Below are 54,007 nucleotides of genomic sequence, written 5' to 3' on the forward strand. Positions count from 1 at the left end.
CTATGCGGGGCTTTGGTACCCGATCATCGTGGCCGCCGCGTCGGCGATCATCGGTTTCTTTTTCCTCAATGAAACCTATAACCGCAATCTGATGCGCGTGACCCATCCGGTCGGGAATGCGCTGTCCCCCGCCTCCTCGTCCGACACGTGATCGCGATTGTTTCCGCCCGCCCGCTGTGGCACAAGGCGGAGCGATTTTTTTCGATTTTAGGGGGAGGGGGGCAGGATGGCCGCTTATCAATATATCTATGTGATGAAGGGGCTGTCGAAAGTCTATCCGGGCGGTAAGAAGACGCTGGATAACATTTGGCTGAGCTTTCTGCCCGGCGCCAAAATCGGCGTTATCGGCCCGAACGGCGCCGGTAAATCGACCCTGATGAAGATTATGGCGGGCCTCGATAAGGAATTCGGCGGCGAGGCCTGGGCGGCGGAAGGCGCCAAGGTGGGCTATTTGTCTCAGGAACCGCATCTCGATCCGGCGAAGGACGTGATGGGCAATGTCATGGACGGGCTGAAGGAAACCAAGGCGCTGCTCGACCGGTTTGACGCCGTTTCCGCCCGCTTCGCCGAAGAACTGTCCGACGACGAGATGAATGCGCTGATCGCCGAACAGGCGGAGTTGCAGGAACAGATCGACGCGATTGACGGTTGGGATCTCGACCGGACCATCGAAATCGCGATGGATGCGCTGCGCTGCCCGCCGGGCGATGCCGATGTAACCAAACTCTCCGGGGGGGAACGCCGCCGGGTCGCGCTCTGCCGTCTGCTGCTGGAAAAGCCGGACATGCTGCTGCTCGACGAACCGACCAACCATCTCGACGCCGAATCGGTCGCGTGGCTCGAACGCTTCCTCCATGATTATAAGGGCACCGTCGTGGCGGTAACCCATGATCGCTACTTCCTCGATGAAGTCGCGGAATGGATCCTGGAAGTGGATCGTGGCCAGGGCTATCCCTTCCACGGCAATTACACCGGCTGGCTGGCCGACAAGCAAAAGCGGCTGGAGCAGGAAGGTAAGCAGGAAGCCGCCCGCCAGAAGACCCTGGAACGGGAACTGGAATGGGTGTCGCAAAGCCCGAAGGCCCGCCAAGCCAAGTCTAAGGCGCGTCTGGCGGCCTATGACGATCTCGTCAATCAGTCGAAGGAAAAGGCGCCAGAAACCGCCCAGATCGTGCTGCCGCCCGGCCCGCGCCTGGGGAATGTCGTGATTGAAGCCGAACACCTGAAGAAAGGTTTCGGCGACCGGCTGCTGATCGACGATGTGTCCTTCCGCTTGCCCCCCGGCGGCATCGTCGGCGTCATCGGCCCGAACGGCGCCGGGAAGACGACGCTGTTCCGCATGATCACCGGGCAGGAACAGCCAGACGGCGGGACTTTCCGCGTCGGTGATACGGTGGCGCTCGGCTATGTTGATCAGTCGCGCGACGCGCTCGATGCCAATAAGACCGTTTGGGAAGAAATTTCCGGCGGGCAGGATGAAATCGACCTGGGGCGCCGCAAGATGCCCTCGCGCGCCTATTGCGCCCTGTTTAACTTCCGGGGCGCGGATCAGCAGAAGAAGGTTGGCATGCTGTCGGGCGGGGAGCGCAACCGCGTCCATCTCGCCAAGATGCTGAAGACCGGCGCGAATGTGCTGCTGCTCGACGAACCGACCAACGATCTCGACGTCGATACGCTGCGCGCGCTGGAAGAAGCCCTGCTGGATTATGCCGGGTGCGCCGTGGTCATCACCCATGATCGCTGGTTCCTCGACCGGATCGCCACCCATATCCTGGCGTTCGAAGGCGACAGCCAAGTGGTGTGGTTCGAAGGGAACTACCAGGATTACGAAGCGGATCGCAAGCGCCGCTTGGGGGCGGATGCCGATCAGCCGCACCGCATCAAATACAAGCCGCTGGCGCGGTAAAGCAAAAGGGCGGAAGCTGGTGCTTCCGCCCTTTTTTATTGTGCGATGGCTTGGGTCTAAGCCCGGATTTGCGTTAAGAAACGCTGCACTTCTTCCGACAGCATATCGGTATTCTGCGCCATCACATGGGTGGCCTGCTGAACGATACCTGCCGATTTCCCGGCCAGAACGGCGGCTTCCGTCACCGTCGTGATGCGCTCCAGCGCCTCGCCGGTGCTGGTCGCGGCTTCCGAGACGTTGCGGGCGATTTCCTGGGTGGCGGCGCCCTGCTGCTCGACGGCCGTGGCAACGACCGAGGAGATTTCGTCGAGCTGCTGAATGGTCAGCACGATCTGGCGAATAGCGCCGACCACATCGTTGGTGGTGCTTTGGACCTGCGAAATCTGGCGCTGGATTTCGTCGGTCGCTTTTGCCGTTTGCCCGGCGAGGGTTTTGACTTCGGAGGCGACGACCGCAAACCCCTTGCCTGCATCGCCCGCCCGCGCGGCTTCGATGGTGGCATTGAGGGCCAATAGGTTCGTCTGCCCGGCGATATCATTGATCAGGCGCACCACTTCATCGATGCGGCTGGTGGCATTATTCAGGTTTTCGACGATGCCATTGGTCCGCTCGGCATCCTGCACGGCAACTCGCGTAACTTCCGACGAGCGGTTAACCTGGCGGGAGATTTCGCGGATCGACGCCAGCAGCTCTTCCGCCGCCGAGGCAACGGTTTGCACATTATGGGTGGCGTGCTGCGACAGGGTGGCGGCTTCCCCGGCTTCGCGCTGGGTTTCGTCGGCCGTCTGCGACACGCTATCGGCGGTGCCGCGCAGGGCATGGACTGACCCGGCCACCTGATCGACGACGGTTTTCACCGTATCCTCGAAGGTATCGGCCAGTTCCAAGCGCGCCCGGCGGCGTTCCTGGGCGGCGCGGGCGCTTTCTTCCGCTGCGTGCCGCTCGGCTTCCTTCACTGCCAGGGCATTGGCGCGGAAGACTTCCATCGCCGCAGCCATCGCGCCGATTTCGTCGGTGCCGCTTTTCGGCGTGGCCACGGTCAGATCGCCATCGGCCAGCCGTCGCATTGCCCCCGACAGGCGGGTGAGTCGCCCGACGATGGAGCGCAGGACCACCAACCAGCCGATCAGCAGGGCGGCGATCAGTGCAGCCCCGCCGAGCACGATCAGCACGGTCTGGGCGCGCAGACTGTCGGAATTTGCGGTTTCGGTCTTCACCTTCACTTGGGCTTGCACTTCCTCGACCAACCGGCTTACCGCCGACTGCAGGGCGCGGGCGTAGGAGGCGGTTTCCCCGAGCGCCACTTCGGCATCGGTGCGGGCGCGCAACTCGTCCTGACGGCGGGTGAGGATCGTCGTGGCGGTGGCCTGGCCTTGCGGCGGCGCCCCAAAGACCAACATATCTTCGATGGCTTGGGAGGCCGCAGTGCCCAATTGCCCTAAGGTCGCATCGCCGCGCAAACGCATCGCAAGGCCGCGCAGTTCGGCTGCCAGCGGGTCGGTGCGCAGTTTGATCAGCGACAGGCGCCCGCCATCGGGCGTATTGGCGGCTTCCGCCATGTAGCCGACGAAGAGATTGGCGTTGGACACGGCAGTCAAATAGCGCCGGAAGCCCCCGAAACTGTAATTCTCGATGGTTTCGAGCTGACTATTGATGTCTTTTTGTGCCTCGGTCAGCTTTGCCTTCAGTTCCCGCTCAGGGGCTTGATTGAGGTCATCCAGCCGCTGCGAGATTTCGGCCATGCCGATGCTCATCTGGCGGGTGGTAAAGCCAATCGGGGCGGTCAGCAGGTCCAGCAGTTTGCTGTGCTTGCTGCGCAACTCATTCATCTGCTGGGTTTGCGTGTCTGACAGCTCTAGGCGCTTGGTGGTCAGATCGTTTTGCAACTCGATCAACTCGCGCAGCCGGTCGGTGTAAAGCTCGACGGCTTGCAGGGTTTCGGCTTGGTTCGAGAGGGTCTTGAGCTGGCCGAGCGCGCCTTTGAGCTTGCCGTAAGCCGCTTCGTAATTGGTGAAGGCGTTTTCCTGATCGCCTTGGCTGCGCGCATTACCGATCAGCCCGGCGGCGGCGACCAGCGAGGCGGCGGATTCGGACAGTTCGCCCGCGTAGGTGACTGCCGGAACCTGGGTTTCCGACAAATTTCGGAAAGTATCCGTAAAATCCTGGACGAATAGAACCCCGACCACTGCCGACCCGAGGGTTGTGGCAACAATAATACCCATTGCTGCCATTAATTTTCCGGCAAGGCCGCGGCCGCGAATAGCATCCGACGTGGCGCAAATTTTCTTCATGGTTCCTCCCAACCCAGCGAGTGGCGGGGGTTCGGCCCCTGCTCCTTTAGTGGTCATAGTGTCGCAGTATGGGGCAGGTCTGCCGGGAAATCGAGAGGGAACTGTGACGATTTTGGGACGAGTTGACGTCTTCTGCGGGGGGCAGCCCTGTCCCGCCCGGGGGTTCGCCCCGAAAAATAGGACAAGGCTGCTTTATTTTTAGGCGTTCGGGGTTTCTGATACCGGAGTGGCCTCCGGCTCATGGTGGCCTTGGGCCGCCTGGCGGCGCTTTTTGGCGCGGTCAGAGAAGCCTTGGCAGACGACATAGAAGACCGGCGTGAAGATCAGCCCGAACAACGTCACCCCCAGCATGCCGGAGAAGACGGCGGTACCGAGCGACTGGCGCATTTCCGCCCCGGCGCCCTGGGCCAGTACCAGCGGCACGACGCCGAGGATGAAGGCCAGCGAGGTCATGACGATGGGGCGCAGGCGGGTGCGGGCGGCGGCGACGGCGGCTTCAAAGCGGCTCATCCCCTCCTCATGGGCCTGTTTGGCGAACTCGATGATCAGAATGGCGTTCTTCGCGGCAAGGCCGACCAGCACGACAAGGCCGATATCGACGAGGATATTGCGGTCGAGGTTCTGGGTGCCGACGCCGATCATCGCCGCTAGGATACACATGGGCACGATCAGCACGACGGCGAGCGGCAGCAGCCAGCTTTCATAAAGGGCCGCTAGTAGCAGGAAGACGAAGACGACCGCCAGCACGAAGGCGTAAATCGCGGTATTGCCCGCCAGCTTTTCTTGCAGGGCGATTTCGGTCCATTCGAAGCCGAAGCCCGGCGGTAGCTTTTCGGCGGCCAGGGCCTCCATCGTCTTGATCGCCTCGCCGCTCGAATAACCGCGGGCCAAGGACACTTGCAGTTCGGCAGCGGGATAGAGGTTGTAGCGCGGCACACGATAGGCGCTGGTCACATCGCTAAAGGTGGCGACGGAGCCGATGGGCACCATCTGGCCATCCTGATTGCGGGTTTTCAGATTGGCGATATCGCGCGTCGTCAGGCGGTAGGGATTATCGGCCTGTGCCGTCACGCGGAAGGTGCGGCCGAGGATGTTGAAGTCGTTGACAAAGGCCGACCCCATGTAAACCGATAGGGTTTCGAAGACGCGGGTGATCGGCACGCCCAGGGTTTCCGCCTTCACCCGGTCGATATCCGCGTAGATCTGCGGCGTGCGCGTGTTGAAGAAGGTGAAGGCCGAGGTGAAGTTGGGGTTCTGACCCAGAGGCCCGGCCATCGCCCAGGTGGCGCCTTCCAGCGCGGGCAGGCCGCGCCCGGCGCGATCCTGCACATAGCCCTTCAGCCCGCCGCCGGTGCCGATACCGGGAACCGAGGGCGGTTCCACGACAAGCGCAAAGGCATCGGAGAGTTGGAAGAGTTGCTTGCGCAGATCGCCGACGATGCTTTGGGTGGTCACCCCCAGCTTCGCCCGCTCCTTAAAGTCTTTCAGGCCGATGAAGACCACGCCATTGTTCGGGGCGATGGTGAAGGTTGACCCATCGAGACCGGCGAAGGCGATGGCGTTCTGCACACCGGGATGGGCGCGGATAATGTCGGACGCGCGGCGGATCACACTATCCGTCCGCTCCAGCGTCGCCCCTGGCGGCAGTTGCACGACGCCGATCAGATAACCGCGATCAAGCTGCGGGATCAGCCCGGTCGGGGTCGCCTGGAGCCGTTCATAGGTCAGCCCAAGCAGCGCCACATAGATCGGCAGCACGATCAGGCTGAGGCGGACGAGGCGGCGGGTTAGCCCGGCATAGCCCCTGCCGAGCCCTTCAAAGGCCGCATCGAACTTGGCGAAGAACCAAGTAATCGGCGACCCCAAGATTTGCAGCCAGCGCGGCCCATGCGGTTCCTCGCTATGCGGCTTCAGCAGGATGGCGGCGAGGGCAGGGGAGAGGGTGAGCGAGACAAAGGCCGAAATCAGCGTCGCCCCGGCAATCGTCACGGCGAACTGCCGATAGAACGACCCTTGCAGCCCGGAAATGAAGGCCGTGGGGATGAAGACGGCGCAGAGCACGAGGGCGATGGCGATCAGGGCGTTGCCCACTTCGTCCATCGTCTTATGGGCGGCGGCTTTCGGCGTTAACCCCTGGCGCAGGTATCGTTCGACGTTTTCCACGACGACGATGGCATCATCGACGACGATCCCGATAGCGAGCACGAGGCCGAACAGCGACAAGGTATTAAAGGAAATCCCCACGGCCCCCATGATCAGGAAGGCGCCGACCAAAGAGACGGGAATGGCGATGATCGGGATGATCGCCGCGCGCCATTTCTGGAGGAATAGAATGACGACGACGACGACCAGTACCACGGCTTCCAGCAGGGTCTTGATCACTTCATCGACCGATTCGGCGATGAAATTGGTCGGGTTATAGACCACCGAATAATCCAACCCGGCGGGGAAGTCTTTTTTCAGCCGCTCCATTTCCCGCAAGATCGTATCGGACGTTGCGAGCGCGTTGGAGCCAGGGCGCTGGAAAATCCCCAGCGCAGTGGCGGGCTTATTATTCAGCAGGGAGTTGAGCGTATAATCCTGCGACCCGAGTTCGACCCGGGCAATGTCGCGCAGGCGGATATACGAGCCATCCCCATCGGCGCGGATGACGATGGCACCGAACTCGCTAATATCGGACAGGCGGCCCTGGGTGCGCACGGTAAACTGGAAGGCGGCTTCGGCTTTGGCGGGCGGCTGATTGATTGCGCCCGCCGCGACCTGCACGTTGGCGGCGCGGATGGCGGCGACTACCTCGCCGGCGGTCAGATTGCGGGCGGCGATTTTGGCCGGATCAAGCCAGACGCGCATGGCGTAGTCGCGCGCGCCGAACACCGTGACATTGCCGACGCCATCGACGCGGGCCAGCACGTCCTTCACATAAAGCGTCGCATAGTTGGAAATATACTGCTGATCGCGGCTATCGTCCGGCGACAGCATATGCACGACCATCATCAGGTCGGGCGAGGCTTTCAGCACATTAACGCCGAGGCGGCGCACTTCTTCCGGCAGGCGCGGTTCGGCAATCGACACGCGGTTCTGCACCAGCACCTGCGCTTGATCGATGTTGGTGCCGGGCTTGAAGACGACGTTGATCGAAATGCGCCCGTCGCCGGTCGATTGCGAGCTGATGTACAGCATGCCATCGACGCCGTTCACTTCCTGCTCGATTGGCGTTGCCACCGTATCGGCCACCACCTGCGCATCGGCGCCCGGATAGGTCGCGGTGATATTCACCGTCGGCGGCGCGATTTCAGGATATTCGGCGACCGGCAGCCGCGTTTGCGCAATGGCGCCCGCGATGGTGAGAATGATCGACAGCACCGTCGCGAAAATCGGGTGGTCGATGAAGAAATGCGTAAAGCGCATTGCCGGATCCTATAGGGGAACTTTGAAACGCGACGGTAAAAGCACGCGAAAAGGCTTAGCGCATGCCCGGTTTGATTTCGCCGGGCATCGGCGTAACGGTGCCGCCGGGGCGGACGAAGGGATTGGCGTTGCCGCCGATGATGATTTTCTCATCGCCCTTCAGCCCGTCGCGGATAACGCGCAGGCCATTATCGATGCCGCCAAGGGTGACGACCTTCGGCACGACCTTATTGTCGGGGCCAACGGTCAGCAGCACTTTGCGCGCCTGATCAGAGACGATGGCCGAATCGGGCACCAGCAGCCCGTCATATTCACCGCCCCACAGGCGCAGACGCCCGAAGCTGCCCGGCGTTAAGAACTGATCGCCGTTTTCGAACACGGCGCGGCCCCGGATCGTGCCCGACCGGCCGTTGAGTTCGTTATCGATGAAGTCGAGGCCGCCCTGGCGCTTCCATTCGGTTTCGTCGCCCAGGCGCACCTGCACGGTGATGCTGCCGTTGCTATCGCGGTTCGACGGGCGCTGGCCGGATTTGGCGAGGCGCGCGTAGCGGATGTAATCGGCTTCCGACGCATCGAAGCTGAAGTTGATGGGGTCGGTCCGCACAATCGTGGTCAGCAGCGTCGCGCTTTGGCCGCTGGCGACGAGATTGCCGATATCGACGCGCTTATCGGAAATTCGGCCCGCGATAGGGGCGCGCACCTGCGTCCATTCCAGGTTCAGGGCGGCATTTTTCACGGCAGCCTCGGCGGCGGCCTGCTGAGCGCGGGCGACCGACAGGGCGGCTTGGCGCTGATCGAGGTCGCGGCCCGTGATCGTCTGATTCTTAATCAGGCCCTGGGCGCGCTCAAGGTCGGTTTCGTTCAGCCGCACCTGCGCGCGGGTGCGGGCCACGTCGGCGCGGGCCGATTCCAGCGCGATTTCATAGGGGCGCGGGTCGATGGTGAACAGAAGGTCGCCCTTCTTCACAATCTGCCCGTCGCGGAAATGCACTTGCTCGATATAGCCCGACACGCGCGGGCGCAGGTCCACGCGCTCCACCGCTTCGAACCGGCCGGTATATTCGTCCCACTGGGTTATCTTTTGCGCCAGCGGCGGCGCGACGGTGACCGGCGGCGCCGGTGGTGCGCCTTGGGCCAGGGCCGCGTGCGGTGCCGCTGTAGCGCTTGCCAGCAGCATCAGCGCCGTGCAGGCGGTGCGGAAACGGAAACCATTCAGCGAAAAACGGGGCATCACACTACCTATGAAGGGCAACGATGGCGGCTGGCGGTACAAAAGGGGACCGTAATTCGGTTGGATAACGCCGTCAACCCACCCCGGAGAAAATTTCCGGGGGCGGATGATTTGCACTGCAATGTAGCGCGATTTCGCGGGCGCGGTAGAAAAATTTGCGTTTCCGCGCGTTTTTGACGGCGCAAGACGATTTGACGGAAGCCTGAAAAATCGCTTAGCGTTTGTCCCGGCGCGAAGCAGCCGGTCGGAGAGCGCGCCGCCGACCTTCGGAGAATACCAAAATGACGACGCCCGTAGTCCGTCCGCACTCCCCCTATTTTAGCTCCGGCCCCTGCGCCAAGCGGCCTGGCTGGACGCCGCAGGCCCTGGCCGATGCCGTTCTCGGCCAATCCCATCGCGGCAAGCCCGGTAAAGCCCGCTTGGCCGAGGTGATCGACCGCACCCGCGCGGTTTTGCAGGTTCCCGCCGAATATCGCATCGGCATCGTTCCCGCGTCCGACACCGGGGCGGTGGAGATGGCGCTTTGGTCGCTGCTCGGCGCCCGCCCGGTCGATATGCTGACCTGGGAGAGCTTCGGGTCCGAATGGGTGACCGATGTGGTCAAGCAGTTGAAGCTGCCTGACGCCCGCACGCTTAAAGCCGGTTACGGCGCGCTGCCCGATTTGGCGCAGGTGAATAAGGACCATGACATCGTCTTCACCTGGAACGGCACCACCGCCGGGGTCCGGGTGCCAAACGCCGATTGGATCGCCGATGATCGCAGCGGTCTGACCATCTGCGACGCAACCTCCGCCGCGTTTGCGATGGATTTGCCGTGGCCGAAGCTCGATGTCACCACCTTCTCGTGGCAAAAGGTGCTGGGCGGCGAAGGCGGGCACGGCATGATTATTCTCAGCCCGCGCGCCGTCGAACGGCTGGAAACTTATGTTCCGGCCTGGCCGCTGCCGAAAATCTTCCGCCTCACCAAGGGGGGCAAGCTGATCGAAGGGATTTTCAAGGGCGAGACGATTAATACGCCGTCGATGCTCTGCGTTGAAGACTACCGCGACGCGCTGATCTGGGCCGAGGGCGTTGGCGGTCTGCCGGGCTTGATCGCCCGCTCCGAAGCCAATCTGGCGGCGCTGGCCGCCTGGGTGGCGCGGACCGATTGGGTGGATTTCCTGGCGGATGTGCCGGAAACCCGCTCCTGCACCTCGATCTGCCTGAAGATCATTGATCCCTGGTTCACCGGCCTTGCGGCGGACGCCCAAGCCGAGGTGCCAAAGCGCATCGCCGCCCGGTTGGAGAAGGAAAAGATCGCCTTCGACATCAACGGCTACCGCGACGCCCCCCCGGGCTTGCGCATTTGGGGTGGTGCCACGGTCGAAACCGCCGATCTTGAGGCGCTGACGCCCTGGCTGGACTGGGCCTATGCCCACGTGAAGGCCGAACTGGCCGTCGCCGCCTAAGGCGTCTTCCCCCTGTTTTTTATCAGAACGCGGCCTGGATACTCCGGGCCGCGATCCCTCGAGGTGTGCCATGCCCAAGGTTCTGATTGCCGATTCCCTCAGCCCGCGCGCTGTCGATATTTTCCGCACGCGCGGCATCGAGGTCGATGTGAAAACCGGCCTGAAGCCGGACGATATTAAAGCGATCATCGGCGGTTACGACGGTCTCGCCGTTCGCTCCGCCACCAAAGTCACGGCGGAGATTATCGCCGCCGCCCCCGGCCTGAAAGTGATTGGCCGCGCGGGGATTGGCGTTGATACCGTCGATGTCGCCGCCGCGACCCAGGCGGGGATTGTCGTGATGAATACGCCCTTCGGCAATTCCATCACGACGGCGGAACATGCGATTGCGATGATGTTCGCGCTCGCCCGTCAAATCCCGCAGGCCGACCGGTCGACCCAAGCCGGGAAGTGGGAAAAATCGAAGTTCATGGGGGTCGAGGTCACGGGCAAAACGCTGGGGATCATCGGCTGCGGCAATATCGGCGCCATCGTTGCCGACCGCGCCTTAGGGCTGCGCATGAAGGTCGTAGCCTTCGACCCGTTTTTGACGGTGGAGCGCGCGAAGGCGCTTGGGGTGGAAAAGGTGGAGTTGGACGATCTGCTCGCCCGCGCCGATTTCATCACCCTCCATACGCCGCTGACCAATGATACCCGCGATATTTTGAATGCCGCCGCTTTTGCCAAAATGAAGCCCGGCGTGCGGATCATCAATTGCGCGCGCGGTGGGCTGATCGTCGAAGCCGATCTGAAGGCCGCCTTGGAGGCGGGGCAGGTCGCGGCGGCGGCGCTCGACGTTTTCCCAGTCGAACCCGCGAAGGACAATATTCTCTTCGGGCTGGAGAATATCGTCGTCACCCCGCACCTCGGCGCCGCGACGACCGAAGCGCAAGAAAATGTTGCCCTGCAAATCGCCGAGCAAATGTCGGATTTTCTGCTCGACGGGGCTGTGACCAATGCGGTCAACGTCCCAAGCGTGTCGGCAGAAGAAGCGCCGCGCCTCACGCCCTATATCCGGCTTGCCGAACAGCTCGGCTCGCTCGCCGGGCAATTGCTAACCTCTGGCGTTACGGCGGTGACGGTGGAGTTTCATGGCGAGGCAAGCGCGCTCAACACCCGCCCAATTACAGCGGCGGCGCTGACCGGCCTGCTAAAACCGGCGCTCGACCGGGTGAATATCGTCTCCGCCCCCGTTGTTGCCAAGGAACGCAATATTCAGATTGCCGAGCTGACGCGCGACACGGCGAGCGATTATCACACGCTGCTATCTTTGACTGTTGAAACCGAAACCGGGCCGCTGGTGTTGCAAGGCACCCTGGTTGGGGCCACGCTACCGCGCATCGTGAAGCTCGGCGCCGTGCCGCTCGAAGCGGAATTGGGGCAGCATATGCTGTTCATCCGCAATCGGGATAAGCCCGGTTTCATTGGTGCGCTCGGTGGGGTGCTGGGCGATGCGGGGGTCAATATCGCGACCTTCCATCTCGGGCGGACAGCCCCCGGCGCCGATGCCGTGCTGCTGACGGAGGTGGATCAACCGATCCCGGCGGCGTTGCTCGATGCGGTGCGCCGCCTGCCGCAAGTGGTGGAGGCACGGGCGCTGGCGTTCTAATCTTTCGTCGCGCATCGAAAAGCCGGGCCGTTTGTGCCCGGCTTTTTGCTTTTTGGTGCGCCGTTCTCTGGTAATCTTCCCAGGATAAAATTAGGGGGAAGGCTATGGCGTCCATTTTTGATCTGCCGCTTGCGGCCCATGCTCGGCAGGTGCCGATCACCGTCATTTTCTTCACGGTGCTGTCGCAGATTTCGGGCTTTCATGAAACATGGGAGGCGTCGCTATTCTATGGCATTGCCATCGCGGTTGGCATGCACGCCGTCGTCTATGGTATCGGCTGGCTCATGCGCCGGTAAAAAAACGCCGACCCTGCGGGGGCAGGATCGGCGGAAGGTGGCTACCAAAACGAGATCGACGAAAAAAGCTTACTGGGCCGCGTGCGGCAACCAAGCACTCGGGTGATCATTACCATTGGCGTGACCGTGGGACAGGACGGAGGCTTGCTCGATAATCCCGTACCAGCCCAGGCCGTCATAGGTTTCATAGCCGGGGGTTAGCGAATAACCGACGATCGTGCCATCCGCCCGCACAAAGGCGCCCTGCTCCTCACCGCGCTTGATGTCCAGCCTATAGCGGTCACCCAACGTATAGCCGGAGCCTTTCGACGCGGCGATGATGCGATGCTGCGCGTCGATTAGCAGGCAGCGGGTGCGCGGCTTTTCCTCCGGCGTTAGGCGGACTTGATCGACCACGGTTTGCGACTGGTTTTCCCAATCGAAGAAGATCGCCAGCACGCCTTGCGCCGCCCCATCGGTGGCACCGCCAGCCCGGATGGCGGTGGCATAGGTGGCGACCGATTGATTACCAAGGCGGCTTTCGCGGCTAATGTCGGCAACGGCGAAATCGGTCCCGTCGCGGGTGGAGAGGGCTTGGCCGAACCACGGCGCATGGGCGTAATTCTGGCCGATCAGTCCCGGATACCGGTTCGGGCGGCCATTGGCGATGATATTGCCTTGGCGGTCCAAGACCCAAAGGTCGAGGTAGACCGTGTAACTATCCAAGATCACGCCCAGGCGTTTGCTGGCAAAGGCGCAATTTTCTGGCGTCGGATTGCTGGCAGCGGCCACCATTGCCGAATCGGTCGCCCACCAGCGCACATCGCAGGAGCGTTCATAGAGGTTGCGGTCAATGATCTCGATCATATTGAGGGCCAGATCGGTGGCGCGCGAACAGCGTTGACTGGCGATCAATTGGGTGCCGACGTCGTTCAGGGCGCCGATTCGGTCAGCCATACTGTCGTTTAACGCGGACGCAATATCGCTAATGCGCTGCGAAATATTGCTGACCTCATGGGCAACGACCGCGAACCCCTTGCCGTATTCCCCGGCGCGGCCCGCCTCGATCAAAGCGTTTAATGCCAAGATCTTAGTTGTGCGCATGACGTTCTGAATCTCGGAGACTTTCATCGTCGCGAGATCCGAAACTTCTTTGGAAAGGGCTAGAATTTGCTCCTGCATCGCCGGTCCGATCCTCTCACGTCACCGTACAGCCTAACTTTGGCATTAAAGTCAGAGGGTTCGTACCCTAATTATCCTGCGGTGCAAGGCTAAAAGTTAATCATTTATTATGAAAAATGGGCAGACATGGACCAGAAACATCTATCGGGTCAGCACTCATTCCCAATTTCCCAGCATTTTCAGCCGTCTTCATTCTTTGTATACGAATTATAGGTCAGCAATTATGACTATTGCTGCGGCGCAAACTGCTCTGCGGCATAGTGACGCAGGTATGGTTTGTCATTAGACCGACGCAAAATCGCAGAAAACCTGACTTCCTAGTCAAATGTAATAAAACTACTTCACGCCGCCCGCAGAAGCGCCTATGATCGCCGCCAACGTCAAAATCCAGTCCTGGGAGGGACGCATGGCGCAGATAATTCCTGTGGCGCCTTTCGATTATGTGGTCTTCGGTGGCACGGGCGATCTTGCCCTGCGCAAGCTGCTGCCCGCCCTGTATCACCGCCACCAAGATGGGCAGATTACCGGCCCGTCGCGCATCATTGCGGTGGCGCGCAGCGCGCTTAGTCAAGACGCTTATATCGAGAAGGTGCGCGAGTGGCTGAAAGGCCAGGTTGGGCCGCACTACGACGACGCTACATGGGCGAGCTTTGCCGAGCGGATTTCCTATGTCGCGGTCGATGCGACCGGCCAAGCCGGGTGGGACGATCTGGCCGCCGCGCTGGCCGATGGCGGCAGCAAGGTACGGGTCTTCTACCTCGCGACGGCGCCGGACCTCTTTGGGCCAATTTGCCGCAATCTAAAAGCGGCGGGGTTGGCGACGCCGGATAGTCGCGTCGTGCTGGAAAAGCCCATCGGCACCGACCTCGCCTCCGCCCGCAAGATCAATGATGACGTCGGCGCCGTTTTCGCCGAACAGCAGATTTACCGCATCGACCATTATTTGGGTAAAGAGACGGTTCAAAACCTGTTGGCACTGCGCTTCGCCAATAGTTTGTTCGAACCTTTGTGGTCGTCGGCCTGGATCGACCATGTGCAGATTACCGTTGCGGAAACGGTCGGGGTCGAAGGCCGCGCGGGCTATTACGATAAGTCGGGCGCCATGCGCGACATGGTGCAAAACCACCTGTTGCAGCTTCTCTGCCTGGTGGCGATGGAACCGCCACGCCAGATGGATAAGGATGCGGTGCGCGATGAAAAGCTGAAAGTGCTGCGCGCACTCAAGCCGATGAAACCCGCCGATGTGCTCAGCAATACGGTTCGCGGCCAATATAAGGCCGGGGCCTCGCGCGGGGAAGGCGTGCCGGGCTATCTGGATGAGCTCGGCCACGCCAGCCAAACCGAAACCTTTGTGGCGCTGAAGGTCGATATTCAAAACTGGCGCTGGGCGGGCGTGCCCTTCTACCTGCGCACTGGTAAGCGGATGAGCGAGAAGGTGTCGGAAATCACCATCCAGTTCCGCCCGGTGCCCCATTCGATCTTCCCGGGTGACGCTGGGGTAATCGATTCGAACCGGCTGGTCGTGCGCTTGCAGCCGAACGAAGGCATCCGCCTACATATGATGACGAAGGAACCGGGGCCGGGCGGGCTAAGGCTGCGGCCCGCCTCCCTCAACCTCTCCTTCGCCGAAGCCTTTAAGATCCGCAACCCCGATGCCTATGAACGGCTGCTGATGGATGTGGTGCGCGGCAACGCCACCCTGTTCATGCGCCGCGACGAGGTGGAAGCCGCCTGGACCTGGGTGGAGCCGATCCTCGATACCTGGGAACGCCGGGCCGAAGCGCCGAAAACCTATGTCGCCGGGACCGATGGCCCCGCCGCCGCCATCGCGCTGATCGAGCGCGACGGCCGCACCTGGAATGAGGAGGCCGAGTGATGGCCCTGCATCCGACCCTCGCCGCCGTTACGCATCGGATTATCGAGCGCTCCCGCGATAGCCGCGCCGCGTATCTGGCTCGTCTGCGCGCCGCCGCCGATAAAGGCCCGCGCCGCTCGCGCCTATCCTGCGGTAATCTCGCCCACGGGTTTGCCGCCTGTGCCGCCGACGATAAGGCTGATCTGAAGGCCGCCGCGAAACCCAATCTGGCCATCGTCACGGCCTATAACGACATGCTCTCGGCGCATCAGCCGTTCGAACGGTTCCCGGAGATCATCAAGGCCGCGGCGCGCGATGCCGGGGCGGTGGCTCAGGTGGCGGGCGGCGTTCCGGCCATGTGCGACGGGGTGACCCAGGGCCAGGACGGGATGGAACTGTCGCTGTTCAGTCGCGATGTGATCGCGCTGTCGACGGCGGTGGCCCTGAGCCATGCGATGTTCGACGGCGCGCTTTATTTGGGCGTCTGCGACAAGATCGTGCCCGGCCTGATCATCGGGGCACTGACCTTTGGGCATCTGCCCTCGGTCTTCGTTCCGGCAGGGCCGATGCCGTCGGGGTTGCCGAATAACGAGAAAAGCCGCATCCGCCAGCTTTATGCGGAAGGCAAGGTCGGGCGGGCGGAGCTGTTGGAAGCGGAAAGCGCCTCCTACCATTCCCCCGGCACCTGCACGTTCTACGGCACGGCCAATTCCAATCAGATGCTGATGGAGTTTATGGGCCTGCACCTGCCAGGGTCGAGCTTCGTCAACCCGAACACGCCCCTGCGCGACGCGCTAACGAAGGCGGCCGTGCGCCAAGCGGTGGCGATCACGGCGGGCGGGGTGTTTACCCCCATCGGCGAGATCCTCGACGAACGCGCCTTCATCAATGGGATCATCGGCCTGTTGGTCACGGGCGGTTCGACCAATCATACGCTGCATCTGATCGCGATGGCGGCGGCGGCAGGCGTGCGCCTGACCTGGGATGATTTCAACGATCTCTCCGGCGCGGTGCCGCTGCTGGCGCGCGTCTATCCGAACGGGTCGGCGGACGTAAACCATTTCCACGCGGCGGGCGGCTTGCCTTTCCTGATCGGCGAACTGCTGGACGCCGGGCTGCTGCATGGTGACGTGAAAACCATCCTCGGCCACGGGTTAGACGCCTATCGGCAAGACCCGTTCCTGACCGAAGACGGCGGCGTTACCTTCAAACCGGCCGTGCGCGAAAGCCAGGATACCGCCGTGCTGCGCCCGGTCGCCAACCCCTTCGCGGCGGATGGCGGCTTGCGCATGCTGACCGGCGAGCTTGGCCGCGCGGTGATCAAGGTTTCCGCCGTGAAGCCGGAGCATCGCATCGTCGAGGCCCCCGCCATCGTCTTCGACAGCCAAAACGCGCTGCAAGACGCCTTCAAGCGCGGCGAGTTGGAGCGGGATTTCATTGCGGTCATCCGCTTCCAAGGCCCGAAGGCTAATGGGATGCCAGAGTTGCATAAGCTGACCCCGGCCCTCGGTGTTTTGCAGGATAAAGGGTTCAAGGTCGCGCTCGTGACCGATGGCCGCATGTCCGGCGCGTCGGGCAAGGTTCCGGCGGCGATCCATCTGACGCCGGAAGCGCTGGACGGCGGCCCCATCGCCAAAATCCGCACCGGCGATCTCATTTGCTTGGATGCGGAGGCGGGAACGCTGACCGTCAAAGCCGATCTTGCTGGGCGCGAGGCCGAAACCATCGACCTATCGGGCAATGATTTCGGCTGCGGACGCGAATTGTTCGGCGGCTTCCGCGCCCTCGTCGGCGGGGCCGAAAGCGGGGCGCATGTCTTCGGCGCGTTGTTGGATCGGCAGGGGGCGTGAGCATGGCGATTGCAACCCCAACCGCCGCCCGCCCGTGGCTGGTGGCGGATATCGGCGGCACGAACGCGCGCTTCGGGCTGATCGAGGCCCCTGGCGCGGCGCCTACCCAAATTGGGAAGGTGCCCAGCGCCGAACACCGCACCTTGGCCAGCGCGGCGAAAGCCTATCTTGCAGGCTTGGCGGCGCCAGTTCAGCCCTCGGCGGCCTGCGTTGCCGTGGCGGGGCCGGTGACCGGCGACCGGTTTAAGCTGACCAATCAGGCCTGGGATTTTTCCATCGCCGAAACCAAGGCGGAACTCGGCCTCGACTATCTCGACCTTGTGAACGACTTCAAGGCCTTGGCCCTGTCGTTGCCATATCTGACCGAGGTGCGGCAGATCGGGGGCGGGGCGCCAGTCGCGAGGCAGGCGATGGCGGTGGCCGGGCCGGGGACGGGCCTTGGCGTCGGCGCGATTGTGCCCGATACGCGCGGCCATTGGGTGCCGGTTCCGGGCGAGGGCGGTCACTGCGATGCACCCCTCGTGACCCAGGAAGAAGCCTCGGTCGCGGCGGTCTTGCGGGCGGAGCAAGGGGCGGTGACGGCGGAATGCTTTCTGTCGGGCGGCGGTATCGAGCGGCTGTATCGTAGCCTTGCGACCGCGCGTGGCTATCAGCCCGATCCGCATCGGACGAATGCCGATATTACGGCGGCAGCGGTGGCCGGAGGCGATCCGTTGGCCGCCGATACGCTGAATATGTTCTGTGCGCTGCTCGGCAGTCTTGCGGGCAATTTGGCCGTGACGTTCGGGGCGCGTGGCGGTGTTTTCATCGGCGGCGGCATCGTGCCGCGCTTTGCCGATTTCTTCGCCGCCAGCAAGTTTCGCGAGCGGTTCGAGGCGCGCTACCGCATGGCGGATTATGCCAAAGCCATTCCCACCTATCTTATTCTCGCCGATACCCCCGCGCTTGATGGCGCGGCGGCGTGGCTGCGCGACCAGCAGGAGCGTTAAGCGATGGACCGTAATCAACAAATGCTCGACCTGATGGCCCTGGGGCCGGTTATTCCCGTGCTGGTGATCGAAGAGGCGGATCAGGCGGTGCCGCTGGCGCAAGCCCTGGTCGCGGGCGGGTTGCGGGTGCTGGAAGTGACGCTGCGCACGCCTGTGGCGCTGGAATGTATCGCCCGCATCGCCGCCGACGTTCCCGACGCCATTGTTGGCGCCGGCACCGTCAACCGGCCCATCGATGCCGATGCGGCGCGGCAGTCGGGCGCGAAATTCCTCGTGTCGCCGGGATCGACGGCGGCGCTGCTCGATGAGATGGATAAGACCCATCTGCCCTATCTGGCGGGCGCGGTGACGGCCAGCGAGGTGCTGGGCCTACTCGAACGGGGGCTGACGGCGCTGAAATTCTTCCCGGCAGAACCGGCGGGCGGGATCAATTATCTGAAGGCGCTGGCCGGGCCGCTGCCGGAAATCCGCTTCTGCCCGACGGGCGGGATCGACCTTGCGAAAGCCAAACAATATCTCGCGCTGCCGAACGTCCCCTGCGTCGGCGGCTCGTGGGTCGTACCGAAGGAGGCGCTGGCCGCTGGGGATTATGCCCGAATCGAGACGCTGGCGCGGGAGGCCGCTTCCCTCACGCCGTAAGGGCGTGATACCACAGGGGGAGGAGGAATGCGCCGCATGGCCAATATGCTGGATGTCTTGCGCTCACACCTGCCCCGCCTGTCGCGGCAGGAGGCGGCGGTTGCCCAGACGATTCTGACCGATCCGCAAGCGACGCTGCAAAGCCCGGTGGCGGTGGTGGCGACGCGCGCAGGGGTCAGCCAGCCCACGGTGATCCGCCTCTGCCGCTCGGTCGGGTGCGAAGGCTTTGCCGATTTCAAGCTGAAGCTGGCGCAAAGCCTGGTGCCCGGCGTGCCCTTCGTGACGGCGGCGGTGGAAAGCAGCGACGATACGGCGACCTATGCCGCCAAGATTTTCGACGCGACAGCCACCGCCCTGCATGCGGCGCGCACGGCGCTGGACGTGACGGCAATGGATAAGGCCATTGGCCTGCTGGCCCAAGCACGGCGGATCGTGATCTTCGGCCTCGGCGGCTCGGCCTCTATCGCCCAAGATGCGGAACATAAGCTGGCGCGCTTCGGCATTCCCTGTCATGCCGTGCAAGACCCGCTGATGCTGCGCATTCAATTGGCAGGCATGGGGCCGGAAGACGTGCTGCTGGCGATTTCCAATACCGGGCGCACCAAGCTGGCGCTGGAAGCGGCGCAGGGCGCCCGCGATCAGCAGGTATCGGTGATTGCGGTCACGGCGCCAAACTCCCCCCTGTCGGCCTTGGCGGATATTACCGTTGCGGTCGAATCGGCGGAGGATACAGAGCTTTTTACCCCGATGGCGTCGCGCATCGTCCACCTCGTGCATGTGGATGTGCTGACGACCGGCGTTGCCCTGCGTCTCGGCACCGAAAAGCAGGACTTGCTGGCGCGCATCAAGGCCAATTTGCGGACGACCCGCCTGCCGATGGCGCGCGACCCGCAGCCGAGCCACTGAGGCCTGAATGGAGCGGGCGCGGCATCTTCTGGTCGTCGATGACGATCGGGAAATTCAGGCGCTGCTGCACGATTTTCTGGTCAAGCACGGGTTCCGCGTTTCGACGGCGGGCGATGGCCGCGACGTGCGCCGCCAGATGGCGCAATGGACGATCGATCTCGTGATCCTCGACCTGATGTTGCCCGGCGAATCCGGCGTCGAACTCTGCCGGGCGTTGCGGGCCGAGTCCGACGTGCCGATCATCATGTTGACGGCCGTGGCGGAGGAGGCGGAGCGCATCATCTGCCTCGAAATCGGTGCCGATGATTACATCGTCAAACCCTTCTCCCCCCGCGAACTGCTGGCCCGCATCCGCGCGCTGTTTCGGCGCACGGGCGGGCGCGATCTGCCGACGCCCGAGGCAAGCGTGGCGGGGGAGTGGGAGTTTTCGGGCTGGCGGCTTGATACCGGGAAGCGCGAGTTGCGCTCCCCCGATGGCGTGCTGGTCCACCTGTCCACCGGGGAGTATCAACTGCTGACCGCTTTTCTGGAGCGGCCGCAGCGGGTGGTAACGCGCGAGGAGTTGATGGATATTTACAAGGGCGACGCGCTGGCGCCCTTCGACCGCTCCATCGATATTCAAATCAGCCGCCTGCGCCGCAAGATCGAACAAAGTTCCCGCGATCCGACACTGATTAAGACCGTGCGCGGCGCGGGCTATCAATTCACCGTCCCCGTTACCCGGCCCTCATGATCCCCCTGCTGCCGCGCCGCCTCGCGCCCCGGCTGCTGCTGGCGCTGCTGGCGGCGATGGGGGCTATGCTGCTGTTGGCGGTGGCGGTGGCGGTTCCGGCGCTGGACCGGCAGCGCGACCGGCTGCAAGCCCATCGCCTCGGCCCGGCGATGGCGGCGCTGTGGCAGGAGGCGGAAGGGGCGCTGGCCGATGGCGGCTCCGCCGATGCCGAGCTTGCTACCCGCCATATCACCGATCTGCACTTCGAGATCGGCCCGCTGCCGGAAGCCCCGACGGCGATGGTGCGCTATTTTTTCACCCCCGCCTATGATGGGCGCGCGCCGTTTGAGGTGCGCGTGCTGCAGCCCCGCCCCCTGCTGGAGGGGCGCAGCATCGATCTTGGCGCGGCAGGGGGCGGGTTCGACTATGCCCTGGCCCAAATTGCCACGGATATTGCCGATACCGGCCTGCCCGCCCGAGTAACGCTGCCCCTGTCGGACGGACGCTGGCTGACCTTCGCCAGCCCGCGCTATTGGCAGGCGCGTTGGACGCCGGTGATGCGCGGCCTCGCCGTGCTGGTGGCGGGGGCGGGGCTGGTTCTGGCGGCGTTCGGTCTCGCGCGGCTGCTGGCCCTGCCGTTGGAGCGGTTGGCGGCGGCGGTCGGGCCAGAGCATGCGGGGCCGCCGCAACCGATGGCCGTACCCGCCGGGGCATCGGCAGAGGTGGCGGAAATCGCCGCCGCTATCGACCGGGGGCGTAGCGCCCTGACGGAGTTGCTCGAAGACCGCACCCGCATGCTGGCCGCTATCAGCCACGATCTGCGCACCCCGGCAACGCGGCTGAAACTGCGCGCCGAATGGATTGAGGACGCGGGGGTGCGGGATAAAATTCTCGCCGATCTCGACGAGATGACGGTGATGATCGCCGCCGCGCTCGATTACTTGAGGCAAGGCGCCCAGCAGGAGGCGGAGCAGCTCGTCGCCTTTACCAGCCTGCTGCAAGCGGTTTGCGATGATTATCACGATCTCGGGCGCCCGGTGCGGTTGACCGAGGCGCCGCCGCTTCAGTTCGACGCCAGCGGCACGATTTTCGGCCCAGGCGACCGGGGGGTGCGGCGGACGCTGCTGACCTTCGATCAAGCCCGCGTGCTGCGCTTGCGCTGCCGCCCGGATGCCCTGCGCCGTGCCCTGACGAATCTGATCGACAATGCCCTCAAATACGGCGGCGTGGCCGAGGTGATGGTGCAGGCGACGTCTGAAGAAGTGATCGTCGATGTGTTGGACGAAGGGCCGGGCATTCCCGAAGAAGAATTCGCCAATGTGCTGCGGCCCTTCTATCGGCTGGAACAATCGCGCAATCGCGGCACCGGCGGCACGGGCCTCGGGCTTGCCATCGTCAAAAGCGTGATCGACGCCCACGGCGGCACGCTCGAACTCTCCAACCGCGCCCGGGCGGGCCTGCGGGCGCGGGTTGTACTGCCGAGGCGGCTGTAATTTTTATTCTTTTGATAAATCATAATTAGATATTTTTTGAATATCTATTAATATTTTCTCGGAAGTTTCGTTATTTTTCTTGATTTTGGCCCGCATTTTTCTCACCATATCCCAATACTCGGAGTCTGTTTTTTTATTTTCTTGAGATTTGAGGTGAGAATTTTTTTCAAAAATACTTTTTATATTCTCTTCAAGAATATCATTTTGTTTTTGTATATAATCTATAATCGCTATATCTGTCGTAATTTTATTTGATTTTTGTTGTTCGATGATTGATTCAATGAGAATCTTATTTGAATTTATCTGGCTTTCTAGAGATTTGTATGATATATCGTTTGCGTGAAGCTGCTGTTTTATAGAGATATCGATTTGTCGGCCTTGCTTTGCGACGGCATGCATCGCTATCCACACAGAAGCAATGCTAAGAATTCCGTTTATGCTCCCAAGTGCATCGCCATACTCATTCCAACTTGATGGCATCAAGAGACTTGGTACCACATTATTTACGAGAGTCGTTTTGGTGAGCATTAGAGCAAAAATTGACCAAATTATAAGCAGAGACGCCCCTAAGATTTGATGCATTTTATCCTCTGTATGGTGTATTTCAATCCTTTGTATTTATGATAATAATATAATTTTGAAATTTATATAAATTAAAAATTTTTAATCATATTAATACGACTGTATTAGTCTGGCTTTTTTTAGCATTATAATATTTCATATTTTCTCGCAGAGTGTTTGATTTGAAATACGTCTTGATGCGAAGTTACGCGTAGATCATTCGCATTATCTATATGCCGCGCCCGGGCGGGCCTGCGGGCGCGGGTTGTGCTGCCGAGGCGGTTGGAGGGTTAGGGCTGTCGCCGCTTTTTCCCGGTAACCATCGCCCTCACTAGATTTTCCCTATCGAGCTTGCTCATCAGGATGACGGCGGCGACATGGATGCCGACGCAGACCAGCAGGGCATTGGCGGCGGTTTCATGGATTTCTTCGACCAGATGATTGCCCCAGAGGGCATCGCTGGTCATGGCGACTCCCGTCCCCGCGACCGTGGCGAGTAGGGTCAGCAGCACCAGGATCATCGCGCCCCCGGCGGGGTTGTGTCCGAGGTAATGGGGTGCCCGCCCGCGCATCCGGTCGAGGAGATAGGTGAAAACCTTGCCCGGCCCCGCGACGAAATCGGAAAAGCGGGCGTGGCGCGTGCCGATTAAGCCCCAGATCAAGCGAAAACCGAGCAGGGCTGCCGCGAGATAGCCTGCCTTTTCGTGCAGGCTCTCGCCTTCTTCGGCCAGAAATGCAGTGGCGACGGCAGCGACCGTGCCCCAGTGAAACAGGCGCACCCCGAGGTCCCAGACGGGAACCTCGGACGCCGCAGCGCGCAACGGGGCGCTCATCTTACTCGCCCTTGACCTTGACGATCTGGCCGTTGGCCGGGTCGATGTAGATTTCAACCCGCTTGCCCGCCGCATTATGGCCCTTGGCTTCCATACAGCCATCGTCCTTGCCGAACTTAAGGTCTTTATAGCCTTTGCCGGTCAGCATTTCGCGCACGGAGTCTTCCGAAACGGGGGTTGCGGCGGGTTTGCACAGGGTGGCGGCGGAAGCACCGCCGGCAATCAGGGTCAGGGCAAGGGCGGCGGAAGCAAAACGCAGCATGATCGGTAAACTCCTCTGAAGCCCGCCCCAGCGGCGGGGTGAGGGAACCCTAGCCGCGCGGCCTTACCGAAGACTGACGGGATGAGATTTGTTCTGCGCCTAAGTTTCTTGCGTGTTTCATGCGGGGTTTGCATCACACTTGCGCGCGGGCCATTCGCATTTTCGATTTGTCAGCGCGGCGGAAACCGGGCAAGGCTTACCGCCCCGGCAGTTGGGCCGGGGACGATTTGTCACAAAGGGACATATCATGGCCAATCACGCAGTCGGTATCGTTGGCGCCACGGGCGCCGTCGGGGCCGAACTTATGAGTGTGCTGGCCGATCTGAAGTATCCGGTCGGCTCGCTCCATCTGTTCGCCTCTGAACGGTCGGCCGGTAAAACGACTACTACCCCGTTCGGGGAAAAGACCATCGAAGTTTTCTCCGTCGAAGCCGCGCAGAAATGCGATGTCGTCTTCCTGGCCGTTTCCGGCGAGTTCGCCAAGGAATACGGCCCGAAGATCGCGGAAAAGGCGTTGGTCATCGACAATTCTTCGGCCTTCCGTCTGGATGATGCCGTGCCGCTGGTGATCCCGGAAATCAACCCGGAAACCGCCAAGGGCAAAAAGCTGATCGCCAACCCCAATTGCACCACGGCCATTCTGGCTGTCGCGCTCTGGCCGCTGCACAAGGCCTTTGGGGTGAAGAAGGTCATCGTCTCCTCCTACCAAGCCACCTCCGGCGCGGGGATCGAGGGGATGAACGAGCTGCTGACCGAATCGCGCAAGGTGCTCGACGGGCAGCCCGCCGATCATAAGGTCTTCGCCCATCCCATCGCCTTCAACCTTATTCCGCATATCGATACGTTCCAGCCGAACGGCTATACGCGCGAAGAAATGAAGGTGACCTGGGAAACCCGGAAGATCTTCGGCGCGCCCGATATGCCGATCTCCTGCACCGCCGTCCGTGTGCCGACCCTGCGCGTGCATTCGGAAGCGGTGACGATTGAAACCGAAAAGCCGATCACGGTCGCAGCGGCGCGCGCCGCGATTGCTGCCGCGCCGGGCGTGAAGCTGTTCGACGATCCCGATAATAAGGTCTACCCGATGCCGATCAACGCGACGCAGCAGCACGACTGCAACGTCGGTCGCATCCGTCAAAGCCTGATTTTCGGCGATCACGGGATCGACTTCTTCGTGGCGGGCGACCAGTTGCTGAAGGGCGCGGCGCTCAACGCGGTGCAGATCGCCCAATTATTCGTCTGATCTTTTTTTAAAGGTCCGACGCTTAACACCCCCCGGCCCGCGCCGGGGGGTGTTTCGTTTCAAGTGAATTTATATCGGCATGCCGCATAAAATGCGGCAAGACCGCCCCTCGGCGCGTGATTCCCATCGTTTAGCCGGGGCATGGTTGGAATATTGTGGCTTTCTTGCGGCCTGTATCGAAAGTATCTGGCGCTTTTTTGCGAGGATCGGCAAAACTTCTGCGCATGCCGTAGAAACGGTGGGGCAGGCCCAGGGGTTTCAAAAAGAAAAATCCCAGCCTTCTCCAGCAGGGGGTTAGACAAGATTTCTCCATCGCTATCGTCCGGTAATGGAAGCAACTGCGCCGATTATATCTTTTGGCGTTTTTCTTGCTTCAAACGGGCGACGGGGCGGCCTTTTGCAGGGGCTGGACCGGGGGGTGCGCGCGCGTGTTTCCCGGCTTGACTCAGCCTCGGGAACCGCTGTGATAGAGGGGGCAAGATGGACGGGGGCGTGAATAGGGTGACGATGACGGAAACAGGGGCTGCACACAGCGCGTCCGCCGCAACCGGTCCTGCGGCTGAAGCGATCCGCATTCGCGATTTGCGCAAGCGCTTCGGCTCGTTGGAAGTGCTGAAAGGCATTTCGCTGGAGGCGCGCGACCATGATGTGATCGCCATCCTCGGCTCCTCCGGGTCCGGCAAAAGCACCTTTCTGCGCTGCATCAACCTGCTCGAAACGCCCGATGACGGCGTTGTGGCCGTGAAGGGCGAGGTGATCGATATGACCACCCGGCGCGGCCTGCGCGTGCCCGCCAACCCCCGCCAGGTCGAGCGGATCCGCCAGAAGTTGGCGATGGTCTTTCAGCAGTTCAACCTGTGGCAGCATATGACAGTGCTGGAAAACGTCATCGAAGCGCCGATCCACGTGCTGGGCCTCGACCGCAAGGCGGCCATTGCGAAGGCCGAAGCGATGCTGGAAAAGGTTGGCGTCGCGGCAAAGAAGGACAGTTACCCGATGGAACTGTCGGGCGGCCAGCAGCAGCGCGTGGCGATTGCCCGCGCCCTGGCGATGGACCCGGACGCTTTGCTGTTCGACGAGCCGACGTCGGCGCTCGATCCCGAGTTGGTCGGGGAAGTTTTGAAGGTCATGCGCGATCTGGCCGCCGAAGGCCGGACCATGCTGGTCGTGACCCATGAAATCGGGTTCGCCCGGGAAGTGTCCAATAAGGTCGTCTTCCTGCATCAAGGGCGGGTGGAAGAAGAGGGGACCCCGGCGGATGTGCTGGGTAACCCCAAATCCGAGCGGTGCCGACAGTTCCTGTCGTCGTCGCTAAAGGGCTAGGGAATCCCGAACGGGATGGTTTTTCGTTGAACTTGGGAGAGTGACCGTGAAGAAGATCGTACTGGCTCTGGCCACCTTGGGCGTGGCCCTGACCTCGGGCGCCTATGCGCAAAGCTCCAAAACCCTGCACCTGGGGACGGAAGGGGCCTATGCACCCTTCAATTTCATCGACAAAGACGGCAAGGTGAAGGGCTTCGATATCGAAATCGGCGATGCCCTGTGCGCCGAAATGAAGCGCAAGTGCGAATGGGTCACCCAGGAATGGGACGGCATCATCCCGGCGCTGAAGGCGAAGAAGTTCGATGCCATCATCGCGTCGATGTCGATCAACGAAAAGCGCAAGAAAGAGGTCGATTTCACCGACCGCTATTACTTCACGCCGGGCATGATGATCGCCCGCAAGGGTGCCAGCCTGAAGCAGGATGCGCTCTCGGGCAAGACCGTTGGCGTGCAGGTGGAAACCATCCACGCCCAGTTCATGGAAGAGCGCTATAAGGACAAGGGCATTACCCTGAAGCAGTATAAGACCCAGGACGAAGCCAACCTCGATCTCGCCAATGGGCGTCTCGATGTGGTGATGGCCGATAGCGCCGTGCTGGAAGATTGGGTGAAGGGCAACGGCGGTTACGCCAAGTTCGAACGGGTTGGCGAGTTCATCCGCGATCCGATCCTCGGCAATGGCGCCGGTATCGCCATCCGCAAGGGCGATAAGGAATTGACGACCGCCTTCAATAAGGCCCTGGCGGCGATTAAGGCGAATGGCACCTACGCCAAGATCAACGCGAAGTATTTCGACTTCGACATTCGCTAAGCCCCAGGCGGCGTGCGCTTGATGGGCGGGGCGGGGCAAACCGCCGCCCCGCCTATGTCCATCCAAGACAGTTGAGGGTTTTATGACGGCACGCGCGGGGGCGGATGCTCTCTATCGGCATCGGGTTTCCGTTTCGGCCGGGCTATTGGCCCTGCTGCTGTCCGGCATCGGTCAGGCGGCCGCTGCGCCGCTGCTGCGCTTTGGCACGGAAGGCGCCTATGCGCCGTTCAATTTCATCGGTGCCGACGGCAAGCCCCAGGGCTTTGATGTGGAGATCGGCGAGGCGCTCTGTGCCGCCCTGCAGCGCCGCTGCCAGTGGGTTGTGCAGGATTGGGACGGGTTGATCCCCGCCCTGAATGCCAAGCGCTTCGATGCCATTTTGGCGTCGATGGCGATTACCGAGAAGCGCAAGGCGGCGGTAGATTTCACCGATCCCTATTACGCCAGCCCCGGCATTGTGCTGGCGCGGGCGGGGCAGGGCGGGCCGCTGACCCAAGCGTTTCTGACCGGTAAAACCCTGGGCGTGCAGCAGGAAACCATCTACGAAGCCTATCTGGACGCGGAAATGCCGGGCTGGGCCACCGTCCGCCGCTACCGCAGCCAGGACGAGGCGGCGCAAGACCTGCTGAACGGGCGGTTGGATATGCTGATGGCCAATAGCACCCAACTCGATGCTTGGGTGAAAGCCAATGGCGGTTACGGGGCCTTCGCCCGCGTCGGGGCGCCGTTTCGGCACCCGAGTTTCGGCGCCGGGGCGGGAATCGCCGTGCGCAAGGGCGACGCTGTTCTGCACGCCGACCTGAACCGCGCCCTGGCGCAGATCGTGCAAGATGGACGCTTTGCCAAGATCACCGCGCGCTATTTCGATTTCGACATCCGCTGATACACTTCCCCTAGGCGGGAACCGCCGGGGCGGGAGGAAAGAATGATCAATCTTCAGGGGTTTGGCCCGCAACTGCTGGAAGGGGTGATGACCACGCTGCAATTGGCGGCGGTCTCGCTGATCTTCGGCGTCATCATCGGGCTGGCGGCAGCGATGGCGAAACTATCGCCCATCCGCTGGCTGGCGCGCGGCGTGGATGTGGTTACCAATCTGCTGCGCGGCCTGCCGGAACTGCTGACCATCCTGATCCTCTATTACGGCGTGCAGAACCTCTTCAACGCGATCTTCGAGGATTATGTGGAGGTCGATGGCTTTGCCGCCGGGGTGGCGGCCCTGTCGCTGGTCTTCGGCTCCTATGCCTCGGAAACCTTTCGCGGCGCCTTTCTGGCGATCCCGGCGGGGCAGATCGAAGCCGCCAAAAGTTTCGGCATGTCGCCCTTCCTGATCTTCCGCCGCATCCAACTGCCGCAGGTGTGGCGCTATGCGCTGCCCGGCCTGGGCAACCTGTGGCTGGTGCTGATTAAGGATACGTCGCTGGTGTCGGTGGTGGGCTTGCAGGAGCTGATGCGCAAGACACAGATCGCCACCTCCGTCACCAAATCGCCCTTTACCTTTTATTCGGTGGCGGCGGCGATTTTCATCGGGCTGACGTTGATTTCGACCTTTGTGCTGCTGTGGCTGGAAAAACGGTCCCGGCGCGGCGTGCGGATGGGGTAACGCTATGGAACTGCTCACGTCGCTTTTCGAGCTTGCCCAAACCTATTGGCCGCAGTTTTTGCGTGGCCTGTGGCTGACGGTGCAATTGACCGTGCTGTCGTGCCTGCTGGGGTTTGTGTTCGCCATTCCGCTTGCTCTGGCCCGCCTGTCGCGCCATTGGCTGATTTCCGGCATGGCGACGGTTTACTCCGTCTGCTTTCGCGGCTCGCCGCTGCTGGTGCAATTGTTCCTGATCTATTACGGCCTGCCCTCGGCGCTGTTGCAGCTTTACGGCGGCGATGTGCCGGCGATGCGCGCCTCGATCTTCTGGCCGCTGCTCGATTCGCCCTTTTCGCTGGCGCTGATCGCCTTCACGCTCAATACGGGCGCCTATATGGCCGAACCGATCCGCGGCGGCATTCTGGCCGTGCCGAACGGCGAGCGCGAAGCCGCCCTGGCCTGCGGCATGTCGCGCGCGCTGCTGATCCGCCGCATTCTGCTGCCGCGCGGGCTGCGCATCGCCATCCCGGCCCTCTCGAACGAAACCATCCTGACGATGAAGGCCACTTCCCTCGTCAGCCTCGTCACCATGCTCGACCTAATGGGCGCCGCCGGACGCGCCTTCACCCAGACCTACGACTCCAGCGTCTATCTGGTGCTGGTGCCCTTCTATCTGGTGCTGATCTGGGCCGTAGCGCGCATCTTCGGCGGTCTGGAGAAGCGGTATAACCGCTATTTGGTCCGGCGGGCGGTGTAGGGCCGAAAGGCAGGCCGAGGCGCCGCCTCGGCGCTCCGCCCAAGGGGAAGGCCCCTTGGGGAACCCCGCGTGTTTAGCGGATCGACAGGGATAGGTCGATCTGGTCGTAGGTGACGCGCGGTCGGATTTCGCGAGCGCTGCCCGGTCCGAGCGTTACCAGCCCGTGCCGTTCCATTGTTTTTAACGTGCGCGACAGATTAGATGCGGCCCGCCCCGTCCGCGCCGCAAGCTCGCTGAGCGAGGCCGGGGGGCGTTCGGCAAACTCCCGCAGCAGCGCCCAGTTTTTATCCGACAGCACCCGCGCCACGCTTTCAATCGAGGTGAACCAGAGCTTCGGCTCCTCCGGCCCCGGCTGAATGTCTCCGCGCGCAATTGCCAGCGTGCGGGCTTTCAGGGCCTCATAGGGCGCGATGCCGATGTGGAGAATACTCATGGGATGGCTCCTGCTTTTAAGTGCATTTGTTATGGCGAATTAAATATTTTAAAGACGTTATAAATAAATGCGGATTAGTTTTTGATTATATTAAGTATATTATTAAAATAATTAAATTAATTATCCAGCATTATCCTTATTAATCCGACATGACTAAAAAAAACCCCCTTATCAATTCTTTCTTTTGTTGTCTCGTAATAAATGTCCCTTTCCCACATATTTTGAACTACTGATTTCTCCATGTCCATGGCTTCATTGTATTTTTCACTTATGAATTCTTCCAATGATTTTACGCTATTTATGTTGTTATCGAGTAATTCCCTCAATAAAAGATCGTAATTTTCATCTTCTGTTTTGTTGTCTTTTGGTAGATTATTATCAAGGACGTACTGCAATGTATCTACATTGAGTGGAAGAAATGATTTATCGGTAGTGATTGATTTTATATATTTTTCTCTATCTTCTAAAATCCTCTCAAATTCTAAATCTACAGTTTCAAGTAATGCTGAAATGCGATGAATGTTTCTTTTTAAGGTTTGTGGGACAGACTCTTCATTTTTATACTGAAGTTGGTGAGAAGCTACAGCCCAAATGTGCTGTGATAGGGTTCTGACCTGTATTTCAACCCGAACATTGTCCAGACCAGAAAAAGTTGGAATGCTTAACCAGCTTTGAGATAATGTGATAGTAAAATGAGTAGATTGGTACCCGAATTGAGACTCGGATAATCTATCTGCGGTATTTTCAACTTCTATTACATTAAAATTTGTCTCTATAATTTCTTTAACAGATTTTAAATCTCTAGAAAATAACAGAATTACTCTTATCCCAACCAAATCATTTATCTGATATAAATTCTGTATATCTAAATTTTTTCTATCCATCTTCTCTTGAATTGACTCAAGGGACTTTACCCTGCTTTCAAGAGGGGCTCCCAATTTTATATTTTCCTGATAAAATACGTGAGATAGCTGTGATATTATTTCCCTGTTTAATCGTTTTGCGTTCGGAATTATGCGATGATATTCGTTTTTTATCTTATCCGCATCCATTTTCCCTCCTATCAAATATCAACTTTAGGAAGAAAAGGTTAACATTTTTTTTCGAGAAGCGGCACTCAAAAGTGAGTGCCGCTTCTAATTTAGCCCACCCGCTGTTCCGTCTTCGGATCGAACAGGCACGCCCGCGCCATATCGACCGTGAACTCGGCGACCTCGCCTGCCGTCGGCGCTTCTTTTGGCGGGACGCGGGCGATGGCGTCGCGGCCGCCGAGGGCCAGATAGGTCAGAGTATCGGCGCCGGTTGGCTCCGTCACGCTGACCTGGGCCGAGAAGCGGGCGAAGTTGGGCGGCAGGTTGGTGCCATGCTGGTAGCGGGCTATGGTTTCCGGGCGGACGCCCAGGATCACCTCTTGCCCCACCTTATTCAGCACCGCGGCAGAGGGGGCGGGCAGCGGCAGGACGGAGCTGCCCTGCGCGCCGGTAATGCGCACGCCCACCCGGTCAGCCTCGCTCACCACCTGCGCCGGGATGAAGTTCATCGCGGGGGAGCCGATGAAGCCCGCCACATACATATTCGCGGGCTGTTCGTACACTTCCTGCGGCGGGGCGAACTGCTGGACCACGCCTTCCTTCATAATCGCAATGCGGGTCGCCAGCGTCATCGCTTCGATCTGATCATGCGTCACATAGACGATGGTGGTGCCGAGGCGCTGGTGCAGCTTTTTAATTTCCGTGCGCATATCAACGCGCAGCTTGGCGTCGAGGTTCGACAAAGGCTCGTCGAACAAAAAGACCTTCGGGTCGCGCACCAGGGCGCGGCCCATCGCCACGCGCTGGCGCTGCCCGCCGGAAAGCTGGGCGGGCTTGCGGTCCAGCAGATGTTCCATCTGCAAGAGGGCCGCAACCTTCTTCACCGCCACCTCGCGCCCCGGCTTATCGACGCCGCGCATTTCGAGACCGAAGGCGATATTCCGCGCCACATTCATGTTCGGGTACAGCGCGTAGGACTGGAACACCATGGCGATGTCGCGGTCCTTCGGGTGAACATCGTTGATGATGCGCCCGTCGATCTGGATCGAGCCGTCGGTGATCGTATCGAGGCCCGCGATCATGTTCAGCAGGGTCGATTTCCCGCAGCCGGACGGGCCGAGCAGCACGAGGAATTCCCCATCGGTCAACTCAAGGTCAATCCCCTTGAGGACCGACACATTGCCGTAGCGCTTTTGCACGTTTTTAATGGTGAGCGTCGCCATGACCTTACCCTTTCACCGATCCGGCGGTGAGACCCCGGACGAAATACTTACCGGCCAGCACATACACAACGAGGGTGGGCAGGGCGGCGATAATCGCGGCGGCCATATCCACATTGTATTGCTTCACGCCAGTGGTTGTGTTGACGAGATTATTCAGCGCCACCGTGACCGGGGCCGACGCACCGGAGGAGAAGGAGGCACCGAACAGGAAGTCGTTCCAAATCTGGGTAAACTGCCAAATGATCGACACGACCATGATCGGCGTCGAGATTGGCAGCATGATCTTAAAGAAGATCTGGAAGAACCCGGCGCCGTCGATGGTCGCGGCCTTCACCAGATCATCGGGGATCGAGGTGTAGTAATTGCGGAAGAACAAGGTGGTGAAGGCCAAGCCATAGACCACATGCACCAGCACCAGCCCCGCCGTTGTCCCCGCGAGGCCGAGAACCCCGAGGGTCATCGACATCGGTAGCAGCACGAGCTGGAAGGGGATGAAGCTGCCGAACAGGATCAGCCCAAACAAAAGGTTCGCGCCGGGGAACTTCCATTTGGTCAGGGCATAGCCGTTCAGCGCGCCCATGAAGGTGGAGATCAGCACCGACGGCACGACCATCACCACCGAATTCCAGAAGTAGGGCGCAAGGCCGGTGGCATTAACGCCGACGTTCGCCTTATTCCAGGCAAAGGCCCAGGCATCGAAGCTCAGTTCGCGCGGCAGCGAGATGAGCGAGCCGGAGCGCAGTTCCGCCGCGCTTTTCAGCGAGGTCGAGACCATGACGCCCAAGGGCAGCATATAATAAGCGGCGAAGAGGATCAGCACCGCATACAGGAACACGCGGCCAAAGACGGCATAGCGCCCGCGCGCGCCGGGAAGATCGTGCAGATTAGCCACGTTTCGCCCCCCGCAGTTCGGAATAGAGATAGGGAACGATGATCGCCATCACGGTGCACAGCATCATCACGGCGCTGGCGGCGCCGATATTGATCTGATTGCGGCGGAAGGCCATCTCGTACATGAAATTCGCCGGAAGGTCGGAGGCAAAGCCCGGCCCGCCGCCGGTCAGCGCGACGACCAGATCGAAGCTCTTCACCGCCAAATGGGCGAGAATGACGATGGCCGACAGAAACACCGGGCGGATCGACGGGATGATAATGCCCCAGTAGATGCGCGGCAGGCTGGCGCCATCGAGATAGGCCGCCTTGATGATTTCCTGATCAACCCCGCGCAAGGCCGCCAGAAACAGCGCCATGACGAAGCCCGACGATTGCCAGACGGCGGCGATGACCAGGGTGTAGACGGCAAATTGCTCGTTCACCAGCCAGTCGAAGACGAAATCTGGGAAGCCGAGGTCGCGCACGAAGGCTTGCAGCCCGGTGCCGGGGTTCAGCAGCCATTTCCACGCCGTCCCCGTCACGATGAAGGACAGGGCCATCGGGTAAAGGTAAATCGTGCGCAGCGTGCCTTCGATGCGGATTTTTTGATCCAGCAGCACCGCCAGCAAACAGCCCAGCGCCAAGCAAATGGTGATGAACAGCGCGCCGAAAACGAACAGGTTCGTAATGGCAACGTGCCAGCGTTCGAACTGCCATAGGCGCACGTAAGCGTCGATGCCCACCCATTCATAGCTCGGCAGCATGCGCGAGCCGGTGAAGCTGACGTAGGCCGTCCACAGGATAAAGCCGTAGACGAAGACCAGCACCAGCGCGAAGGTCGGCGCAACGACGATGCGGGACAGGGATGATCGTAAGGAGGATTGCATGGGCGGGCTTCCTAGACATGGCCTAAGGTCGGCGCGGCCCAATCGGCGGCGTCCGGTCCCCTAGGCGGCCCAATATTCTATCGGAAAAAGAAGGGGCGGGGGGCTCCGAAGCCGCCGCCGCCCCGCTTAGGCTTACTTCGCCAGCTTCACCGCATCGGCGAGCTTCTTGGCCGCATCGGCCGAGGTCATGCTGCTGTTGAAGTGCTGGGTCACAACGTCCAGCACCGCACCGCGCACGGCGCCGCTGGTGGCCATTTCATGGGCCATCGACGGCATCAGCGTGCCCGAGGCGATGGTGGCGTTGAGATCGTCCATCGACTTCAGCGCGCAGGCGTCGAACTTATCCTTCGGCACGCCGAGACGTGCGGGGATCGAGCCCTTATAGGTGTTGAAGGTTTCCTGGAACTTTTCGCCGACGATCAGCTTGGCCAGCAGCATCTGGCCCGCCTGCTTATCGTCGCCCTTCACGTTGAACATCGCAAAGCTATCGACGTTCATCAGGTAGCCGTTCTGCGTCGGGGCCGGGGCGCAGAGGAAATCCTTGCCCGGAACCTTACCGGCGGCCAGGAATTCACCCTTCGCCCAGTCGCCCATCAACTGCATGGCGGCGGTGCCGTTCATGACCATCTGGGTGGCGGCGTTCCATTCGCGGCCCGGGAAATCCTTATCCACATAGCCCCGGATTTTGCGCATCTGGTCGAAGACCTTGACCATCCCGTCGGAGCGCAGGGTGGCATCGTCGAGGTCAACGAAGGCCTTCTTAAAGAAAGCGGCGCCGTTCAGGCCCATGACGACGGTTTCGAAGATCGTCGCGTCTTGCCAGGGCTGACCGCCGTGGGCCAGCGGGGTGATCCCGGCGGCCTTCAGCTTATCGGCCAGGGCGTTGAACTCGTCCCAGGTCTTCGGGGCTTCGGTCGCGCCGACCTTGGCCAGAACCTGCGGGTTCGCCCAGAACCAATCGATGCGGTGCACATTGACCGGCACGGCGACATATTTGCCGTTGAACTTCATGATGCTGCTGATCTGGGGCGGCAGAACCTTATCCCAGTTTTCGGCAGCGGCGACCTTATCGAGCGACCCGAGGGCGCCCTGCTTGGCCCAATCCTGAATATTCGGGCCTTTGATCTGGGCGGCGGCCGGCGGATCGCCCGCCAGAACGCGGCTGCGCAGCACGGTCATGGCGGCATCGCCGCCGCCGCCGGCCACGGCCATATCGTTCCACTTACCGCCATTGGCTTCGAAATCGGCCTTCAACGCGGCGGCAGCCTTAGCTTCGCCGCCCGAAGTCCACCAATGCAGCACTTCGGCGTTCGGCTGCGCAGCAGCCGCAAACGCGGCAAGGCCGCCGACGAAGACAGTGGACAGAGCAACGGCGCGCACGCCGCGATGGGTTTTGGTGAGCATCGAAATCCTCCCGAGTGACACGATTGAGCGATGCCTCGCTTCTTGCTGGCCCGCCCCTTGTTGGTCAGGCGATGAAGGCGCAGAACGCCTCCGTCGGGTTCCTAGGTAACACTTCTGCTCAAAAAGACAGCCGATTGCCGTGTTTCAAGCCGGTTTCGACGGTTTGTTTCTGTTACAGACTGTTACAAATTTCGCGCCGCCGCAGAAATCCTACCGCGCTGCACCGAAGGACTGGGCTGTGAGTTCTCAGTTTCTCCCGCGCGAGAACAGGAACCCTGTCATACATTGCTCTTCGCGGTTCGTTCTTCACCTGATATATAGGCATCGGCAGTTAACCTGTTATGCGAAAGGCAAATCGCCGATGAGTCTGCTCACTGCGCCCGCTCCCGAAACCGTGCCGATGCCGGAAGGGGATGCTATCGCCGAAGCGCTGCCGACCTCGGCGGCGGCCTTCGACGCTTGGGTCGCGGCCAAGGGCTATCGCTGCCGATTTTCGCCGCATGTATCGGGCGAGGGCAAGCTGGAATGGGCGCTGCTGCCAGCCGAGGGCGGGGCGCCGCTGCTGCTGACCGGCGAGACGCTGGAAGCGCGGGCGGTGGCCGGGGCGCTTCTGTTTCTGCGCGGGCTGGAGGAGGGGATTAGCCTAGGCCGCGCCCAAGCCCAAGCCGCCTATGACGCCGATCTCGCCGACCGCGACGCCGCCTGCGATGCGCTGCTCGGGCAGGTTTTGCGGCTTGAAACCATCGTCGAGGAAAGCGAAGCCTCCCGTATTGCTGCCCGGGCGGAAGGGGAGCGGGTGCGCCTTGATCTCGAAAGCGATCTCGATCAAGTGCGGGAGGAGTTGGACCAACTGCGCCGTGACCGGATCGCGGCGGAACAATCCTTGGCGGCGCTGACCGAGTCGCGCAAAGGGGCGGAAGCCGCGCTCGAAGCCTTGCAGGACGAGCGCGCGGTGGCCGAACGGCTGGCGGCGGAAGCGCGGCTGGCGGCGGATTCGCTGCGCCGTGAAGTTGCGCAATTGCGGGAGGAGCTCGACCGCGCCCGCCGCGAAACCGCTGCGGCTGTCGCCCTGCGCGCCGCCGCTGACGCCGCGAAGCCCGAACCGCTGGCCCCGCCGCCCGCGCCTGCCCCCGTCATCGCGGATGAACCCGAGGATGAACCGCTAACCCTTTCGACCCCAGCCCCGCTGACGGAAGAGGAAGAGTTTGAACTGCTGTTGGCCGAGGAAGCCGCCGCCGAAGCGGCCAAGGCGGCCGCCAGCCCCGGCCTGCCGCCGCTGCCGCAGCGCCCGCCGTCGATGGCGCAGATTCTAACGGAAACGCTGAATTCCCCCTTCGCGAGCATTCTGCCGCCCAGCCTGACCCCCAGCCTCGCCCCGGTCGCCGCCCTGGCGGCGCCGATGCCGTTCGCAGCGGCGAAACCCCATGACAGCAGCCTGACGGTGAAGGTCGAGGATCGCGATACCCCCTTCCTGCCGCCGCCGCCGGTGACGGTGGACGCGGAACCGGTCCTCGCCCCCGATGCCGAAACCGATCTGGAAGCGGATGCCGACGAGGCCGAGAGTGACCTGGCGGAAGCGGCGGAAACCACCCCAGACGCGCCTGCCGAGCTTCCGGCAAGCCCGCTCGTCCATCGCGCCTATACGCTGCCCGCCGCCGAAATGCTGACCTGCCCGCCTGCCGACCGTGAACAAGCGGTGGAAGATGAGGTGCTGGATACCAACGCCCGCCAGCTCGAATCCGTGCTGCAGGATTTCAATATCAAGGGCGAAATCGTCGATGTCCGGCCTGGGCCGGTGGTGACGCTGTATGAGTTCGAACCGGCGCCTGGCACCAAATCCTCGCGCATCATCGGGCTGGCGGAAGATATCGCCCGGTCGATGTCCGCCGTCGCCGTGCGCATCGCCGTGGTGCCGGGGCGGACCGTCATCGGCATCGAACTGCCGAACCCGCAGCGCGAGATGGTCTACTTGGGGGAAATGCTGCGGTCGGACGCCTATACCGCGTCCGAAGCACGGCTACCGCTGATCTTGGGGAAAGATATTGGCGGCACGCCGGTGGTGGCCGACCTCGCGAAAATGCCGCATCTGCTGATCGCCGGGACCACTGGGTCGGGCAAGTCGGTGGGTATCAATACGATGATCCTATCGCTGCTCTACCGGCACGGGCCGAAGGATTGCCGGTTGATCATGGTCGATCCGAAAATGCTCGAACTCTCGGTCTATGCCGATATTCCCCATCTGCTAACCCCTGTGGTGACCGATCCGAAGAAGGCAGCGGTTGCCCTCAAATGGGCGGTGCGCGAGATGGAAGATCGCTATCGGGCGATGGCGCAGCTTGGCGTGCGCAATATCGAGGGCTATAACGCCCGCGTTGCCGAGATGGAAGTGACCGGCGAAAAGCCAACCCGCCGCGTTGCCGTTGGGGTTGATCGCGCTACCGGCCAAGCGATTTTCGAAGACCATCCCATCGATCTTAAGCACCTGCCCTATATCGTCATCATCGTCGATGAAATGGCCGATTTGATGCTGGTAGCGGGCAAGGAGATTGAAGCGACGATCCAGCGCCTCGCCCAAATGGCCCGTGCGGCGGGCATTCATATCGTCATGGCGACGCAGCGCCCCTCGGTCGATGTTATCACGGGCACGATCAAGGCGAACTTCCCCACGCGCATCAGCTTCCAAGTGACCAGCAAGATCGATAGCCGCACCATCTTGGGCGATGCTGGGGCCGAACAATTGTTGGGGCAGGGCGATATGCTGCATATGGCGGGCGGCGGACGCATCACCCGCGTTCACGCCCCCTTCGTCTCCGACCAAGAGGTCGAACAGGTCGTGCAATTCCTGAAAAGCCAGGGGGTGCCCGATTACGTCGAAGGCGTCACCACCGAGGAGGAGGAAGAGGATGACCGTGCGGGCAGCCTTGGCCTGTCCGGTGGTTCCGGGGATGGGCCGCAGGACGAACTCTATGATCAGGCGGTGGCCCTGGTCATGCGCGAGCGCAAGGCGTCGACCAGTTTTATCCAGCGCTACTTACAGATCGGCTATAACCGCGCCGCACGGCTGGTGGAGCGGATGGAGGCGGAAGGCGTCGTCGGTGCCCCCAATCACGTTGGCAAGCGCGAGGTTTTGTTGACCGCCCGCCGGGAACTGTAGGCCGTCCTAAGGCTGGCGGGCTGCAGCTATAGACCTGAGTACGCCGTCAGGTTGGGCTAGATTTCCGCCTACAAACGTATTAACTCTCCCTTCATCGCGCGTCTGACAGGATAGCGATAGAGACGAGCCGCAAAAGGCGGCTCGCCTTCACCCCGGCCCCAGAACGGCGGACCTGCGGGGGAAGTGAGGAACGAATGGGCGGAACGCAAGACAATCGGATTAAGGTGCTGTTCTTTTCGGCGGGCAATGCTGTGCGCTCGATCCTGGCCGAAGCGATTTTGAACCGCATCGCGCCCAGCCGTTTTCGGGCTTTTTCGGCAGGCAGCGTGCCGACCTTCTGCCTCGATCCGCACGCGCTGGGATTGCTGCGGGATCTCGGTTACCCCACGGCGCATTTACGCTCTAAAAGCTGGACGGAGTTTCTGGGCGACGGTGCCCCGCGAATGGATTTGGTGGTCAACCTTGGCAGTTTTCTGCCGCTGCATCCCTTGCCCGGCGCGCCGCTGGTGGTGGAATGGCAGATTCCTGCCCCGGCCCGCTGCGCCTTGTCGTTTATCACTGAAGCCCATGCCGTTTACGGGCAACTGGAAGACCGGATCACGCAACTGGCGGTCCAGCCGCTGCGGGCGCTGTTGCAGATCGACGAAACCCGGGCGGCGTAACGCCCGACCGTTAACTGGTTTCGCGGATACGGTGGAGGAAGGCGGCGACTTCCTTTTTCAGAAAATCGGCATTCTGCCCCAGGCTTTGCGCTGTCTTAACAACAGTCTGCGCCGCCCGCCCGGTATCGGTGGCGGCATCGGTCACACCCAGGATCGTGCCGGTAACGCTGGCAGTCCCGCTGGCCGCCTGCTGAGCGCTTTGGGCGATTTCTTGGGTAGCGGCTTCCTGCTGGTCCATCGCCGTGGCGACGACCCCCGCGATCTCGTTGATATGGTCGATGATATTACCGATCTCGCGGATGGCATCGACCGAATGGCGCGTGGCGGATTGGATGGCGGCGATCTGGGTGCCGATTTCCTGTGTTGCGGCAGCGGTTTCGGCGGCTAGCCCCTTCACTTCCTGGGCGACGACGGCAAACCCCTTGCCCGCATCGCCCGCCCGCGCGGCTTCGATGGAGGCATTCAGCGCCAGAAGATTGGTTTGCGCGGCGATCCGGCGGATGAGATCGACGACAGCGCCGATATGATCCGCAGCGGTTGCGAGGCGGGCCACCGTATCGTCGGTAGCATGGGCGCGCTGCGAAGCGTCTTGCGCGATCTGGCTCGCTTCTTCCACATGGCGGCCCATCTCGTGAATGGAGGTCGCCAGTTCCTCCGCCGCTGTTGCAACGGTCTGCACATTGCCGCTGGTCGATTGGGCGGCTGAACTGACCATTTCGGCCTGAACGGCGGTTTCTTCGGCGGCGGCGGCCATCGCCTGCGCTGTGTGTTGCATATCGTCTGCGGCGGTGCCGACCCCGGCGACGACGGTAGCAACCGATTGATCGAAGGCGACCGCGACCTGCGCCAATTGCGCATCGGCGGCGGCTTTATTTTCCTCGAGATAGATCGAGATGGCGAAGTCCATATCCAGCATCACCGCCTTCAGAATCGCCGTTTGCGCCGCCTGGGTTTGCCGCAGCGCGCGGTCGGGGTGCCATAGGCTTTGGAAGTGTTCGGCTACTGCAGCCAGCAGCCGCGTGGCGATGAAGGAATAGCCCGCAATATACCAGCGCGGCTCCAGCCCGATCCGGCTATGGGTCGCGCCGATCCGGCGGACGAGGGCGATATATTCGGCGCTAAAGGTACCATCGACAATCGCCGTCCAATGGCGAATTTGCGCGGCCTTGGCGCGGGCAATCCCCGCCTCGCCGCCGAACAGCGGGGTTAGGCGGGCTTCCTGGCGCACATGATCGTAGAAAATATCCAAAATGCCGGGCAGGCATTTTTGCACCACCGGGCGGGCGGCGGCGAGGGCGCTCTTGGTTTCCGCATCGATCTGCAAAAAAGCAAGTCGGGCCGATATATCGAGTGCGGTATCCGTGGAAACCATGCGCCTTCCTCCCTTCCCCCTAGGGTGGCCGTGCGGGGGTAGCGTTCAGGATATCCGCAGAGCCCCTTGAGAAACGGTTAAGACCGTGTGCGATGCGGCAAAAACACGCGGAAAACGTGCTATGTTGATCCCGCGCGCCGCACTCAGGCCCCCCGCGCCCATAGGCTGACCTCCGCCAGCGTCCGTTTACCGGTCAGCAGATCGGCGGCGGCCTTGCCAATAACCGAGCCGAATTTGAAGCCATGCCCCGAACAGGCGGAGACGGCCAGTAGCTTGTCTTCCTGATGAAAAACGAAGGCTTCATCCGCCTCGACCGTATAGAAACAGACCTTGGGCTCGATGATGCGGTAAGCGTCGAGGTTGCGAATTTGCCCCCGGCACTGCTCGACCACGGCGCGCGCTTCCTCTGCCGTAAAAACGCGCGGCGCGGCGGGGTCGCCGGTCCGGGAAAACCGATGATCGCCGATCTTCATACCGGTGCCGGGGATCGGCGGCACCAAGTAGAACCCGGCGTTGCCCTCGTCGATGCTCAGCATCATCGGCATGCGCTGCCATTGCGCCACAGTTTCGCTCGGTGGGGCGACATAGACGATCAATTGCCGCGATGGCGTTACGCGCGTGGCGAGGCCGGGCAGCAGCTTCGTTACCCAAGCCCCGGCGGCGACGACCACCGCATCGGCGCTAAGCTGGCTCCCATCGGCCAGGGTAACCCGGCCCGCCGTGGGATCGACCGCGGTTACCGGTGTATTGGGGCGAATATCGAGGCCGATGAAGGCCAGATGCCGGGCCAGCGCCTGCACAATCCGCCCGCAGCGCAGGGCGCCGCCGGTTTTTAACCGATAACCGCCATCGGCCACTGCTGCCTCTTCAAGCAGGGGATAGTCGCGGGCGAGCGTGTCGGCGGTCAGCCATTCGATATCCGCGCCAACGCGCAGGCCTGCGCGTTCCAGCGTTGCGACGGTGGCGGCATTCTGCGCATTGCCAGGGCCGCCCAGCACGAGCGTGCCGGTTTCGACATAATGGGTTTCGCCAAGGTCGGCCCATAGTTCCGCCCAAGCGGCATAGGCTTCCCCGACCATGCGGGTGAAGCCGAGCTTGGTACTATAGGGGTAGCGGATCAGCCGGTGATCATCGACGGAGGTGCCGAGCGGATTGGGCAACGGCCCCTGTTCCAGCAGCGTAATCTGCGCGCCCGTCTTGTGAAGCGCCCAGGCCGTCGCCAGCCCGGCAATCCCGCCGCCGACAATAATTACCTGCATGCTCTGCCCCCTTTTGATTGACCAGATTAAGCCAAGCACAGGCGCCCTTAGAACGGAAGAGGTGGAGGTGGGAAATCATGTCAAAAAGATGACAAGTAGAACTGAAGGTCGTGCAGCCATTGTTGCTGTTCGGACAAAAAAAAGCCCCGCGCAAAGGCGCGGGGACAAGTTGAACAGGGAGGCTTCACGTCTGGGAGACGTAGGGTTCAAAAAAAAACCCTTCACCGGGAGGGAACCCGGTGGATTGCTGCGTCGCAACAATCACAAGAAAAGAAATAAGGTCTTGGGCGTTCCAAAACTAGAGCCAAAATTCCGCGCCAGACATGCGCAACCCGCATGTCTTTGTCTCCATCCTAAATGGCGGACAAATGCAAACGCCCCCGCCAACCGGTCATCCGGCAGGCGGGGGCGCGGGCAAACGGCGCTTAAAAGGCTTGGGCGGAAACCTGTTTCAGCAGAAAATCGCGCAGGACCGAAATGCGCTTCGAGTTACGCAGTTCTTCCGGGTAAACGAAATAGGCAGGCACTGCCGGAACTTCAAGATCCGGGAACAAACGCACCAAGCCCGTATCGTCATTGGTCATGTAATCGGGCAGGGCGGCGATGCCGATACCCGACTTCACGGCCCGGAAGATGGCGTAGAAGTTATTCACCTTCAGCACGGCCCGGCTGGAAAAATCATGCCCGCCCGCCTTTAGCAGCCAGTTGACCTCTGGGAAGGGGGCATGCTTCGGGTCGCCATAGCAGATCAGCCGATGCGTGTTGAGGTCGGTCAACTCCGTCGGGGTGCCATGCGCCTTCAGATAGGCTTCCGACGCGACGACGTGGAAGTGGAAGGTCGTTAGATGGCGCTGGATCAGGTCGGCCTGCCGGGGGATGGTCATGCGCACGGCCACATCCGCCTCGCGCATCGACAGATCCAGCTCGTCGTCATCCAGCAGCAGGGTCAGGCTAATTTCCGGGTGGAGTTCCAGAAACTCGTTCAACCTGGGGGCAAGCCATGTCGAGCCGAAGGCGACAGTTGTTGTTACCTTCAACGGGCCTTTCGGCCTGTCCTTGCTCTCGTTCAGCATTGCCTCCGCCATCGCAAGTTTGGCGAAGATTTCCTTGGTAGTTCGGTAGAGCAGCTCGCCCTGTTCGGTCAGAATAAGACCGCGGGCATGGCGATGGAACAGGGGAACCGACAGGCTGTCTTCCAGCCCGCTGATCTGACGGCTGACGGCCGATTGGCTCAAATTCAGCGAATCCCCGGCATGCGTGAAACTTCCCGCTTCGGCAACCGCCAGGAAGACACGCAGCTTGTCCCAGTCCATTTTACCCTCCTGTCTTGCCCGATCCGAACCGGATGGGCCTCTCGTTATTATTCTGCCGCCCGGCTTTGGGCCGGTTGCGCCGCCAGAAAGCGTTCTGCTTCCAGCGCCGCCATGCAGCCCATGCCCGCAGCGGTTACCGCCTGGCGGAAATGCTTATCCTTCACGTCCCCAGCGGCAAAGACACCGGGGATATTGGTCGCAGTCGAATCCGGCGCCGTGACGATATAGCCGTCGGCATCCAACTCCACCTTGCCTTTGAACACCTCGGTCTGCGGCACATGGCCGATTGCGACGAAAACCCCGTCCAGCGGAATATCCTGCACGGCGCCGTCTTGGGTGTGTTTCACCCGCACGCCGGTCACGGTCGCGGGGCTTCCCGCGCTCAGAATATCCTCGACCGTGTGGTTCCACAGCACTGTCACCTTAGGATTGGTGAACAGCCGGTCTTGCAGGATTTTCTCCGCCCGCAGGCTATCGCGCCGATGGATCAGCGTCACATGGCTGGCGTGGTTGGTCAGATACAGCGCTTCTTCGACAGCGGTATTGCCGCCGCCGACCACGGCGACCTTCTTACCCCGGAAGAAGAAGCCATCGCAGGTGGCGCAGGCCGAGACCCCAGCGCCGCGCAAATGCTGTTCGGCGGGCAGACCCAGCCAGCGGGCGGTTGCGCCCGTGCAGATGATGATGCTGTCGGCAAAAAACAGGGTGCCACCGTCGGTCTTGGCACGGAACGGGCGCGCGGTGAAATCCACGTCCGTCACCAGATCATAGACGATTTCCGTGCCGACATGCTCGGCCTGGGCCTGCATTTGCTCCATCAGCCAGGGGCCTTGGATCACATCGGCGAAGCCCGGGTAGTTTTCGACATCGGTGGTGATGGTCAACTGCCCGCCGGGCGTCATGCCCGTCGTCAGAATCGGGTGCAGGTTCGCGCGCGCGGCATAAATCGCCGCCGTATAGCCCGCCGGACCCGCCCCAATAATCAGAACCTTCGTGTGGCGCTGCTCCGCCATTCCTGCAACCCCCGTATTCCTCAACGATGACCCTACCGGGCGTTGCCCGCGCAAACAAGGGGCTGCTGCCCGATTTTCTCTCTTTTCGTCCGTTACTTAGGCACGCGCCACCCCTTTGTCACGAACAGCCGGTGGCACAGCAGCGCCATGCCGGTGCCGACCAGCGACCCTGCCAGAATATCCGCCAGCCAATGGGCATTCGTCGCAACCCGGCTGAAGGCGATGACGGCCGCGCCTGCGTAAGCGGCCCAACCCCAGCGGCGCGGCAGCATAAGTGCGAACGCGGTGGCGACGGCGAAGATCATCGTCGTATGGCCGGACGGCATCGAAACATAGACCGCCTTGGTGGCCGGGGGGCTGAAGGTATAAAGGCCCTGATCGAAGAACAGCCGGGGCCGGGTCCGCCCGATCAGCGCTTTTAGGGCGGAATTGACGATTCCCGCCGATGCACAGGCGGCAAAGAAGAAAGCGGGCGTGCCCAGCCGTTCCTTCCAGCGCTGGCGGGTGCCGGGATCAGCGGCGCGCCACACCATTAGGGCGCACCAAACCGTGATTAATGCCGAACCGACGAGCCACCAAACCCCGAGACCAATATCGGTAATCGCGGTGAACCCCTGCTTCACCGGCTCCGGCAAACCGCGCGCCCAGAGGGCAATGCTGCGGTCAAACGCCAGGATCGAGACCGGGATCAGTGGTAGGACGCAAATGGCATAAAGCCGGTAACGCAGCCCCGGCGTGCGCGTCTGGCGGGCCAGGAACGCGCGGAGCCCAGCCCCCCCCGGCGCGATCATCGCCCAATGCAAAGCCCAAATCGCCCCGCCGACAAAGAACCCGGCGAAGATCACGTCCGACAGAAAATGCCCGCCTTGCAGAATGCGGTTCGCGCCGAAAATCGCCCCGGTCGCCAGCGCCGCGTACACCGCCCGCCGCCGCCATGCCAAGGGGGCGAGTAGGGCCGGGGCGAGGAAGGCAAAGCCCCCAGCAGCATCGCCGGAGACGAAAGCGCAGTTCTTTGGGCATTGGTCGGCGGGGATCAGCGGCGGGGTGAACTGTTTGGTGCCACCAAATTCGACAAGATGCGAAGGGCGGGCGCGGCCCCAATTATCTTTCAGAATCGTATTGGCGAGCAGCCCTGGCCCCACGGCGACCGCGAGGATTAAGAACAACGCCTGACGCCCCGGCAGACGGCGGCTGAACCAACCCAGCAGCGCCCCGGCGGGGATCAGCAGCACCAATGCCGGCACGGCATCGTGCAAGGCTTGGAACGGGAAACTCTGACCGAGAACGAACCCCGCGCCGGGTTGATACCCAAGCGCGGCGACGGCTAGGTCGATCTCGGGAACGGCGAGGAATAGCGCCCCCAGCAACGCGGCGGCGCAGAAAAGAAGCATGGCGCGCATCGGATCATGCCGCGCGCCGGAAGAAAGTCACCGTCACCCAGCGCCCCTTCGAATAGTTGAAGCCGCGCTCGATGGCGAGCGCGTCCACCGTCAGCCCGGCGGCGTCGGCGGCTGCGCGAAACTTGGTGATGTCGCGGTCGCCAATCAAGGCAAGATCGACCTGGCGGTCGGCCAATAATTGCGCGGCGGTCTCGGCATCGGTTAGGCGCGTGGTGGTTTCGGTGAGGAAGACGAGGCTGGGTTCAGCATAGCCCGCCGCCGCCAGCCGGGCACCGGGGTGCAGGCTTTCCGCCATTGCGGCCAGCCCGCGCGAGAGGAAAAAACCGGAGCTTGCGGGCAGGACCGCCGACAGCAACACCCCATAGCCAAGCGCGACGACCGTCACGGCCGTCACCAGGGCATGGGCGGCACTGCCGCGCCAAATCCAGCGCAGCGTCAGCCCGGCCCCAATTACGAAAATTGCGGCCCCGATTAGGGCGATGGGGTTCAGTTCTTGGTCGAAATAGAGGCCAAGGGCGACGGTAACCGCTGCTAGAACCAGCGCAACCAAAGCCCATAGCGCTTGCGAGAGGCGGGCGCTCCAATGGCCAATCGACTCAGCGGCCGCCGTGGCGGCAAAGCGCGCGACTAAGAGGGCCAAGGCAGGATAGAGCGGCAGCACATAATGCGGCAGCTTGGTCGGGATGAGTTCGAACAGCAGCCAGGACGGCAGCACCCACGCCAGAGCAAAGCGCACCAGCGGATCGAACCGCTCCCGCCACGCTGCGCGCGCCGCCGGGATCAGCAGCAGCGTCCCAGGAAAGAAAGTGACGGCCAGCAGCGCCAGATAGAAGCCCGGCGGGGCGCCGTGGCCTTCCTGGCTACCGACCAGCTTGGGCAGCAAATCGCCGCGAATGGCGTCGACGAAGAAATTCCCGCCCGCCGTCGCGCTGCCACTGCCCGGTTGACTGAGGATCGCCAGCGTCCACGGCGCGACGATCAGCACGGTCAGCGGCAAGCCGAGGACGGGGCGCAAGCGCTTCAGCCACGCCCAGGCCTTATCGGAAAATCCAAGCGCCAGGATTGTGGCGCCGACCACCATCGGCACCACCGGCCCTTTCACCAGAATAGCGGCGCCCAAGGCGCCCCAAAACAGCGCGACATAGCGCAGCGGCAGGGCAGTCTCGCCATCGAGCGGACGATAGGCGCGCAGCAGCGCCATCAGAGCCCCGACGGTGCAGGCCAGCAGGCTGGCATCGGTTTTCGCCAGATGGGCTTCCACCACGGTCAACAGCGTCGCCGCAAGCAGCGAGGCGGCCAGAAAGGCGGTGGCCGGGTCGGTCTGGCGTCGCAAACCCGCGAACAACAGCAGCACCGCCGCCATCGCGGCCAGCATCGACGGCAGGCGATAGGCGCCGATGGGGGCATCTTTCCCGCCGAAGAGATGGGCGGAGGCCGCCTGTGCCCAATAGATACCGATCGGTTTCTTATTGCGCGGCTCGTGCTGGAAGGAGATCCGGATATAGTCGCCGCTTTCGATCATCTGGCGGCTGGCCTGGGCGAAGCGCGCCTCGTCGCGGTCGAACGGCGGCAGCGTCATCATTCCCGGCAGGAACAGCACGAGGCAGAGGGCGATTAACCCCGCCCACGGCCCCGCCTGCGCGCGCCACCGTTGCCAACGCGTTTCTTCGCCCGGACGGCGCGACGGCGACGGCCCAGGAACGGGCGAATGGGGTGTTTGGCGCAGCAGTCTGATCATCAGGCGGTCATACGCTTTTCTCGCCACGCGGGGAACCCCCTGCGCGGGTTTTCAGCAGGGTGGCAACGGCTTCCGCAGCTCGGTCGGTCTCATCAAAGGGGGGCGGAACGAAGCCGGGTAGGGTGCCGTCGAAGCGGCGGACCAGCCCCAGCTCTTCCAGCCGGGCATGAAAGCGCGCGAATTTGCCAGGATCGCCCGGCACGTCGATACGATGGACGGGTTTACCGGTACTCGCCGCCTCCGACAGCATCGAGACACTATCCGCTGTGACCAGCAGATGATCGGAAAGGGCGAGGAGAGCAAGATAGGGGTTGGGCGGCGTCCCGTCCCACCAATAGTGCCGATAGGGGGCGAGGGCGATGCGCAGTGCCAGGATCGCGTCTTCCGGGGTGCGGCGCGATGGGGTGATCGCCAGACGAACCCCGGCGCGGGCAAGGGCAGCGAACTGCCCCGCGAGGCGGTCGGTCGTTTCGGTATCGAACCGGTAGCGGGCGCTGTTGCCCCCAAGCAGCACGGCGGCGATTGGGGCGCAGGCGGCGGTAGCCTCGGTATAAAAAGCGGCAAGATCCGGCGGGCAGTCGCGCGCGCCGTCGAGCAGCCGGGCGGCGGAGACGCGGTGTGGCGCCCCATCGAGGGCCAGTAAGTTCGGGGCGCTCAAATTATCGTGGATCGGGGCGATCACCAGATCGAACGCCGCTAACGGCAGGCGCGGGTTCTGTAACGCGACGACGCAGGTGCGCCCGCGGCTTAGCCGCCGTATGGCTGCGGCGGGGGCGACGGCGCTGCGCCCGGCGGCGATCAGCAGATCGGGCCAAGGGGGCGTTAGGGGCGTCTGGAGCCCGCGCACGGCGGTCTGTGGGCCAAGCAATGCCCAAAGCCGCGCGGGCAACCAGCGGAAGGGCACGCGGGCTTTCGCCAGGATTTCCGTCACCTCGGGCGGGACAGGCAGCCGCAGGCTCAAGCGGTCAAGAAGCCCGCGCGCCTGATTGACGGTCCCCGCCTTATCGTCGCTCACAATCCACACCCGCAGTGGGGTGGGCGTTTCTGTCGAAGGGGGCGGCGGGGCTGGCTGCGAATTTGGCATGACGTGACCGAAAGGAGAGGATATAAGAAATTATATGTCCAGAAACCCCAAAAGCGGATCGTGAGAATGCGACAAATCAAGTTGGACCGGATCGATCGGCGGATTCTCCGCGATCTCCAGGCCGACGGCCGCATGACCAATGTGGAACTGGCGCAACGGGTCGGCATCTCGGCGCCGCCCTGCCTGCGCCGAGTGCGCGCGCTGGAGAAAGCAGGTCTTATCCGAGGTTATCACGCCGATATCAACCCCGAAGCCTTGGGGTTCGGTGTGACGGTCTTCGCCCAAGTGGGGCTGTCCAGCCAGTCCGATCAGGATTTGCGCGGGTTTGAGGAAATGGTGTCCCATTGGCCGGAAGTGCGCGAATGCGCGCTGCTGACCGGGGATGTCGATTATCTTCTGAAGGTTGTCGCCCAGGATTGGGAAGATTACCAGCGGTTCCTGACGACGAAGCTGACGGCGGCAAAGAATGTCGCCCACGTTCGCTCGGCCTTGGTCATGCGGACGACAAAGGATCTACCCGGCGTGCCGATTGATATTGATGAGGCCGACGGGCACTAAGCCTGAAAAGCAAAAAGGGCGGCTGCGGGCCGCCCTTTCGCTGTTGGTATGCCCCCGATCACGCGAAGCTAATGCCGACGATCTCGTAAGATTTGGAGCCGCGCGGCGTGGTGACTTCCACCGTATCGCCGACCGTCTTGCCGATCAGGGCGCGGGCAAGCGGTGCCGTGATCGACAGCAGGCCCGATTTGATGTCGCCTTCGTATTGGCCGACGATCTGGTAATTCTGCTCTTCACCGGTATCTTCATCGGCCAGATTAACGCTGGCACCGAACTTCACGGTATTACCGCTCAGCTTCGATGGGTCGATGACATCCGCGCGGGAAATCACATCCTCAAGCTCGGCAACGCGGCCTTCAATGAAGCTCTGGCGTTCCCGCGCCGCCGCATATTCCGCATTTTCCGACAGATCGCCGTGTTCGCGTGCCTCCGCGATGGCGCGGATCACCGCCGGGCGCTCCACCGTCTTGAGATGCTTCAATTCTTCTGTCAGCCGGGCATAGCCGCTGGCAGTCATCGGCACCTTTTCCATGCCCCGTAAACCTCTTCGATCTGGCCCTAGCGTTCCGTCTGCTCTGCACCCAAGGAGGGCGCGGTCGACTGAGTGGGCGCGGAGAATAATGCGCCCGGGCGTCCGTTACAAGTCGCGTGAGGGGGCGCAGACGCGCAGGTTAGCCCGAAGCCCTTGAAAACGAGTCGTTTTCTCCAGAAATCCCGCTGTGAAAGGTTGCTTGCGTTAACCAATGCAGTTCCCTTAAAATGCTATCGGATTTCTCGCGATAGCGATGGGGCGGTGCCCTGTTTTTGGGATCGAGCCGCCGCATGAGGATTAAGGGAACTGCCGCCGATGAGTGACGATAGCCGGTCCCGTTTGGCCCGCGAGCTTTTGGCAACGCTCAAGGTTGATCACGAGCGGTCGCAACGATTCCGGGCAATCAATGACCAGCTCGACGCTGCCGATGCCTTTGATTGGGAAGAGCGGGCGATGGACCGGGGCGGCTCGGGCATGCCGCGCCCCGGTGGGCGCTTGACCGATGGGATGGGGGTTGCCTCACGGGTAGAAAACCAGGCGAAGGACGGTCAGGGTTTGGCGGCGCATCAAAAGCGCGACAACCGCCGCTTTACCGATCCTGTGCTGCGTATCGGCATTTTTCACGATAGTTACGAGACGATTGATTGGTCTTTGGGCGGCGTGATGGTGGGCAATTACGTTGGCGAGTTGAAGGCGAATAATCGGTTTCAAATCACCTTTACAGTTGCTAGCGCCAAAGCCGGTGCAGCCTATTATGCCGCACAGGTGCGCGTGATCCGCGTCGATCCGCGCAAGCGCACCCTATCGCTCAAGTTCGAAAAACTGGCCCAGGGTGCCTTTGATTTCCTGTCGGGTTTGCAGTTGCAGCAAGCGCGCAAACGGGCGCTCTGACCCCCGAAAAGCCTGCGTTTAGGGTTGGCGTGATGCGCCCGTCGGTTGTCCGGCGGGCGTTTTCTTTTCGCGGTGCGATGTGAACGAAAGTCCTATTGGGTGCGACAATCCGCGCGCAATTCTGCCGCATTTCTCTGTCGCGTCCCGTTAGTAACCTCTGTACCGTCTAAATGGATGTTTTGTTTCCGGTGGCCCGCCCAAACGGAAATGAAGCCACCGAACAAACGATAAAGATAAAGTCTAGGGAGTCAGAAATGTCCAGCACGGCACGGGGCGCACCTGCGCACACCGCCGCCGAGGAACGCAAGGTTATTATTGCGTCCTCGCTCGGCACTGTTTTCGAATGGTACGATTTCTATCTGTATGGTTCGCTGGCCGCGACCATTGCAAAACAGTTCTTCTCCGGTGTGCCGGAAACCCAGGCGCTGATTTTCGCCCTGCTCGCCTTTGCCGCCGGGTTCGCGGTGCGCCCCTTCGGCGCAATCGTTTTCGGGCGGATCGGCGATCTTGTTGGCCGGAAATACACCTTCCTTGTCACCATTCTGATCATGGGCGTTTCGACCTTCGGCGTCGGTATTCTGCCCACCTATGAGCAGATCGGCATTACCGCACCGATTATCCTGATCATCTTCCGCCTGATGCAGGGCCTTGCCCTCGGCGGCGAGTACGGCGGCGCGGCGACCTATGTGGCCGAACATGCCCCGCACGGCAAGCGCGGCGCCCATACCGCGTGGATTCAGACGACGGCGACGATGGGCCTCTTCCTGTCGCTGCTGGTCATCCTAGGCTGCCGGAAGTTTTTCGGCCCCGCCGATTTCGACGCTTACGGCTGGCGTGTGCCCTTCCTGCTGTCGATCATTCTGCTGGCGATTTCGGTTTGGATTCGCACGAAGCTGAACGAATCGCCGACCTTCCAGCGCATGAAGGCGGAAGGCAAGCAGTCGAAGGCGCCGTTGACCGAAGCCTTCGGCCAATGGAAGAACCTCAAGCTCGTTATCATCGCTTTGATGGGGGCGGTGGCCGGTCAAGCCGTGGTTTGGTACACGGGGCAGTTCTACGCCCTGTTCTTCCTAACCTCGACCCTGAAGATCGACGGCGAAACCGCCAATTACTTGATCGCTGGCTCGCTGCTGATTGGCACGCCCTTCTTCATCGTCTTTGGTGCCCTCTCGGATAAAATCGGCCGTAAGTGGATCATTCTGGGCGGCATGCTGCTGGCCGTGGTGACCTATTTCCCGATCTTCGGCGGGCTTACCACTTACGGGAACCCGGATCTTGCCGCCGCGCAGGCCAAGAATAAGGTCGTTGTCGTTGCCGATCCGGCGGCGTGCTCCTTCCAGTTCAACCCGACCGGGACTGCCAAATTCACCAACCCGTGCGATTTGGCCCGTGGTGATCTCGCGCGCTCGTCGGTGAACTACATCAATCAGGCCGCGCCGGCGGGTTCTGAACTGGTGATCAAGTTCAACGATGTCGAAGTGAAGGGTTATGATAAGGCCAAGCTGGCCGAAGCGATCAAGAACGCCGGTTACCCGGCAAAGGCCGATCCGGCGAAGATCAACCACTTCATGCTGCTGGTGCTGCTGACCATCCTCGTCATCTATGTGACGATGGTTTACGGCCCGATTGCCGCGATGCTGGTGGAACTGTTCCCGACCCGCATCCGCTACACCTCTATGTCGCTGCCCTATCATATCGGTAACGGCTGGTTCGGGGGCTTCCTGCCGTCGATCAGCTTCGCGCTGGTGGCCATGCAGGGCGATATTTACTACGGTCTCTGGTATCCGATCATCATCGCTGCAGGCTGCTTCGTGATTGGCGCCTTCTTGCTGCCGGAAACCAAGGATAACGACATCCACTAATCGGGTAACCCTCCCCAGGGTTTGACTAGCCCCTCCCGCTGCCTGCGGGAGGGGTTTTGTTATTTGGGTTAGGGCAGATCAGGAAAAATCGCCGGGCGGGTGGCGGCCAGGGCGGCATCGAGATCGGCCAGCGTCGCAGTGATCCCGAGATCGGTAAGCGAGGTCACCCCATGCTCCTGGATACCGCAGGGCACGATCCCGCCGAAATGGGTCAGGTCCGGCGCGACATTGATGGCGATACCGTGCAGCGTTACCCAGCGGCGGATGCGCACGCCGATGGCGGCGATCTTATCTTCGCGCAACGGCCCGCGCTGCACCCAGATCCCGACGCGCCCCGCCCGCCGCTCCCCGATCACGCCGAGGCGGGCGAGGGATTGAATGATCCATTCTTCAAGCTGGGTCACATAGGCGCGCACGTCGCGGCCCCGGCGCTTGAGGTCGAGCATCAGATAGACCACCCGTTGCCCCGGCCCATGATAGGTATATTGCCCGCCGCGCCCAGCGTCATAGACCGGGAAGCGCGGATCAAGCAGGTCTTCGCCCTTGGCGGAGGTGCCAGCGGTATAAAGCGGCGGATGCTGGAGCAGCCAGATCAACTCATCGGCGCTGCCGTCATGAATCGCCTCGGCCCGCGCTTCCATCGCGGCCAGGGCGTCAGGGTACTCGATCAAACCGGGCGAAACGCGCCATTCCATCGCGGGGTATCTTTCAGGCTGGGCCGGAGGCGCCTAGGAGGTAGGGTGCGGTTCCGGGCCGGGCAAGAGTGTTTAGCACAGCCCATAAGATGCCGCTTGCCGTCTGTCTAGGGATTTGCTAAAGCCTTGGCCCCGGGCCGGAAACGGCCCTCCGTGCGATGCGGTCGTGGCGGAATTGGTAGACGCGCAGCGTTGAGGTCGCTGTGGGGCAACCCGTGGAAGTTCGAGTCTTCTCGACCGCACCAAACACAAAAAAACCTGCTGGTTCGCCCGGCGGGTTTTTTTGTGTTTTAGGCGCAATTTACGAATGGTAGAATTTAATATTATTCAATCTCAGCGATAAAAAACATGCTCATTCGGGTTTTGCTGATTTTTATCTTCTCATTTCTCGGTGGAAAGGCTGCCGCCGATGGTCTTCAAACTTGGATGACGATTGACGAGTGGGGAAATCAATCTTTTGTGTTCCTTGATAAGGTGGGAAGGCTCAATATTTCGTGTAACTTACAGAAGAATAGTTTTTTTCAGGTGTCTGACTTGAAAGATATTATATATATCTCGAACAATTCGCTTCTTCTATCAGATGGCTCCGTATGGGTTGTTTATATGGCCCAAAATGATAATTTGGGTCGCAGTATAAAGAATGACATCCTTAATATGAAAGGGGGTGGTTTTGACAAAGAATTGGAGTGTTTTGGGTATAATATTCCAAAAAATATTTATCTTAAAAAAATTATTAAAAATGGAGTTAAGAAAATTGTTGGAACACCGGCCTTTGTGTTAGCGCTTACCGATGACGGCCGCATTTTAGGGTTTGGTGCCCAAGAAAGTTGGGGATTTGGGGTGCCGACCTATAAAAACATAACTGACGGTGCGGGGGAGTGGATTTGGAATCACGAAAGTGATGATAGTATGACAGTTGAAGATGATATGCGGTTAGGTTTTATGGGGAGCGCATTTCGGAACATATTTGGTGAAATTTATGTGAAAGACTTCAATAGTCTTGACGAAGAAGTTACTGATATCGCTGCGAGCACATCCATTTTTGGAGCTATTACAAAGTCAGGAAAAATTTACGTATGGGGTCAAAAGGATAGATATGGAATTTCTGCTCAAAGCTCAGAAGAAAATATTTCTAACACAATTTTGTATAAGATACTGCATTCAATAAACTGTCCGACGCGTTTGTTTTTTGGAAAGCAATATATTTACGTTGTAGATAACGTTGGTGTCACGTGGATGTGGGGTGGCATTGAAAATAAAATTTATGACTTCCCTCATAGTATTGAGGAGCCAGAGGTTTTTAAGCCTGGTCAAATCACGTCAAAGAAGCCGGTCATGGCTCCAATATCACTTGAATTTGACGGCAGATCGAAAATTGGTCACCTCGAATTACCGTGCGTTTTGCCGTAGCGAGAGAAGCT

45 protein-coding genes, 1 tRNA gene and 1 pseudogene (1 of these 47 cut by a window edge) are annotated in these 54,007 nt (G+C 61.3%); 25 read left to right on the forward strand and 22 right to left on the reverse strand.

What is annotated here, in order from left to right; all coding sequences use genetic code 11:
* Positions 1-151, forward strand: the 3' portion of a protein-coding gene (locus CHR90_RS02690) for an MFS transporter (RefSeq protein ID WP_094407441.1). Its footprint begins 1,508 nt before the window's first position; only the last 151 of its 1,659 coding nucleotides appear in the window; the start codon falls outside the window, past its left edge; its stop codon occupies positions 149-151.
* 75 nt (positions 152-226) lie between these two features.
* Positions 227-1,906 (forward strand): energy-dependent translational throttle protein EttA, encoded by a 1,680-nt coding sequence (ettA, locus tag CHR90_RS02695; RefSeq protein ID WP_094407442.1) that lies wholly within the window; start codon positions 227-229, stop codon positions 1,904-1,906.
* Between the two features lie 56 nt (positions 1,907-1,962).
* On the opposite strand, the gene CHR90_RS02700 is transcribed toward ettA, so the two are convergent.
* The 3 genes from CHR90_RS02700 to CHR90_RS02710 all read right to left on the reverse strand — a co-directional run bounded on the left by CHR90_RS02700 (position 1,963) and on the right by CHR90_RS02710 (position 8,836).
* Entirely contained in the window at positions 1,963-4,197 is a 2,235-nt protein-coding gene (locus tag CHR90_RS02700) for a methyl-accepting chemotaxis protein (protein WP_170941266.1), read from the reverse strand.
* Between the two features lie 198 nt (positions 4,198-4,395).
* Entirely contained in the window at positions 4,396-7,605 is a 3,210-nt protein-coding gene (locus CHR90_RS02705) for an efflux RND transporter permease subunit (protein WP_094407444.1), read from the reverse strand.
* A 55-nt stretch (positions 7,606-7,660) separates the two neighbouring features.
* A complete protein-coding gene (locus CHR90_RS02710; protein ID WP_094407445.1) occupies positions 7,661-8,836 on the reverse strand; it encodes an efflux RND transporter periplasmic adaptor subunit in 1,176 nt (391 codons plus the stop codon).
* Positions 8,837-9,117: 281 nt separating this feature from the next.
* On the opposite strand from CHR90_RS02710, the gene CHR90_RS02715 reads away from it, so the two are divergent.
* The 3 genes from CHR90_RS02715 (at position 9,118) to CHR90_RS02725 (ending at position 12,228) form a co-directional block, all read left to right on the forward strand.
* The gene (locus CHR90_RS02715; protein ID WP_094407446.1) at positions 9,118-10,284 is read left to right on the forward strand and encodes a phosphoserine transaminase; all 1,167 of its coding nucleotides are present in this window, start codon (positions 9,118-9,120) and stop codon (positions 10,282-10,284) included.
* A gap of 70 nt (positions 10,285-10,354) precedes the next feature.
* On the forward strand, positions 10,355-11,932 hold the full coding sequence (gene serA / locus CHR90_RS02720; protein ID WP_094407447.1) for a phosphoglycerate dehydrogenase: 1,578 nt from the start codon (positions 10,355-10,357) through the stop codon (positions 11,930-11,932).
* Positions 11,933-12,036: 104 nt separating this feature from the next.
* On the forward strand, positions 12,037-12,228 hold the full coding sequence (locus tag CHR90_RS02725; protein WP_094407448.1) for a hypothetical protein: 192 nt from the start codon (positions 12,037-12,039) through the stop codon (positions 12,226-12,228).
* A gap of 69 nt (positions 12,229-12,297) precedes the next feature.
* Here the strand turns inward: CHR90_RS02725 and CHR90_RS02730 are convergent, their stop codons facing one another.
* Positions 12,298-13,389: a methyl-accepting chemotaxis protein gene (locus tag CHR90_RS02730; protein WP_094407449.1), complete on the reverse strand. Its 1,092-nt coding sequence runs from the start codon at positions 13,387-13,389 to the stop codon at positions 12,298-12,300.
* Between the two features lie 406 nt (positions 13,390-13,795).
* Between CHR90_RS02730 and zwf the strand changes: the two genes are divergently transcribed.
* From zwf to CHR90_RS02765, 7 genes are read left to right on the forward strand one after another with little or no spacing between them, the layout of a single operon-like run.
* Positions 13,796-15,265 carry a glucose-6-phosphate dehydrogenase gene (zwf, locus tag CHR90_RS02735; RefSeq protein WP_094407485.1) on the forward strand — a complete coding sequence of 490 codons (1,470 nt, stop codon included), beginning with the start codon at positions 13,796-13,798 and terminating at the stop codon, positions 15,263-15,265.
* Positions 15,265-17,094: a phosphogluconate dehydratase gene (gene edd / locus CHR90_RS02740; protein ID WP_094407450.1), complete on the forward strand. Its 1,830-nt coding sequence runs from the start codon at positions 15,265-15,267 to the stop codon at positions 17,092-17,094. Before zwf ends, edd begins: the two co-directional genes overlap by 1 nt.
* A 2-nt stretch (positions 17,095-17,096) precedes the next feature.
* On the forward strand, positions 17,097-18,083 hold the full coding sequence (gene glk / locus CHR90_RS02745; RefSeq protein WP_094407451.1) for a glucokinase: 987 nt from the start codon (positions 17,097-17,099) through the stop codon (positions 18,081-18,083).
* Between the two features lie 3 nt (positions 18,084-18,086).
* On the forward strand, positions 18,087-18,722 hold the full coding sequence (eda, locus tag CHR90_RS02750) for a bifunctional 4-hydroxy-2-oxoglutarate aldolase/2-dehydro-3-deoxy-phosphogluconate aldolase (RefSeq protein ID WP_094407452.1): 636 nt from the start codon (positions 18,087-18,089) through the stop codon (positions 18,720-18,722).
* 27 nt (positions 18,723-18,749) lie between these two features.
* Positions 18,750-19,628, forward strand: a complete 879-nt coding sequence (gene hexR, locus CHR90_RS02755) for a transcriptional regulator HexR (protein ID WP_094407453.1) — start codon at positions 18,750-18,752, stop codon at positions 19,626-19,628.
* 7 nt (positions 19,629-19,635) lie between these two features.
* Positions 19,636-20,361, forward strand: a complete 726-nt coding sequence (locus tag CHR90_RS02760) for a response regulator (protein ID WP_094407454.1) — start codon at positions 19,636-19,638, stop codon at positions 20,359-20,361.
* Complete coding sequence (locus CHR90_RS02765; protein WP_094407455.1) at positions 20,358-21,833, forward strand: ATP-binding protein; 1,476 nt, start codon at positions 20,358-20,360, stop codon at positions 21,831-21,833. Before CHR90_RS02760 ends, CHR90_RS02765 begins: the two co-directional genes overlap by 4 nt.
* A 3-nt stretch (positions 21,834-21,836) precedes the next feature.
* Here CHR90_RS02765 and CHR90_RS19105 read toward each other — a convergent pair whose 3' ends face one another.
* The 3 genes from CHR90_RS19105 to CHR90_RS02775 form a co-directional block, all read right to left on the reverse strand.
* A complete protein-coding gene (locus CHR90_RS19105; protein WP_141210859.1) occupies positions 21,837-22,415 on the reverse strand; it encodes a hypothetical protein in 579 nt (192 codons plus the stop codon).
* A 269-nt stretch (positions 22,416-22,684) separates the two neighbouring features.
* Positions 22,685-23,227, reverse strand: a complete 543-nt coding sequence (locus CHR90_RS02770; protein WP_094407456.1) for a cytochrome b/b6 domain-containing protein — start codon at positions 23,225-23,227, stop codon at positions 22,685-22,687.
* A 1-nt stretch (position 23,228) separates the two neighbouring features.
* On the reverse strand, positions 23,229-23,489 hold the full coding sequence (locus CHR90_RS02775; RefSeq protein ID WP_094407457.1) for a PepSY domain-containing protein: 261 nt from the start codon (positions 23,487-23,489) through the stop codon (positions 23,229-23,231).
* 247 nt (positions 23,490-23,736) lie between these two features.
* On the opposite strand from CHR90_RS02775, the gene CHR90_RS02780 reads away from it, so the two are divergent.
* The 6 genes from CHR90_RS02780 to CHR90_RS02805 all read left to right on the forward strand — a co-directional run bounded on the left by CHR90_RS02780 (position 23,737) and on the right by CHR90_RS02805 (position 29,202).
* Positions 23,737-24,732: an aspartate-semialdehyde dehydrogenase gene (locus CHR90_RS02780; RefSeq protein WP_094407458.1), complete on the forward strand. Its 996-nt coding sequence runs from the start codon at positions 23,737-23,739 to the stop codon at positions 24,730-24,732.
* A 507-nt stretch (positions 24,733-25,239) separates the two neighbouring features.
* Positions 25,240-26,055, forward strand: a complete 816-nt coding sequence (locus CHR90_RS02785) for an ABC transporter ATP-binding protein (protein WP_094407486.1) — start codon at positions 25,240-25,242, stop codon at positions 26,053-26,055.
* 46 nt (positions 26,056-26,101) lie between these two features.
* Entirely contained in the window at positions 26,102-26,866 is a 765-nt protein-coding gene (locus CHR90_RS02790; protein ID WP_229671613.1) for a lysine/arginine/ornithine ABC transporter substrate-binding protein, read from the forward strand.
* Positions 26,867-26,948: 82 nt separating this feature from the next.
* A complete protein-coding gene (locus CHR90_RS02795; protein ID WP_094407460.1) occupies positions 26,949-27,749 on the forward strand; it encodes a transporter substrate-binding domain-containing protein in 801 nt (266 codons plus the stop codon).
* 42 nt (positions 27,750-27,791) lie between these two features.
* Complete coding sequence (locus CHR90_RS02800; protein WP_094407461.1) at positions 27,792-28,466, forward strand: ABC transporter permease; 675 nt, start codon at positions 27,792-27,794, stop codon at positions 28,464-28,466.
* A 4-nt stretch (positions 28,467-28,470) separates the two neighbouring features.
* Positions 28,471-29,202 (forward strand): ABC transporter permease, encoded by a 732-nt coding sequence (locus CHR90_RS02805; protein WP_094407462.1) that lies wholly within the window; start codon positions 28,471-28,473, stop codon positions 29,200-29,202.
* Between the two features lie 73 nt (positions 29,203-29,275).
* On the opposite strand, the gene CHR90_RS02810 is transcribed toward CHR90_RS02805, so the two are convergent.
* The 6 genes from CHR90_RS02810 to CHR90_RS02835 all read right to left on the reverse strand — a co-directional run bounded on the left by CHR90_RS02810 (position 29,276) and on the right by CHR90_RS02835 (position 35,053).
* Positions 29,276-29,635 (reverse strand): HVO_A0114 family putative DNA-binding protein, encoded by a 360-nt coding sequence (locus CHR90_RS02810; RefSeq protein WP_094407463.1) that lies wholly within the window; start codon positions 29,633-29,635, stop codon positions 29,276-29,278.
* A gap of 116 nt (positions 29,636-29,751) precedes the next feature.
* A complete protein-coding gene (locus tag CHR90_RS02815) occupies positions 29,752-30,687 on the reverse strand; it encodes a GTP pyrophosphokinase (RefSeq protein WP_094407464.1) in 936 nt (311 codons plus the stop codon).
* Between the two features lie 89 nt (positions 30,688-30,776).
* A complete protein-coding gene (locus tag CHR90_RS02820) occupies positions 30,777-31,889 on the reverse strand; it encodes an ABC transporter ATP-binding protein (RefSeq protein ID WP_094407465.1) in 1,113 nt (370 codons plus the stop codon).
* A 4-nt stretch (positions 31,890-31,893) separates the two neighbouring features.
* Positions 31,894-32,781, reverse strand: coding sequence for a carbohydrate ABC transporter permease (locus CHR90_RS02825; RefSeq protein ID WP_444542356.1), 888 nt, complete (start codon positions 32,779-32,781; stop codon positions 31,894-31,896).
* Positions 32,774-33,649, reverse strand: a complete 876-nt coding sequence (locus CHR90_RS02830; protein ID WP_094407466.1) for a carbohydrate ABC transporter permease — start codon at positions 33,647-33,649, stop codon at positions 32,774-32,776. Before CHR90_RS02830 ends, CHR90_RS02825 begins: the two co-directional genes overlap by 8 nt.
* A 132-nt stretch (positions 33,650-33,781) precedes the next feature.
* Positions 33,782-35,053 carry an ABC transporter substrate-binding protein gene (locus CHR90_RS02835; RefSeq protein WP_094407467.1) on the reverse strand — a complete coding sequence of 424 codons (1,272 nt, stop codon included), beginning with the start codon at positions 35,051-35,053 and terminating at the stop codon, positions 33,782-33,784.
* A gap of 361 nt (positions 35,054-35,414) precedes the next feature.
* On the opposite strand from CHR90_RS02835, the gene CHR90_RS02840 reads away from it, so the two are divergent.
* Positions 35,415-38,207, forward strand: coding sequence for a DNA translocase FtsK (locus tag CHR90_RS02840; RefSeq protein WP_229671619.1), 2,793 nt, complete (start codon positions 35,415-35,417; stop codon positions 38,205-38,207).
* A gap of 194 nt (positions 38,208-38,401) precedes the next feature.
* Positions 38,402-38,869, forward strand: coding sequence for an arsenate-mycothiol transferase ArsC (locus CHR90_RS02845; protein ID WP_094407468.1), 468 nt, complete (start codon positions 38,402-38,404; stop codon positions 38,867-38,869).
* Positions 38,870-38,879: 10 nt separating this feature from the next.
* On the opposite strand, the gene CHR90_RS02850 is transcribed toward CHR90_RS02845, so the two are convergent.
* The 7 genes from CHR90_RS02850 to CHR90_RS02880 form a co-directional block, all read right to left on the reverse strand.
* Positions 38,880-40,241 carry a globin-coupled sensor protein gene (locus tag CHR90_RS02850; RefSeq protein ID WP_094407469.1) on the reverse strand — a complete coding sequence of 454 codons (1,362 nt, stop codon included), beginning with the start codon at positions 40,239-40,241 and terminating at the stop codon, positions 38,880-38,882.
* 143 nt (positions 40,242-40,384) lie between these two features.
* Entirely contained in the window at positions 40,385-41,500 is a 1,116-nt protein-coding gene (locus CHR90_RS02855; protein ID WP_094407470.1) for an FAD-dependent oxidoreductase, read from the reverse strand.
* Between the two features lie 425 nt (positions 41,501-41,925).
* Entirely contained in the window at positions 41,926-42,813 is an 888-nt protein-coding gene (locus CHR90_RS02860) for a LysR family transcriptional regulator (protein ID WP_094407471.1), read from the reverse strand.
* A 47-nt stretch (positions 42,814-42,860) separates the two neighbouring features.
* Entirely contained in the window at positions 42,861-43,826 is a 966-nt protein-coding gene (gene trxB, locus CHR90_RS02865) for a thioredoxin-disulfide reductase (RefSeq protein WP_094407472.1), read from the reverse strand.
* Positions 43,827-43,918: 92 nt separating this feature from the next.
* Positions 43,919-45,226, reverse strand: a complete 1,308-nt coding sequence (locus CHR90_RS02870) for a phosphatase PAP2 family protein (protein ID WP_094407473.1) — start codon at positions 45,224-45,226, stop codon at positions 43,919-43,921.
* Between the two features lie 4 nt (positions 45,227-45,230).
* Entirely contained in the window at positions 45,231-46,964 is a 1,734-nt protein-coding gene (locus CHR90_RS02875; RefSeq protein ID WP_094407474.1) for an ArnT family glycosyltransferase, read from the reverse strand.
* A gap of 7 nt (positions 46,965-46,971) precedes the next feature.
* A complete protein-coding gene (locus tag CHR90_RS02880) occupies positions 46,972-47,979 on the reverse strand; it encodes a mitochondrial fission ELM1 family protein (protein ID WP_170941267.1) in 1,008 nt (335 codons plus the stop codon).
* Between the two features lie 135 nt (positions 47,980-48,114).
* Here CHR90_RS02880 and CHR90_RS02885 point away from each other — a divergent pair, with 135 nt between their 5' ends.
* Entirely contained in the window at positions 48,115-48,606 is a 492-nt protein-coding gene (locus CHR90_RS02885; RefSeq protein WP_094407476.1) for an Lrp/AsnC family transcriptional regulator, read from the forward strand.
* Positions 48,607-48,664: 58 nt separating this feature from the next.
* Here the strand turns inward: CHR90_RS02885 and greA are convergent, their stop codons facing one another.
* A complete protein-coding gene (greA, locus tag CHR90_RS02890; RefSeq protein WP_094407477.1) occupies positions 48,665-49,138 on the reverse strand; it encodes a transcription elongation factor GreA in 474 nt (157 codons plus the stop codon).
* A gap of 315 nt (positions 49,139-49,453) precedes the next feature.
* Here greA and CHR90_RS02895 point away from each other — a divergent pair, with 315 nt between their 5' ends.
* On the forward strand, positions 49,454-50,029 hold the full coding sequence (locus CHR90_RS02895) for a hypothetical protein (RefSeq protein WP_094407478.1): 576 nt from the start codon (positions 49,454-49,456) through the stop codon (positions 50,027-50,029).
* A 254-nt stretch (positions 50,030-50,283) separates the two neighbouring features.
* On the forward strand, positions 50,284-51,891 hold the full coding sequence (locus CHR90_RS02900; RefSeq protein WP_094407479.1) for an MFS transporter: 1,608 nt from the start codon (positions 50,284-50,286) through the stop codon (positions 51,889-51,891).
* Positions 51,892-51,959: 68 nt separating this feature from the next.
* Here the strand turns inward: CHR90_RS02900 and lipB are convergent.
* Positions 51,960-52,592: pseudogene (gene lipB, locus CHR90_RS02905) on the reverse strand (lipoyl(octanoyl) transferase LipB); the annotation flags it as partial.
* Between the two features lie 154 nt (positions 52,593-52,746).
* Here lipB and CHR90_RS02910 point away from each other — a divergent pair.
* Both CHR90_RS02910 and CHR90_RS02915 read left to right on the forward strand, forming a co-directional pair.
* Positions 52,747-52,831, forward strand: a tRNA-Leu gene (locus CHR90_RS02910).
* A 103-nt stretch (positions 52,832-52,934) separates the two neighbouring features.
* The gene (locus CHR90_RS02915) at positions 52,935-53,996 is read left to right on the forward strand and encodes a hypothetical protein (protein ID WP_094407481.1); all 1,062 of its coding nucleotides are present in this window, start codon (positions 52,935-52,937) and stop codon (positions 53,994-53,996) included.
* The last annotated feature ends 11 nt before the right edge of the window (positions 53,997-54,007 follow it).

Source organism: Elstera cyanobacteriorum, assembly GCF_002251735.1.
In the GTDB taxonomy this organism is placed as follows: Bacteria; Pseudomonadota; Alphaproteobacteria; order Elsterales; family Elsteraceae; genus Elstera; species Elstera cyanobacteriorum.

Bases quoted from the DNA above. Each gene is read 5' to 3' on its own strand.
- ettA (WP_094407442.1), top strand. From the start codon at position 227: ATGGCCGCTTATCAATATATCTATGTGATGAAGGGGCTGTCGAAAGTC.
- CHR90_RS02855 (WP_094407470.1), bottom strand. From the start codon at position 41,500: ATGCAGGTAATTATTGTCGGCGGCGGGATTGCCGGGCTGGCGACGGCC.
- CHR90_RS19105 (WP_141210859.1), bottom strand. From the start codon at position 22,415: ATGCATCAAATCTTAGGGGCGTCTCTGCTTATAATTTGGTCAATTTTT.
- CHR90_RS02895 (WP_094407478.1), top strand. From the start codon at position 49,454: ATGAGTGACGATAGCCGGTCCCGTTTGGCCCGCGAGCTTTTGGCAACG.
- CHR90_RS02710 (WP_094407445.1), bottom strand. From the start codon at position 8,836: ATGCCCCGTTTTTCGCTGAATGGTTTCCGTTTCCGCACCGCCTGCACG.
- greA (WP_094407477.1), bottom strand. From the start codon at position 49,138: ATGGAAAAGGTGCCGATGACTGCCAGCGGCTATGCCCGGCTGACAGAA.
- CHR90_RS02785 (WP_094407486.1), top strand. From the start codon at position 25,240: ATGACGGAAACAGGGGCTGCACACAGCGCGTCCGCCGCAACCGGTCCT.
- CHR90_RS02705 (WP_094407444.1), bottom strand. From the start codon at position 7,605: ATGCGCTTTACGCATTTCTTCATCGACCACCCGATTTTCGCGACGGTG.
- glk (WP_094407451.1), top strand. From the start codon at position 17,097: ATGGCGATTGCAACCCCAACCGCCGCCCGCCCGTGGCTGGTGGCGGAT.
- CHR90_RS02885 (WP_094407476.1), top strand. From the start codon at position 48,115: ATGCGACAAATCAAGTTGGACCGGATCGATCGGCGGATTCTCCGCGAT.
- CHR90_RS02715 (WP_094407446.1), top strand. From the start codon at position 9,118: ATGACGACGCCCGTAGTCCGTCCGCACTCCCCCTATTTTAGCTCCGGC.
- CHR90_RS02795 (WP_094407460.1), top strand. From the start codon at position 26,949: ATGACGGCACGCGCGGGGGCGGATGCTCTCTATCGGCATCGGGTTTCC.
- CHR90_RS02850 (WP_094407469.1), bottom strand. From the start codon at position 40,241: ATGGTTTCCACGGATACCGCACTCGATATATCGGCCCGACTTGCTTTT.
- CHR90_RS02770 (WP_094407456.1), bottom strand. From the start codon at position 23,227: ATGAGCGCCCCGTTGCGCGCTGCGGCGTCCGAGGTTCCCGTCTGGGAC.
- CHR90_RS02830 (WP_094407466.1), bottom strand. From the start codon at position 33,649: ATGCAATCCTCCTTACGATCATCCCTGTCCCGCATCGTCGTTGCGCCG.
- CHR90_RS02805 (WP_094407462.1), top strand. From the start codon at position 28,471: ATGGAACTGCTCACGTCGCTTTTCGAGCTTGCCCAAACCTATTGGCCG.
- CHR90_RS02775 (WP_094407457.1), bottom strand. From the start codon at position 23,489: ATGCTGCGTTTTGCTTCCGCCGCCCTTGCCCTGACCCTGATTGCCGGC.
- CHR90_RS02765 (WP_094407455.1), top strand. From the start codon at position 20,358: ATGATCCCCCTGCTGCCGCGCCGCCTCGCGCCCCGGCTGCTGCTGGCG.
- CHR90_RS02760 (WP_094407454.1), top strand. From the start codon at position 19,636: ATGGAGCGGGCGCGGCATCTTCTGGTCGTCGATGACGATCGGGAAATT.
- CHR90_RS02915 (WP_094407481.1), top strand. From the start codon at position 52,935: ATGCTCATTCGGGTTTTGCTGATTTTTATCTTCTCATTTCTCGGTGGA.
- CHR90_RS02860 (WP_094407471.1), bottom strand. From the start codon at position 42,813: ATGGACTGGGACAAGCTGCGTGTCTTCCTGGCGGTTGCCGAAGCGGGA.
- edd (WP_094407450.1), top strand. From the start codon at position 15,265: ATGGCCCTGCATCCGACCCTCGCCGCCGTTACGCATCGGATTATCGAG.
- CHR90_RS02875 (WP_094407474.1), bottom strand. From the start codon at position 46,964: ATGATCAGACTGCTGCGCCAAACACCCCATTCGCCCGTTCCTGGGCCG.
- CHR90_RS02800 (WP_094407461.1), top strand. From the start codon at position 27,792: ATGATCAATCTTCAGGGGTTTGGCCCGCAACTGCTGGAAGGGGTGATG.
- CHR90_RS02725 (WP_094407448.1), top strand. From the start codon at position 12,037: ATGGCGTCCATTTTTGATCTGCCGCTTGCGGCCCATGCTCGGCAGGTG.
- CHR90_RS02780 (WP_094407458.1), top strand. From the start codon at position 23,737: ATGGCCAATCACGCAGTCGGTATCGTTGGCGCCACGGGCGCCGTCGGG.
- CHR90_RS02900 (WP_094407479.1), top strand. From the start codon at position 50,284: ATGTCCAGCACGGCACGGGGCGCACCTGCGCACACCGCCGCCGAGGAA.
- CHR90_RS02820 (WP_094407465.1), bottom strand. From the start codon at position 31,889: ATGGCGACGCTCACCATTAAAAACGTGCAAAAGCGCTACGGCAATGTG.
- CHR90_RS02700 (WP_170941266.1), bottom strand. From the start codon at position 4,197: ATGAAGAAAATTTGCGCCACGTCGGATGCTATTCGCGGCCGCGGCCTT.
- serA (WP_094407447.1), top strand. From the start codon at position 10,355: ATGCCCAAGGTTCTGATTGCCGATTCCCTCAGCCCGCGCGCTGTCGAT.
- CHR90_RS02845 (WP_094407468.1), top strand. From the start codon at position 38,402: ATGGGCGGAACGCAAGACAATCGGATTAAGGTGCTGTTCTTTTCGGCG.
- zwf (WP_094407485.1), top strand. From the start codon at position 13,796: ATGGCGCAGATAATTCCTGTGGCGCCTTTCGATTATGTGGTCTTCGGT.
- CHR90_RS02730 (WP_094407449.1), bottom strand. From the start codon at position 13,389: ATGCAGGAGCAAATTCTAGCCCTTTCCAAAGAAGTTTCGGATCTCGCG.
- hexR (WP_094407453.1), top strand. From the start codon at position 18,750: ATGCGCCGCATGGCCAATATGCTGGATGTCTTGCGCTCACACCTGCCC.
- trxB (WP_094407472.1), bottom strand. From the start codon at position 43,826: ATGGCGGAGCAGCGCCACACGAAGGTTCTGATTATTGGGGCGGGTCCG.
- CHR90_RS02835 (WP_094407467.1), bottom strand. From the start codon at position 35,053: ATGCTCACCAAAACCCATCGCGGCGTGCGCGCCGTTGCTCTGTCCACT.
- CHR90_RS02870 (WP_094407473.1), bottom strand. From the start codon at position 45,226: ATGCGCGCCATGCTTCTTTTCTGCGCCGCCGCGTTGCTGGGGGCGCTA.
- CHR90_RS02840 (WP_229671619.1), top strand. From the start codon at position 35,415: ATGAGTCTGCTCACTGCGCCCGCTCCCGAAACCGTGCCGATGCCGGAA.
- CHR90_RS02810 (WP_094407463.1), bottom strand. From the start codon at position 29,635: ATGAGTATTCTCCACATCGGCATCGCGCCCTATGAGGCCCTGAAAGCC.
- CHR90_RS02815 (WP_094407464.1), bottom strand. From the start codon at position 30,687: ATGGATGCGGATAAGATAAAAAACGAATATCATCGCATAATTCCGAAC.
- eda (WP_094407452.1), top strand. From the start codon at position 18,087: ATGGACCGTAATCAACAAATGCTCGACCTGATGGCCCTGGGGCCGGTT.